48 protein-coding genes (1 of these 48 running past the window's edge) are annotated in these 57,671 nt (G+C 49.9%); 22 read left to right on the forward strand and 26 right to left on the reverse strand.

Annotated features, from left to right (window positions below):
* Positions 1-269 precede the first annotated feature (269 nt).
* Complete coding sequence (locus tag ABD07_RS09090) at positions 270-1,277, forward strand: DUF932 domain-containing protein (RefSeq protein WP_240142497.1); 1,008 nt, start codon at positions 270-272, stop codon at positions 1,275-1,277.
* A gap of 415 nt (positions 1,278-1,692) precedes the next feature.
* Here the strand turns inward: ABD07_RS09090 and arfB are convergent, their stop codons facing one another.
* The 9 genes from arfB to purE all read right to left on the reverse strand — a co-directional run bounded on the left by arfB (position 1,693) and on the right by purE (position 14,654).
* Entirely contained in the window at positions 1,693-2,124 is a 432-nt protein-coding gene (gene arfB, locus ABD07_RS09095) for an alternative ribosome rescue aminoacyl-tRNA hydrolase ArfB (RefSeq protein WP_338040579.1), read from the reverse strand.
* Between the two features lie 103 nt (positions 2,125-2,227).
* Positions 2,228-4,603, reverse strand: coding sequence for a fatty acid cis/trans isomerase (locus ABD07_RS09100; RefSeq protein WP_160818022.1), 2,376 nt, complete (start codon positions 4,601-4,603; stop codon positions 2,228-2,230).
* Positions 4,604-4,817: 214 nt separating this feature from the next.
* Positions 4,818-5,042 carry a type II toxin-antitoxin system HicA family toxin gene (locus ABD07_RS09105; RefSeq protein ID WP_160818023.1) on the reverse strand — a complete coding sequence of 75 codons (225 nt, stop codon included), beginning with the start codon at positions 5,040-5,042 and terminating at the stop codon, positions 4,818-4,820.
* Entirely contained in the window at positions 5,035-5,256 is a 222-nt protein-coding gene (locus ABD07_RS09110; protein ID WP_160818024.1) for a type II toxin-antitoxin system HicB family antitoxin, read from the reverse strand. Before ABD07_RS09110 ends, ABD07_RS09105 begins: the two co-directional genes overlap by 8 nt.
* A 176-nt stretch (positions 5,257-5,432) precedes the next feature.
* A complete protein-coding gene (locus ABD07_RS09115) occupies positions 5,433-7,364 on the reverse strand; it encodes a hypothetical protein (protein WP_160818025.1) in 1,932 nt (643 codons plus the stop codon).
* Positions 7,273-12,027, reverse strand: coding sequence for an HTH domain-containing protein (locus ABD07_RS09120; protein ID WP_160818026.1), 4,755 nt, complete (start codon positions 12,025-12,027; stop codon positions 7,273-7,275). Before ABD07_RS09120 ends, ABD07_RS09115 begins: the two co-directional genes overlap by 92 nt.
* A 103-nt stretch (positions 12,028-12,130) precedes the next feature.
* Positions 12,131-13,021: a phosphoribosylaminoimidazolesuccinocarboxamide synthase gene (locus ABD07_RS09125; protein WP_160818057.1), complete on the reverse strand. Its 891-nt coding sequence runs from the start codon at positions 13,019-13,021 to the stop codon at positions 12,131-12,133.
* 11 nt (positions 13,022-13,032) lie between these two features.
* Positions 13,033-14,166: a 5-(carboxyamino)imidazole ribonucleotide synthase gene (locus ABD07_RS09130; RefSeq protein ID WP_160818027.1), complete on the reverse strand. Its 1,134-nt coding sequence runs from the start codon at positions 14,164-14,166 to the stop codon at positions 13,033-13,035.
* The gene (gene purE, locus ABD07_RS09135; protein ID WP_160818028.1) at positions 14,166-14,654 is read right to left on the reverse strand and encodes a 5-(carboxyamino)imidazole ribonucleotide mutase; all 489 of its coding nucleotides are present in this window, start codon (positions 14,652-14,654) and stop codon (positions 14,166-14,168) included. Before purE ends, ABD07_RS09130 begins: the two co-directional genes overlap by 1 nt.
* Before the next feature lie 228 nt (positions 14,655-14,882).
* Between purE and ABD07_RS09140 the strand changes: the two genes are divergently transcribed.
* The 6 genes from ABD07_RS09140 to ABD07_RS09165 all read left to right on the forward strand — a co-directional run bounded on the left by ABD07_RS09140 (position 14,883) and on the right by ABD07_RS09165 (position 19,291).
* Complete coding sequence (locus ABD07_RS09140) at positions 14,883-15,314, forward strand: ExbD/TolR family protein (RefSeq protein ID WP_160818029.1); 432 nt, start codon at positions 14,883-14,885, stop codon at positions 15,312-15,314.
* 64 nt (positions 15,315-15,378) lie between these two features.
* Entirely contained in the window at positions 15,379-16,020 is a 642-nt protein-coding gene (locus ABD07_RS09145) for a superoxide dismutase (protein WP_107803878.1), read from the forward strand.
* Positions 16,021-16,031: 11 nt separating this feature from the next.
* On the forward strand, positions 16,032-16,676 hold the full coding sequence (hisG, locus tag ABD07_RS09150; protein ID WP_160818030.1) for an ATP phosphoribosyltransferase: 645 nt from the start codon (positions 16,032-16,034) through the stop codon (positions 16,674-16,676).
* Positions 16,677-16,708: 32 nt separating this feature from the next.
* Positions 16,709-18,016: a histidinol dehydrogenase gene (hisD, locus tag ABD07_RS09155; RefSeq protein ID WP_164502813.1), complete on the forward strand. Its 1,308-nt coding sequence runs from the start codon at positions 16,709-16,711 to the stop codon at positions 18,014-18,016.
* Between the two features lie 43 nt (positions 18,017-18,059).
* Complete coding sequence (locus ABD07_RS09160; protein ID WP_160818031.1) at positions 18,060-18,884, forward strand: TrmH family RNA methyltransferase; 825 nt, start codon at positions 18,060-18,062, stop codon at positions 18,882-18,884.
* A 50-nt stretch (positions 18,885-18,934) separates the two neighbouring features.
* Complete coding sequence (locus tag ABD07_RS09165) at positions 18,935-19,291, forward strand: hypothetical protein (RefSeq protein ID WP_108699725.1); 357 nt, start codon at positions 18,935-18,937, stop codon at positions 19,289-19,291.
* 4 nt (positions 19,292-19,295) lie between these two features.
* On the opposite strand, the gene uvrB is transcribed toward ABD07_RS09165, so the two are convergent.
* Positions 19,296-21,326, reverse strand: coding sequence for an excinuclease ABC subunit UvrB (gene uvrB / locus ABD07_RS09170; protein ID WP_160818032.1), 2,031 nt, complete (start codon positions 21,324-21,326; stop codon positions 19,296-19,298).
* Positions 21,327-21,404: 78 nt separating this feature from the next.
* Between uvrB and ABD07_RS09175 the strand changes: the two genes are divergently transcribed.
* Positions 21,405-22,598: an aminotransferase class I/II-fold pyridoxal phosphate-dependent enzyme gene (locus ABD07_RS09175; protein ID WP_160818033.1), complete on the forward strand. Its 1,194-nt coding sequence runs from the start codon at positions 21,405-21,407 to the stop codon at positions 22,596-22,598.
* Between the two features lie 31 nt (positions 22,599-22,629).
* Here the strand turns inward: ABD07_RS09175 and flhC are convergent, their stop codons facing one another.
* From flhC to ABD07_RS09190, 3 genes are all read right to left on the reverse strand, one after another.
* On the reverse strand, positions 22,630-23,166 hold the full coding sequence (flhC, locus tag ABD07_RS09180) for a flagellar transcriptional regulator FlhC (protein WP_108699728.1): 537 nt from the start codon (positions 23,164-23,166) through the stop codon (positions 22,630-22,632).
* A gap of 30 nt (positions 23,167-23,196) precedes the next feature.
* Positions 23,197-23,514 (reverse strand): flagellar transcriptional regulator FlhD, encoded by a 318-nt coding sequence (flhD, locus tag ABD07_RS09185; RefSeq protein WP_108699731.1) that lies wholly within the window; start codon positions 23,512-23,514, stop codon positions 23,197-23,199.
* Between the two features lie 234 nt (positions 23,515-23,748).
* Positions 23,749-24,015 carry a hypothetical protein gene (locus ABD07_RS09190; protein ID WP_160818034.1) on the reverse strand — a complete coding sequence of 89 codons (267 nt, stop codon included), beginning with the start codon at positions 24,013-24,015 and terminating at the stop codon, positions 23,749-23,751.
* Between the two features lie 123 nt (positions 24,016-24,138).
* Here ABD07_RS09190 and ABD07_RS09195 point away from each other — a divergent pair, with 123 nt between their 5' ends.
* Entirely contained in the window at positions 24,139-25,104 is a 966-nt protein-coding gene (locus ABD07_RS09195) for a class I SAM-dependent methyltransferase (RefSeq protein WP_160818035.1), read from the forward strand.
* Positions 25,105-25,293: 189 nt separating this feature from the next.
* Here ABD07_RS09195 and ABD07_RS14720 read toward each other — a convergent pair whose 3' ends face one another.
* Entirely contained in the window at positions 25,294-25,941 is a 648-nt protein-coding gene (locus tag ABD07_RS14720) for a DUF4082 domain-containing protein (RefSeq protein ID WP_193566054.1), read from the reverse strand.
* A gap of 485 nt (positions 25,942-26,426) precedes the next feature.
* On the opposite strand from ABD07_RS14720, the gene ABD07_RS09205 reads away from it, so the two are divergent.
* The 4 genes from ABD07_RS09205 to ABD07_RS09220 all read left to right on the forward strand — a co-directional run bounded on the left by ABD07_RS09205 (position 26,427) and on the right by ABD07_RS09220 (position 31,408).
* Positions 26,427-27,680 (forward strand): L-lactate MFS transporter, encoded by a 1,254-nt coding sequence (locus ABD07_RS09205; protein ID WP_160818036.1) that lies wholly within the window; start codon positions 26,427-26,429, stop codon positions 27,678-27,680.
* A 138-nt stretch (positions 27,681-27,818) separates the two neighbouring features.
* Positions 27,819-28,211 (forward strand): hypothetical protein, encoded by a 393-nt coding sequence (locus tag ABD07_RS09210; RefSeq protein ID WP_160818037.1) that lies wholly within the window; start codon positions 27,819-27,821, stop codon positions 28,209-28,211.
* Positions 28,208-29,158, forward strand: coding sequence for an alpha/beta fold hydrolase (locus ABD07_RS09215; protein WP_160818038.1), 951 nt, complete (start codon positions 28,208-28,210; stop codon positions 29,156-29,158). Before ABD07_RS09210 ends, ABD07_RS09215 begins: the two co-directional genes overlap by 4 nt.
* Before the next feature lie 51 nt (positions 29,159-29,209).
* On the forward strand, positions 29,210-31,408 hold the full coding sequence (locus ABD07_RS09220; RefSeq protein ID WP_160818039.1) for an endonuclease/exonuclease/phosphatase family protein: 2,199 nt from the start codon (positions 29,210-29,212) through the stop codon (positions 31,406-31,408).
* Positions 31,409-31,488: 80 nt separating this feature from the next.
* On the opposite strand, the gene ABD07_RS09225 is transcribed toward ABD07_RS09220, so the two are convergent.
* Entirely contained in the window at positions 31,489-32,286 is a 798-nt protein-coding gene (locus ABD07_RS09225; RefSeq protein ID WP_160818040.1) for a PEP-CTERM sorting domain-containing protein, read from the reverse strand.
* A 483-nt stretch (positions 32,287-32,769) separates the two neighbouring features.
* On the opposite strand from ABD07_RS09225, the gene ABD07_RS09230 reads away from it, so the two are divergent.
* A complete protein-coding gene (locus tag ABD07_RS09230) occupies positions 32,770-33,402 on the forward strand; it encodes a glutathione S-transferase family protein (RefSeq protein WP_160818041.1) in 633 nt (210 codons plus the stop codon).
* Positions 33,403-33,410: 8 nt separating this feature from the next.
* On the opposite strand, the gene ABD07_RS09235 is transcribed toward ABD07_RS09230, so the two are convergent.
* From ABD07_RS09235 to ABD07_RS09245, 3 genes are all read right to left on the reverse strand, one after another.
* On the reverse strand, positions 33,411-34,265 hold the full coding sequence (locus ABD07_RS09235) for a PA4780 family RIO1-like protein kinase (RefSeq protein WP_160818060.1): 855 nt from the start codon (positions 34,263-34,265) through the stop codon (positions 33,411-33,413).
* A gap of 85 nt (positions 34,266-34,350) precedes the next feature.
* On the reverse strand, positions 34,351-34,836 hold the full coding sequence (locus ABD07_RS09240) for a VOC family protein (protein ID WP_160818042.1): 486 nt from the start codon (positions 34,834-34,836) through the stop codon (positions 34,351-34,353).
* A gap of 287 nt (positions 34,837-35,123) precedes the next feature.
* Positions 35,124-36,263 carry a hypothetical protein gene (locus ABD07_RS09245; protein WP_160818043.1) on the reverse strand — a complete coding sequence of 380 codons (1,140 nt, stop codon included), beginning with the start codon at positions 36,261-36,263 and terminating at the stop codon, positions 35,124-35,126.
* A gap of 288 nt (positions 36,264-36,551) precedes the next feature.
* Between ABD07_RS09245 and ABD07_RS09250 the strand changes: the two genes are divergently transcribed.
* The 3 genes from ABD07_RS09250 (at position 36,552) to ABD07_RS09260 (ending at position 40,035) form a co-directional block, all read left to right on the forward strand.
* Positions 36,552-38,156 (forward strand): ABC-F family ATPase, encoded by a 1,605-nt coding sequence (locus tag ABD07_RS09250; RefSeq protein ID WP_160818044.1) that lies wholly within the window; start codon positions 36,552-36,554, stop codon positions 38,154-38,156.
* A gap of 263 nt (positions 38,157-38,419) precedes the next feature.
* Positions 38,420-39,181 (forward strand): DUF5765 domain-containing protein, encoded by a 762-nt coding sequence (locus ABD07_RS09255; RefSeq protein ID WP_160818045.1) that lies wholly within the window; start codon positions 38,420-38,422, stop codon positions 39,179-39,181.
* Positions 39,182-39,405: 224 nt separating this feature from the next.
* The gene (locus tag ABD07_RS09260) at positions 39,406-40,035 is read left to right on the forward strand and encodes a carbohydrate binding domain-containing protein (protein WP_160818046.1); all 630 of its coding nucleotides are present in this window, start codon (positions 39,406-39,408) and stop codon (positions 40,033-40,035) included.
* 132 nt (positions 40,036-40,167) lie between these two features.
* Here the strand turns inward: ABD07_RS09260 and ABD07_RS09265 are convergent, their stop codons facing one another.
* From ABD07_RS09265 to purL, 7 genes are all read right to left on the reverse strand, one after another.
* The gene (locus ABD07_RS09265; protein ID WP_160818047.1) at positions 40,168-41,478 is read right to left on the reverse strand and encodes a type II toxin-antitoxin system HipA family toxin; all 1,311 of its coding nucleotides are present in this window, start codon (positions 41,476-41,478) and stop codon (positions 40,168-40,170) included.
* A 16-nt stretch (positions 41,479-41,494) separates the two neighbouring features.
* Entirely contained in the window at positions 41,495-41,863 is a 369-nt protein-coding gene (locus tag ABD07_RS09270; RefSeq protein WP_240142498.1) for a helix-turn-helix transcriptional regulator, read from the reverse strand.
* Positions 41,864-42,085: 222 nt separating this feature from the next.
* Positions 42,086-42,628, reverse strand: coding sequence for a lectin-like protein (locus ABD07_RS15015; RefSeq protein ID WP_160818061.1), 543 nt, complete (start codon positions 42,626-42,628; stop codon positions 42,086-42,088).
* A gap of 535 nt (positions 42,629-43,163) precedes the next feature.
* Positions 43,164-43,985 carry a hypothetical protein gene (locus ABD07_RS09280; protein WP_205010680.1) on the reverse strand — a complete coding sequence of 274 codons (822 nt, stop codon included), beginning with the start codon at positions 43,983-43,985 and terminating at the stop codon, positions 43,164-43,166.
* 118 nt (positions 43,986-44,103) lie between these two features.
* The gene (locus ABD07_RS09285; protein ID WP_160818050.1) at positions 44,104-46,143 is read right to left on the reverse strand and encodes a M1 family metallopeptidase; all 2,040 of its coding nucleotides are present in this window, start codon (positions 46,141-46,143) and stop codon (positions 44,104-44,106) included.
* 16 nt (positions 46,144-46,159) lie between these two features.
* A complete protein-coding gene (locus ABD07_RS09290; RefSeq protein WP_160818051.1) occupies positions 46,160-47,383 on the reverse strand; it encodes a ChaN family lipoprotein in 1,224 nt (407 codons plus the stop codon).
* Between the two features lie 44 nt (positions 47,384-47,427).
* Complete coding sequence (gene purL, locus ABD07_RS09295) at positions 47,428-51,414, reverse strand: phosphoribosylformylglycinamidine synthase (RefSeq protein WP_160818052.1); 3,987 nt, start codon at positions 51,412-51,414, stop codon at positions 47,428-47,430.
* Between the two features lie 85 nt (positions 51,415-51,499).
* On the opposite strand from purL, the gene ABD07_RS09300 reads away from it, so the two are divergent.
* From ABD07_RS09300 to ABD07_RS09320, 5 genes are all read left to right on the forward strand, one after another.
* Positions 51,500-53,011 carry an NAD(P)H-hydrate dehydratase gene (locus ABD07_RS09300; protein ID WP_160818053.1) on the forward strand — a complete coding sequence of 504 codons (1,512 nt, stop codon included), beginning with the start codon at positions 51,500-51,502 and terminating at the stop codon, positions 53,009-53,011.
* Between the two features lie 307 nt (positions 53,012-53,318).
* Positions 53,319-54,002 (forward strand): PEP-CTERM sorting domain-containing protein, encoded by a 684-nt coding sequence (locus ABD07_RS15020; RefSeq protein ID WP_240142499.1) that lies wholly within the window; start codon positions 53,319-53,321, stop codon positions 54,000-54,002.
* 164 nt (positions 54,003-54,166) lie between these two features.
* Positions 54,167-54,607, forward strand: coding sequence for a hypothetical protein (locus ABD07_RS09310; protein ID WP_108699530.1), 441 nt, complete (start codon positions 54,167-54,169; stop codon positions 54,605-54,607).
* Positions 54,604-55,185, forward strand: coding sequence for a hypothetical protein (locus ABD07_RS09315; RefSeq protein WP_240142500.1), 582 nt, complete (start codon positions 54,604-54,606; stop codon positions 55,183-55,185). The genes ABD07_RS09310 and ABD07_RS09315 overlap by 4 nt, the downstream gene beginning before the upstream one ends.
* A gap of 196 nt (positions 55,186-55,381) precedes the next feature.
* A complete protein-coding gene (locus ABD07_RS09320; protein ID WP_160818054.1) occupies positions 55,382-56,614 on the forward strand; it encodes an EAL domain-containing response regulator in 1,233 nt (410 codons plus the stop codon).
* A gap of 10 nt (positions 56,615-56,624) precedes the next feature.
* Here the strand turns inward: ABD07_RS09320 and ABD07_RS09325 are convergent, their stop codons facing one another.
* A protein-coding gene (locus tag ABD07_RS09325; RefSeq protein ID WP_160818055.1) for an ATP-binding protein crosses the window boundary here: on the reverse strand, positions 56,625-57,671 show its final stretch. The gene runs 2,724 nt beyond the window's last position; the window shows 1,047 of its 3,771 coding nt (coding positions 2,725-3,771); its start codon lies beyond the right edge, outside the window; it ends in the stop codon at positions 56,625-56,627.

The raw sequence follows: 57,671 nt of genomic DNA on the forward strand, positions 1-57,671 counted from the left end.
GGGGGTATGGCGGGCGCACAAATCGGGGAAATAATAGACGACCGGGTGCTGGATAACTACGAGTGCCTGCAATGCGAGTACGTTTTCAGGATCGATTGACACACAATCATCCGGTACACCCAGGTTTTAGCCACTTCTTTGCTTTTCCGCTTTTCTATTTTTCACTTTTATTCCCTTTTTCATCCACGCAAGTACCGTTCTATCGTTTTCTAGTAGCGATGGTCTCGTTACGTGCATTTTTATTACTTACCCATAAGGAAAAACACACAATGTCACATCTCGTTCAAAATATGGCTTACTCCGGTGAAACACCCTGGCACCAGCTGGGCAACCGTTTACCCGCCAAACAACCGATTGAAATTTGGGCGGAGAAAGCCGGGATGGATTGGAGTATCTGCGAAGCACCAGTGCGCTACATGACGGAACAAATCGGATCATTGGGTTCATTGCGGTCGTTTGACGAACAAAAGGTGCTGTACCGCAGCGACACCAAAGCACCATTATCGGTAGTCAGTGAACGCTATCAGGTCGTTCAGCCTAAGGCAATCCTGGAGTTTTATCGCGATCTCACCGAAGTATCCGGCTTTGAACTCGAAACCGCCGGTGTTCTCAAGGAAGGCAAGAAATTCTGGGCTTTGGCTAGAACTGGCAAGGAAACCAAGCTCAAAGGCGATGATGCCATCAACGGTTACATTCTGCTTGCCACCTCTTGCGACGGTACACTGGCGACCACCGCAACCCCGACCACGATCCGCTTGGTGTGCAACAACACACTATCCATCGCGCTCAAAGGCGCCAGCAGCGCCATCAAAGTGCCGCACAGCACCAGCTTCGATGCGCAAGCCGTCAAAAAGCAGCTGGGTATCGCCGTATCGCAGTGGGACAGCTTCATGTATCGCATGAAAACCCTATCGGAGCGCAAAGTCAAAAGCCACGAATCGCTGAATTACTTCCTCAAAGTGCTATGCCAAACCGATGATCACGACAATCAACCCTCCGGCCTCAAGAATGAACGGGCGTTGAAAACCGTGCAATCGCTGTATGACGGCCACGGCAGAGGCGCGCAACTGGCATCCGCCAACGGCACGGCTTGGGGCTTGCTCTGTGCAGTCACCGAGTTTGTCGATCACGAAAAAAGAGCCAGAAGTCAGGGACACAGACTCGATAGCGCATGGTTCGGCCAAGGTGCGAACCTGATCAGCGGAAAAATTACTCGAAGTTCAAGCGACGTTATTTTTGCTTTACCAGATCGAAACAGATCGTTATCTAAAAACTGAAGCGGTTTATCAAATACCGTACATTTTTACGATCAGACCCGAACAAGAAAATTACAGCGCAGTGATTAAGTCACTGGAACAATGTTTGAACAGACACGCAGCGGCATAACCGGGCAGCGCGATTGTTTTTAAATGGGCCTTGGCTTTTTTATTGGCAATCGTGCCTAGAACAACACAATAACAAAGTTTTTTTCACAAAGTGTGAGGAAGTGTAAAAAAGGAGGGTGCTTTTCTAAAAACGGGTAAAAAAGCGGGTAAATTTCAATAATTGAAAATAGAAACCATCATGGATACTTGATTACAGAGAATCATATGACTCCCTCCCTCGAATTGAGCCGTGCCTGCTTCCTTGCAGACGATACTGCCGAGGGCTCGGCACTGGATTCTCCAGTGTATGTCATCATTTCTGCTTTTATCATTCCTCGCCAATCTTACCGCGGAACGATTTTCTTTCGCTCTGTACCGATTTACTTTCCAAGCGTTTTATTTGAGAAGCTTTGGTCGGCTTGGTGGGCACCCGGGTTTTCAGTGCAATCGTGACACTTTTAATCATTTCACGTAAGCGGTTGAGTGCATCTTCGCGGTTCTTGGCTTGGCTGTTAAACCGCTGCGCCTTGATGATAATGACACCTTCGCTGCTAATGCGGCTATCCTTTAATTGCAATAGCTTGCTCTTGTAGTGTTCGGGCAGTGATGACGCCTGGATATCGAACCGCAGATGAATCGCGGTCGCTACTTTGTTGACATTCTGCCCGCCGGAGCCTTGCGAGCGGACAGCAAGAATCTCGATCTCAGTCAATGGTATTGTGAGATTGTTTGTTATTTTCAGGAAGGTTATTTTATGCACGAAAAAAACAAGGCTCTAGACTAGCAGAGACAATCTGTTAGTCTAGTGCAGATTAAAATATAAAAACAGCCATTTTGCGATTCTTGCCGTTCGCTTTTCAGATCTAAAAATTCTCATAGCGGTTGATATCAAAAATACCTGCTATATGAGGCTCACGTTCTTTTTGCCAGCCGGTAATGTCATGCAGGATTTCCCAGAACTGCGGATGCGTGCGCCGCACCCCCCATGTGTTCACAATATGTTCGAAGTGTTCTTCCTTCTTGGCTATGCCTAGCAGCGATACGAATTCTTCAATATCCGAGGCGGGTACATCAAAAATGAAATTCGGATAGCTGCCGGTAATGCCGGGGTATACGGTCAGACGATCCTTTTCCGGTTGATACCGCAATTCCTCGCCCAGTATGAATGCAACGTTGCTATGCGCACGATCCCGCAACAATGTGTAGACCGTGCGTTTATCCTGATCATGTTTGACTCGCACGAACGTCACTTCCGGCAACCGGTTGATGCCAGCCAGATCGGCCGCCGGCCGGGCTGCAATGGCAGACAACGCTTGATCCGCTTTTTGTATCCAGAGCGGTTGATCCGAACGGACACAGTTCACCGGGCCACAACGATTAATCGGATCATCCGCCATCACATTGACGGATTCAAAACGCTGGAGGATCCGTGACACAAGTTCCTGCTTCGGATCATCAGTTGTGAAGCGCTCCGCCGAAGGCAATACATCGTCGATTTTCTCGTAAAAAATGCCGAATTTCAGTTTGCCTGAATGTTGATACCAATCGTGCAGAATATCCGTGCGTTGACCATCCGGGATCAAGCGCAAAAAGTTATGCTCCGAGCTATTGCGTATCAGATCGAAATACAGCCTGGTCAACAGTTGATGCGCAACATTGCCAAACACGTTGTAATTCACCACCAGAATGTAGTACGTACGTTCAAGTAACGGATAATCCATGAGCCATAGCGTTTGAGGAATATCTCCGATCAATCCCCTGGTAACCGAAGCGCTATCGTAATGACGAGTGACCGTCAGTAAGGCGTCTTTATTCCGTCCATCGCCATCCCACAAATGAGCCAGCGATGCGCCACCGGGGTATTGCAATACATACTGACTGCGGCGTTGCGCCTGGTAATCGTTATGATGGTTGAGATACCGGAACCACTCCTCCCCCATCGTCAGCAGATCGTCGTTTTGCCCGGGCATCTCCAGTAACGGAACGGCTTGGTGCCGATAAGCGTTATTCGTAATAAAAGGATCGGATTCCGGATTCTGGAACAAAACCCAGAAACGATCGCGTATCACATCGGTGGCGATCTGACCACGGCATACTGGCCCATGGATGACATTGCGCACATAGTATTCGGCGTCATCCAACATGAACCGGTAACGGGCGTAAGCCGGGATGGCCGCAAACGTGGCGAACGGATTCACCCGTTCCGCATAACTGTACCCGGGCAATTCACCCACCGGCCATTCATGAGCAAAAAATAACTCATTGATACGGCGTTGCTTTGCATGGCTGAGCGGGTAAGGCATACGCCGTTTGTGCAGGATATTGCCAACTATCGGGCGTATGCGGTAGAAAAACGGCTGCTCGGGATCGTCATTGGGAAATACAGTGGAAATCGGTATGACATCCCTGCCGGGCGGTGTTGAAGAGCGTACTAACTCAAAAAAACGCAATTCACCATCTAGATCTGGAAAATACAGCGTTGCCATAAACAGGTGCTCATACAACCAGCGCGCCACCAGTTTGCCGCGATTATCATCGCGGTTGAAAAACGCTTCCCATTGTTGAAGTATTTTTTTCTCACCACCGGTAAGCGTAACCGGTTCATCGGTAATTACCGCGCCTTGCTTGACCCATCCGGCCAATAGCGCGTATTCCTGATCGCTCAGTCCAGTAACCGCAAACGGCATGCCGCCGTATGGATAATCACGTGCATAATCGGAGAATTTCTCACCGGAGATACACTGATTCTTGTGGTTAATCCCCAGCTTAATCGAATCCGGTATCTTGCTGTTCGGCGGGAACGGATACTGCTTCGCCAGCGATATCATTCCGGCGATCAGAGGCTCAGACTGTGCATCGCCGGATTGAAGAACAGAATGAAATCCGCGCTCACGCCACCCCGAAACAGTCAATTCGTCAATACCCAGCCGGGTGGGCGGCATGGCCTCAGTACGCACCCCGCCATAAATTGACTCACGAAAGGCGCCACGCAACAGCCCTTCGGCATTCTCCATCTTTAACTGGCACGGCGCATCAAAACAACCGTGGCATGACAGGCACTTTGATTCGATGATCGGGCGGATTTCTTGGGTATAAGAAACCGGACGCTCAATCGGTACTGGCAGTATTGCAGGGATAGGAATCTGGTTATTGCCAGAAATTGCATCTTGATATTTTTGACAAGCAGACAATACAAAAAGCAAAACGATGAGATATATACCTGAATAAACTGTCCGCATGAAAAACCATCACTTAAATAAATTGAAAAGACTCTATCAGATAACGCATGAATTGTTTCATGGTGCAATATAAGCATACATGCTGGACACAATGTGCATTGAATTTGTTCCATTCAGCGAGGGTGGTATTGTCACATCGAATGATGTATTGGATTCTGATGCTGTTGTTCCGGAATTTTTGTCCCGGATGGCGCAGGTTTATCCAGGCTACTTGCTACAAAATTTCGAATTCGCTTTTGGCAATTCCTGACTGGCGAATGATGAACTGAAGTGTTCCAATGCGTACCTCGGAATGATTAGGAATCAGGTCCGGTAATCGTTGTGTATCCATTTTCTTCTGCATCACAACATGACTGCCGCGCCGCCAGACTTCAATAAAACCATGTTGCGCCAAAATAGCACACAGTTGCTGTCCGGATAAAACCCGCAACTTACCCAACGGCAATCTCTAGGCGGGTTATATAAATCTCATCATGCAACCGCTGCTGAATTACTTCCGCCGATGCGGTTTCGAAAAACAATTCCAGCGCTTCCCTCAGGTTCTCACGCGCTTCTTGAACAGTATCACCTTGACTGGCGATATCGAGCTCCGGACAGAAAGACACATAGCCACTGCCTTCACGTTCAATGATGGCAGTCATTTGTTTATTCATGGGATTCGCTCCAAGATATATGGTTAAAGGGATCTTATTGTGCATCGCATGGCAAGTAAATCACATAACCAGATTTTGCGTAACACAAGATTTGATGTATTTGCTTCGTTATTAAGCGCGCTCAAAAATCTCCCGAGCCCCCTCGTCAAATGACCCTATGTTTCCTTTGCTCATCACTAAATTGCTGAAGAAACAAAATTTTTGGCGCGCCCTAAACTTCTTTTCTGCAATGGAATTAAAGTTGATAGATCATTTAAGTTAGTCAACAATTGTTGACATGCCTCCCCTTTAGGCACGGAAAATGCATATTCAGACATCATTTTCCCAATCCATTCTGTCCAATCTGAGTCATCAGTAATAGCTCCTGACGACATTAGAATAATGTAATAACCTATCTTTGCTTCCAGTGCTGTTGAAAATTTACCGGCTACTTTAACAAGCGCATGAGTCACTGCATCAGCAAGAGCTTTGCATCGTTGTACCGTAGCTATCTCTGCCGCACTCTCTAATGTATTAAAGAATTTTTCTTTTTCCTCCTCGTCATTTTCAAAGATCAAATTACCGACACTTTTAATAAGATTATCAAAAAGATTATTATCGAAATACTGAAGACGACATACAACTACAAGCTTTTGCCATGCAATTCCCGTTGGCTCACGGTCAAGTTCATCAATCATATCTGAGAACAACTCGATCACTAAATCAGAATCAATATTCTCGTCATTTAGCATACTCTCTATACTTCTTCTGTCCTGTAAAGGGCTAGATCTGCTTGAGAATAGCAGTCTTTCTTTTCCACCCAGGTCTTCAATTGCAGAATCTACAAGATGGCTATTCGGAAATACTAACCCACTTTCCTCTAGCGCATTTTTCATAAGCATTAAACGCCCGACAACTATTGCTTTAAAGTTAAACGGTGTCATATCCAATCCTTTCCACATTGACTCCTCCCTCATGTCGAGAAAAGCAGCAGAAATTTCTTTCGGCGTTATCAGATCATCCAGCCAGCCAGTGAAATCATCTACGGCCTGCCTTGAATCCATTTCCAGTGTCTCGATAAGTACATTGGCATGAGCAAATGCAGCTAATCTGCGCCAATATGGAGGATAATGCCACAATTTCTCATCAACACTCATCCGTCTCAAACCTGCCTTAATAAGAGAAGGCATGATTACCCATTCATACATAATTCCAGATTCTTCCGGATTATTACCCAATAAACGCTCCAATGCTGTGGAGGCAAGTTCGAGAAACTTCGCATCACTATCATGGTGAAAAAGAGCGAGCTCAATGATGCCAAGTAACACTAATGGTGATCGCGTTTCCATGAGTGCACCCAATGCTGCGACAAGTTCGGAATCCGGTATATCACTTACCAGTTTTACTGACGACAACTTAAAATCGACATTCAAGGCCAGGGCACACTCTAATCCATCAACTAATGACTGATCGATATGTTGCGCTAATTTCGGAAGCAGAATACTCTCAATCCATGTTTCTGCAGTCATTCCCTCAGAAGGAGATCCAATCAAAGCATCGTAATAGCAAATTGACGATGGAAATAATTCGGTGATATTAATTTCACGCCCACTGCACCAGTGTTTTTTCAATGTAGTCTTAAAGCGCCCAGGAGTTTCACCAATATCTGATATCATTCGAAAGAGTTCATTCTCACTCAATGGTCTATCTGCAAGAATTTTCTGCCAGTAATTTGCGGATGGTAGCGAAGGCCAACACTGATTTATGACATTATTGAGAGTTTCAAGACGAATATCCTGATCTGGATACAAAAAAGCCAAATCACGGCATAGTTGACCATCATCATTATCAGCACTGGCGATACGAATACCCTCTGGAGAGTGTATCAAAAAGAAATTTTTACCATCTGTTGCAACAATGCTTACTCGTTCACCCGGTTCCTGAATCGCTTCTAAGGCGGTCAGAATATCCTCATAATGGAAAGAACCAATTCCTTTATAACTAATGAACCGTGGCTGTACAAATGAAAAAAATTCCTCATCCTCTTGAAGTTTTAGAACTATCGTCTTCGGTAGCATCTTGATCAACATCTTCGCTGCCAAGCTCTCCAGTTTCATTCGCTGCTTCATTTGCAATCTCCTTTGCACACGCCATCGCCCATGCAGCAATTTCTTCCGTTACCTTATCAATCAAATTCGAACATGCCGGAATATAAGGAGCAATGATTTTATTTTCCAGCCACTCCGCATAGCTCACCTTAAGTCCATCCGGAACTTCCAATGGCATCACAGTCGCCATCATTCTAGCTAGGGCTATATCTTCCATCCGTTCTTTCCCGTCTGGAGCAAAGCGCAATGCCAGCTCAATATCGGGAATAATATGATCGACCACCCAATTAGCTCTCGCAGTAATATCGGTCACAGTTGACTTTTCATCTTTCCATAAATTTCTAAGGATCTTCTGACCAATTTGCCATAGCTCGTCTAAGTATTCCAAGTCCGATGCAGCGCATAGAAAATCTGAGGCATGAAGCCTTGCCAGATATTCCCGCATAACTCGAAGTTTTGCTGATTCCATGAGAATTCCGGTCTCACTTGCTTTGTTTCTCAATAACTGCTCCAGGAGCTCATTTGCATCCACAGGCAGCGTGGAAAAATTCCATTCCCTCATCGTATGAATGGCTTCTTCATGCTCAATCTTTGTCACGGCCCCTCGTTCCACCAGCATATCAATAATATCCAGTGAGCAAAGCAAATCAACTTTCCTGCCAAATCTGTCTTCAAGAATAGGTTTCGAGTTAAGCATACGATCATCTATGCATGCCGCGTCTATTCCACTAACGTCTTCTAGCAAATCAACCAGCGATAATGCAGAGATGCCAAAATGTTCTTCGTCAGTGCTTCTTTTTCCCTCACGAAGAAACTTTACTTTGCCTTCAGCCATTTTTCCCCGGATAACCCTGCGAATATTCTCCAGTGTCTCGATCATAGTTCCAGAATACCGTTCAGTATCAACCAGAGCTTGCCATTCATCGAGTGCATCTGGATGGATGAATACTTTCCTGTCCGAATTAATCAGAACTTCCAATAACTCAGTGTTAAAGAAATATTCAGCTGAGACCCTATCGAGGAAAACAGGTGCACTTCGAGCAAGCTTTACTCCTGACATCCCACCCGCGCTGACCAATTCAAGATATTCCAATGACGCATCTCGTTTAGTTTCTGTGATAAGTCCTTCATCATAGAGTGCATGAGCTACTACTACCAGATCGGCTAGGTTTCCAGAAAAATCTCCCAATTGCGCCTCTTCTTCCATGTAGGAGTCCATCCGATAGAGCTTACCCGAATGAATGTATATACCTCCAGATTGCTTTGCTGCACTCAATAAAGCAGCTTCTTCCTCGCCCGCTTCATTAGCTAAATCTGAAGGAATACTTGTTTCTTCAAGTATAAAAAGTCCTTTCTTTTGAAGTTCAAGTAAAGGCTTTGCGGCTTTAATTCTCGAAGGCTGGTGAAATTTAACTTTTTCCTCTTCAAAAAAAAGCATCTCCATAAATCTTGGAGACAGCAGTGCTTCATCTAAAGCATCAAACAGGTGCCCAAGAAAGCCTAATTCATTCAGAACAAAAATGGATGTAACATCGAGAGCTAATCGCTTTACTGATGACATCTTAATTGAACGCCGGTTTCCTGCTCTGATCGGAATAGGTTGGCGTCTTCGAGCATCCGCTTGTGCTTTATTCTCGCGCGGGATAGCAATCAGCAATCTGCTAAGTGGAACATTGAAAATATGAGCTGCCCAATGAATCGGAATACTTCCATTTCTAAATAGTTCATTCTTCTTGCGCCAGCCAATCGCTGAATCTTGCATAAATTCAACTACCTCCCGGGTCGATAAACTTTTTATAAAGTTATCCTCCTCTCTGGAAGATTGTCTGGCTCTGTTTAATAATGGCATCGCAATATCATCCTGCGCTAAAGCCATAGCTACAGAGTGAGCTTGAAGCAACGAACGCGGATTGTTTGGTTCCCGCTCAGTGCACTCTCTAACAAGCTGTAAAGCTCGCTCTCTCGCACTAAATGCGGTCAATCGCGCAAGATCAAGCAGCAATGCAACAGGAAGTTCATTTCGTCTATTCCATTCTCGATTTAATATCGCTGGAAGTTTCTCCCATTCACCTGTCCGAACACTTAAATAAATATCCAAACTTAGGTCGTTGATGTTATTTCGTATGTTTAACAGCTGATTGTTGATTTCTTCTGATTTTTTTAACTCCCCGAGATGAAATAGAGCCCATGCTTGTGCTGACATCAGTTCCGGCTCTTTCTTAACCAGATCGTTACAGCAATCAAGGAAATCAACAATATCTTCATCTTGAGAAATCACACTTCGCAAGCATTTTACATAGCGTAGTGCATTTGCCACATTCCGCTCTCGTTCAAACATCTCTAAAGCATACGGAGTAAGTTCTGCCAAACGCCGTGCTTTTTCTAGACTTAAGATGAGGTTCGAAAGATCCTCTAACTTCCTAGTTGCTTCGTAGTTATCTTTAGCTTGCTTTGTCGGATCTTCGCCTCGACAAAGTTGGATCATTAATCGAAATCTTTGAATATCATCGGGATAAAGCTCTGCTTTCTTCGCTTCAAGTACTTCTTCGGCACGCCCACATTCACCCGCGTGGACATATGCCTGAATCAGAGTTCCGCCGAGAATCGGAAGAGATTCGACATCTAAAAGCCTGTCCCAATTATCAACAATGAATGAGGCAAGTTCCTGAAATTTCTCGAGATGCTGTAGCAGTAATACCTTCGCATTGAGATCTATAGGTGTGAGGCCACCGAGTATTTCAGCTCGACCAAGGTATTTAGTCAGTGCAGACACATCGAAATTGACACCAAATGCATGCGCCAGCGGCATCAACTTCACGGCTGTTTTGCCATCATTCATGTCGTTGCTAAGTGCAACAAGTTCTTCTTCCTTATGCGCACGATCTACAATTCTAAGCCAGCGAAGCCAAATCTTTGATCGCTCAAGGAGAGATTCATCACCTGCATTCTTTGCAATTTGGCTACACGCCTCAAAAGCCTCATAAGCTCTACTGCGCCAAATTTCCGCTTCATCACCCTCGAGCAAATGATCGCTGGCCGCAAGAAAATCTTCATGAATTACTCTTCTGCGTAATTCCACTGGTACAGAGTTAGCAACATATAACATCCCACGGAGATATCCGAGAATAGTGCACTCCAAGAACATCTCATCCGGCAAAATTGATAAAAAATTTGTTGCCTGTTCTATCTTGTCATTAACTGCGAGACAACTCAGAACATTGGTCCACCCAATTGCTGTGAACGAATCCGGATTGATGCTTTCAAGTGTATTTAGGTAAGCAAGTGCATCTGTATCCCCTTTTTTCGTCCGCAAAATCGCAAAAATGTTACTTCTTCCAGCTGACGAATCATCTAAGCGAAGCATGCGAAGAGCGGAATCGACCTCTCCGCGAGCAGCTTCCATCCAAGCTTGTGCAGCGATCGATGCTGGTTGTCCCTGCTTTTGAAGTTTTGCCAGAGCATGCTCCGCATCAGCAAGGTGTCCATTGCTAGCTGCAATGCGCACAATCCAGTCATACACTTCTGTTTTTATGGAAGGGGGAACTGCTGCAAACTTTCCACCATCATCAAGGGAGCGAGCAAGGTCATGCAATTGTGCCAGGGTGTCTTGGCCAGGCGATACTCGACGCCTGAGAATCACACCTAGCGCAGCCTTTGCATCATCACTGTGATGCTCAGTAATCGCTTTATTTGCTAGTAACGCACTCTCAGAGATCAACTTATTGCCAATGTCGCTAGAAATATCTTCGGATTGTTGTTTTGAGAGAGGTATTATTGGCTCAAAATTTAGCAAAGCTCTTGCCAGTGAAGCTGCTGTTCTACAGGCATATGCCGTCCAAGCAGGATCGCGTTTAAAACCAACAATATCGCTGATTCCGCGTATCGCTAATACAGGTTTATCCCCTTTTACGCTGCGGGCTGCTTCAAATACACCGGGTAGTTCCATCTCAACCGCTTTCAGGTCTCGTGCACTCTCCAGCCAATCTTGAAGAAGCGAATGATCTTTCACTAACATGTTGCCTGATGCGATGGGAGCCGCTGTTACAATGGGTTGTCGTGGTGTATTTCCTTCATTGAACCCGAAGCGATGCTTCAGAGAACGACGCAATTTATCCTTCCAATTGTCATCGGTTATATGCGACAGTCCTTCCTCGATAGAAACGAGTGGAATAGAGACTCCAAGCTTGGAAGGATGATTCCAATCCCCCAATCTCGACTTAAAAGCGGGTAGGCGGCTAACAAAGTCCTGAACCGCTTTGTGAACAGGAGCACCTCTGTGGGCAGTTTCTTTCGTGCCACCGTCTAAAGCGGCAGTAATACTAAAGTCAATCATGCGAGTTGCCAATACAACGTCACCGAGAGAAAACTCAAATTCCGGAACAGCACCAGCTATACCAACAAGCACAATCCAAGCTGGATCAAGATCAGAAATCACGTCAGACGTAGCAGCTTGAGCAGCAGCGTGACCTTGCTCAAGGCTACGCAAAATTGCGGCTCGATAAATTGAACCCTCAGCAGTTTGGAAATCTGAAATTTCATATGTTCTATGTTCACCTTCCGCTTCTGCAGTCGGGGGAAAATAATGCAATACTGCTTCAAACTCATCTTCTCGAATAGCAATTAGCGCAAAATCAACACTGCCTTTTATATCTTTTGCTAATAGCCGCTCAATGCTACTACTCATAAGAATTTGCTATCCTGAGTTTTGGGAAAGTGATTTTAAATAACCAAACCTAATGCAAGAAAACCTGAAGGATCAGTTCAAAAAAGAATGGCATAACTAATATTTAATCTACTAATAACCGCACCGCCTCCCGATACTTCTCCACAGTCTGTCGTAACACATCGTCCGGTAGCGCAGGTGCCGGAGCTTGTTTGTTCCAATCTTGTGTTTCCAGCCAGTCGCGCACGAATTGTTTGTCGAAGCTGGGTGGGTTTTGACCGGGATGGTATTGGCTGGCGGGCCAGAAGCGGGATGAGTCGGGGGTGAGGACTTCGTCGATCAAATATAACTCGCCTTTTTCATCCAGACCGAATTCGAATTTAGTGTCGGCGATGATGATGCCGCGCGCTAGTGCATACTCAGCGGCTTCGGAGTAGAGCTGGATGGCTTTGGCGCTGACTTTGGCGGTCAATTCCCGGCCGAGCAGTTTTTCCACTTCGGCGACAGCGATGTTTTCATCGTGCGCACCGGCGGCGGCTTTGGTCGAGGGGGTGAAGATCGCACCACCCGGCAGTTTATCCGCGAGTTTCAATCCCGGAGGCAGCGGAATGCCGCAGATCGCCCCGGTTTGCTGATAATCCTTCCAGCCGGAGCCGACCACGTAGCCGCGCACGATGGCTTCGATCGGCAGCGGCTTCAGGCGGCGGATCACGAACGCGCGGCCTTCCACTTGCTCGCGCTCGTTTTCGGCCACGACCGATTCCGGCGCGATGCCGGTGAGGTGGTTCGGCAGGATATGCGCGAGTTTGTCGAACCAGAATTGCGACAACGCGGTGAGAATTTCTCCTTTGGCAGGCACGGCAGTCGGCAGGATCACGTCGAACGCCGACAGGCGGTCGGTCTGCACGATCAGCAGTTTGTCATCGCCGACGGCGTAGATATCACGGACTTTGCCGCGATGTAAAAACGGCAGGCTTTTGATCGAGGTTTCAAATAGTGCGGAGGTGCCGGTCATAAGTTTCCGTTTCAATGAGGTTCAAGTTGTTTTTTGATGTACAGCACGTCGTGCAATGCGGTGGAGGTATCGGTGCTCAGCACGGTGAAATGCCCCATCTTGCGCCCGGGGCGCGCTTCGGCTTTCCCGTAAAGATGCAGCTTGGCCGATGGATGTTGCAACACGACATTCCAGTCGGGTTCACCGTTGTGCCACACATCGCCAAGCAGATTAATCATCACCGCGGCGCTGTGCTGCGTGGTGGCGCCGAGCGGCAAACCGCACAGCGTACGCACTTGCTGCTCGAATTGCGACGTGACGCAGGCGTCGATCGAATAATGCCCGCTGTTGTGCGGACGCGGCGCGATTTCGTTGATCAGCAGCGTATCATCGTGTAACACAAAAAATTCCACGCACAACACGCCTTGATAATTCAGTTTTTTAACCACCTGACCGGCCATCTCTTGCGCTTGCGAGGCCAATTGCGGCGGAATTCTCGCCGGGACGATGCTGACATCCAGGATACCGTTGACATGCTGATTCTCGGCGACCGGAAACGTTTGCATTTCACCATTACCGCCGCGCGCCACGACCACCGAAATCTCGCATTTCAGCGGCATGAATTTTTCCAGCACGCACACGGCGTGATTCAGCTGCTCATACGCCGCCAGTAATTCCGCGTCGCTGGATACCTTGATCTGACCTTTGCCGTCGTAACCGAACTGACTGACTTTCAGAATACCGGGTAGCAACTCCGCGGCATCCTGATCGGCAAAGTCATCCGCCTGCTGTATGACCGCAAACGGGGCGACAGCAAAGCCATTGATACCGAGAAATTGTTTTTCTGCAATTCTGTTTTGTGCTACCGAAACGCTGTATGCGTCCGGGCTGACGACACAGGACTTGGCCAGTTTTCGCAGCGAATTCGCGGGGATATTTTCAAATTCGGTGGTTATCGCCGCGCATTGGCTGCCGAGTTTTTCCAGCGCCGCTTGATCGGCATAACCGGCGCAGATGAAATCGTCCGCAACTCGACCGGCCGGGCTGCCGCTATCCGGATCCAGCACCGTGACTGGGTAGCCCATTTGCTGCGCGGCTTGCACGAACATGCGCCCGAGCTGCCCGCCTCCCAGCACACCGAGCATAGCTCCCGGCATGATCGCCATTATTGCGGCAACTCGGCGTTAAGTACGGATTCGGTTTGTTTGCGCCTGTACTCGTCTAGCTGCGCGCTCAATTCACTGTTATTCACCGCCAGTAGCGCCACCGCAAACAGCCCGGCATTCGCCGCCCCGGCTTCGCCGATGGCAAACGTGGCAACCGGTATGCCTTTCGGCATTTGCACAATCGACAGCAATGAATCCAAGCCTTGCAGATGTCTGGAATTCACCGGGACACCCAGCACCGGCAGCGTGGTTTTTGCCGCAATCATGCCCGGCAGATGCGCCGCGCCGCCCGCACCGGCGATAATGCATTGAATGCCGCGCGCCTTGGCTTCCTCGGCGAACTGAAACAGTAAATCCGGCGTGCGATGGGCCGAAACCACCTTGGCCTCGTAGGCGATATGAAATTCATCCAGGATCGCAGCCGCATGCTGCATCACATCCCAATCGCTTTTACTTCCCATCACTACGCTGATTAATGGTTTAATCATTTCACTGTAACTGGCAAAAAATTAAAATTAAATATCCAAGAGAATGTTGTACTATCACACCCTGAAAGCCCGGCTGGCTATTTTATAAGTCTATGCAATAATCGTGTAATTTATTTCGATCGCTGCAACAAAAAACACAACTGGTATTATACTCACCTGATTTAACAGCGAGCTTTTCATTGATTTGCGTTTAAAACGTTACGAGCTATCAATACAACCGGCATTTGCATGAATTTTCAACGCGGAAAACAAAATAACGATCCGGAAATCAATCTGATACCGATGATCGATGTGTTATTGGTGATTTTGATTTTTTTGGTGGTGACGACGACCTATTCAAAATTTGCCGAGCTTGAAATCAGTTTGCCGGAAACCAGTGCGGAACAAGTCGATAAAAATATCGAGAAACCGAACAACATCGATATCACGGTAAGCGCGCTGGGCGATTACACCATCAACCGGGTAGCCATTAAATCCGCCAGTATTGAAAGTCTGCGCGATGCCTTAATGGCTGCGGCCAAGAATCAACCGGATCCGTTCATCATCATCAATGCGGATGCAAAAGCGACGCACCAATCGGTGATTACAGTCATGGAAGCGGCGCGCTTGGCAGGCTACAATAAAATCACGTTCACCACGGAAACGAACAATACCCCATAAGGGAAGTGATCAAATGTTTGATTTGCTGAAGAATTACTACAATAAACTCACTAAGGAGAACCATATGTCCACTATCAATGTCGATAATTTTTCCCAAGCTGCTCAAGCCGGTACCCAATATATTCTGGCGCCCCTGCCCTACGCAAACACTGCGTTGGATCCGGTCATCAGCGCCAACACGCTGAGTTTTCACTATGGTAAGCACCACAAAACCTATGTCGATAACTTGAATAACCTGCTGGCGAATAGCGATCTGGCCGGTAAATCGCTGGAGGATATTATCCGCGCATCCGCCGGGCAAGCCGATAAAGCCGCGATTTTCAATAACGCCGCGCAAGTCTGGAACCACATGTTCTATTGGCACAGCCTGAAACCGAATGGCGGCGGCGAGCCTTCCGCAGCACTGAAGCAAAAAATCGAAGCCTCATTCGGTAGTCTGGAAGCGTGCAAAAAAGAATTCGCGCAAGCGGCGCTGACACAATTCGGTAGCGGCTGGGCGTGGCTGGTTGTGGACGGCGGTAAAATCGCGATTGTTAAAACCGGCAACGCGGAAACACCGATCACCAAAAATATCCGCCCCCTGCTGACCATCGACGTATGGGAACACGCTTATTACCTGGATTATCAAAACCGCCGCGCCGATTATGCCAATGCGATTTTGGATAAATTAATCAATTGGGACTTCGCGGAAGCTAACCTCGGATAATTCCGGACTTTATGACTGATATCACGATCGCCCTGTCAAAAGGGCGAATTTTTGAAGACACGGCGCCGCTGTTAAAAGCGGCGGGTATCGTTGCGCTGGACGATCCGGAATCGTCGCGCAAATTGATTCTATCCACCAACCGGGCCAATGTCCGCCTGATTATCGTACGCGCCTCGGATGTGCCGACTTATGTGCAATACGGCGCGGCCGATCTGGGCATTGCCGGGAAAGATGTGTTGCAGGAACATGGCGGCGCCGGATTGTATCAACCGCTGGATCTGAATATCGCGCGCTGCCGCATGATGGTGGCTGTTCCTAATGGCTTCGATTACGACTCCGCCGTGCGTCAAGGCGCACGGTTACGCATTGCCACCAAATACGTGCAAACCGCGCGCGAGCACTTTGCCACAAAAGGTGTGCATGTCGATCTGATCAAGTTGTACGGCTCGATGGAACTGGCGCCTTTAGTCGGATTGGCCGATGCCATCGTCGATCTCGTATCCAGCGGCAACACCTTAAAAGCCAATAATCTTGTCGCAGTCGAAGAAATTATGCAGATTTCGTCCCGGTTGATTGTCAATCAGGCTGCACTGAAACTGAAACGGGATGCCATTCAGCCGGTGCTGGATGCATTTTCCGCTGCGGTGAAACAATAGATCGCCGTGCGCATCTGAAACCCATTCATACCATGATTCAAATAAAACGATTCAACTCCACCGATTCCGATTTCAATTCCGATCTAGACAAGCTCCTGGCTTTTGAAAATGCCCAGGATGATGCCGTCGATGTCACGGTTGCCAACATCCTCGCCGATATCCGCAGCCGCAGGGATGCCGCGCTGATCGAATACACCAATCGTTTCGACCGGCTGGCCATTCAATCCGCCAAAGACCTCGAGCTGACGCAGGATCAATTGCAGCACTCGTTAGCAACATTGGGGGATGCCGAACGGACTGCATTACAACAAGCGGCGGAACGGGTGCGCAGTTATCACGAGAAACAACCGCTCAGTTCCTGGCAATACACCGATGCCGATGGCACCTTATTGGGGCAGAAAGTGACCGCGCTGGATCGTGCCGGTCTTTATGTGCCAGGCGGCAAAGCTTCGTATCCGTCGTCAGTGCTAATGAATGCGATCCCTGCCAAAGTCGCTGGCGTGCAAGAATTGATCATGGTTGTTCCCACCCCGGATGGCGAACGCAATGATATGGTGCTAGCAGCCGCAGCCATTAGCAAAGTGGATCGCGTTTTCACCATCGGCGGCGCGCAAGCGATCGGCGCATTGGCGTACGGCACCGAAACCGTGCCGCCGGTCGACAAAATCGTCGGCCCCGGCAATGCCTATGTTGCAGCGGCCAAACGCCGGGTGTTCGGTATCGTCGGTATCGATATGGTGGCCGGACCTTCTGAAATCCTGGTGATTTGCGACGGAAAAACCGATCCCGACTGGATTGCGATGGATTTGTTTTCCCAGGCGGAACACGACGAGCTGGCGCAGTCGATCTTGTTGTCGCCGGATGCGGAATTTCTCAATCAAGTCGCACAAAGCATTAACCGTCAATTAGCGGCAATGCCGCGCCACAATGTCATCCGCGCTTCACTGGAAAATCGCGGCGCATTGATTCAGGTGCAAGATCTCGACGAAGCTTGTGCGATTGCCAACAAAATCGCACCGGAGCACCTGGAGTTATCGGTTGAGCAGCCGGAAAAATGGGTCGATAAAATCCGTCATGCTGGGGCTATTTTTCTCGGCCGTAATGCTTGCGAAGCATTGGGCGATTATTGCGCCGGTCCCAATCACGTGCTGCCGACCTCACGCACTGCACGCTTCTCGTCGCCGCTCGGTGTTTACGATTTTCAAAAACGCAGCAGTCTGATTCAAGTATCGCAGCAAGGTGCGGCAAAGCTCGGCAAAATCGCATCGATACTGGCACACGGCGAAGGATTACAGGCGCACGCAAAATCGGCGGAGTATCGCTATATCAAACACCGGTAATGACGCATAGCGTGAACTGATTTCTCATAGCCGATTGCACCTCATGCCCGTCATCACGTCACGCGACCACCCGCTCATCAAGCAACTGATCAGACTGGAAGAATCGTCGCAATATCGCAAGAAAACCGGCTTAACGCTGCTCGATGGCATCCATTTGATTCAGATCTATTGTTCCGTACTGGGCGCTCCGGAAAATCTGATCGTCAGTCAGGCGTATATTGACGATAGCGAGAATGAGCACTTTCTCACCATTCTGTTCGGTCATACTCCTCCCAAACTGACGGTGGTCAGCAATCTCTTATTTCGCGAGATATCCCCGGTCAAAACACCGTCCGGCATCCTCGCGCTGATTGCACTTCCGGGATTGAAAAAAGATGTCAGCAACGGCAAGGAGATGTTCAGCGTTCTGCTGGAAACCATCCAGGATCCCGGCAATCTCGGTTCGATTCTACGTTCCGCCGCTGCCGCCAGCGTCAAGGATGTTTATTTGTCCAAACACTGCGCCGATGCCTGGTCGCCCAAAACGCTCCGGGCCGCGATGGGCGCGCACTTCTTTTTGCGCATCCATGAAGACAGTGATTTGCAAAAGATAGCACAGCAATTTTCCGGAACGGTCATTGCCACCTCGATACAAGCCAACCGGAATCTTTTTGAAATCTCTCTAGTCGGCCCCACCGCTTTTGTATTCGGTAACGAAGGGGCGGGATTATCCAAGGAAATGATCCAGGCAGCGGACGAAAACATTGTGATTCCCATGCCCGGCAAAACCGAATCATTGAATGCCGCAGCCGCGGCGGCTATTTGTTTCTTTGAAAAAGTCCGTCAGGACAGAGCCTACGCAGCATCAACCGCTATTGGAACAAAATAATTGGCGGTGTATGATACCGCACCCATCAAAACAGTCACTTTGGAGCACTTATGAAATTTTCTTCTTTATCTCTCATCGCCCTGATGGGATGTTTGTTATTCAGTTCCACCCAAGTCATGGCTCTTCACCATGAACCGAAAGATTCTCAGTCACCGCATGCACCCAGCGGAAAAATAGCGAACAACGAAGGAATCGTTGTAGATGTCATCGATACCACCGGCTATACCTATATGGAATTGGAGAATGGCGGCAACCGCTTCTGGATCGCGGCGCCGACGACCAAAGTGAACAAGGGCGATCACATTCGTTTCGTTCAGGACATGGTCATGACCAACTTCACCAGCAAAACGCTGAACCGCACTTTCGGCACGCTCGTTTTCGTTTCCTCCACCGAAGTGAAGAAATAATCACTTAGGCTACATCGGTAAAGCCGATCAACAATTTGTTCTTGAGGCTTTTCAGTTCATCCCGGTATTGTGCCGCTTGCTCGAATTCCAGATTCTTGGCGGCACTCAACATTTTCTTCTCAACCCGCTGAATCTCTTTGGCCAGTTGCGCTTCATTCATGGCGTCATAACGCGCCTGCACTTGCGCGGCCTTGAGATTCTGCTGCGCGGATTCATGATTATAGACACCGTCGATCAGGTCTTTAATACGTTTATGCACCGAGCGCGGCGTGATGCCATTTTGCAGATTATGCTGCACCTGCTTCTGACGCCGCCGGTTGGTCTCATCAATGGCAACACGCATCGATTTGGTAATTCTATCGGCATACAGAATCGCCGTGCCATTGATATGGCGCGCCGCCCGGCCGATGGTTTGAATCAATGATCGCTCCGAACGCAAAAAACCTTCCTTATCGGCATCCAGTATCGCGACCAGTGACACTTCCGGTATATCCAGACCCTCGCGCAGCAGATTGATCCCAACCAGCACATCGAATTGCCCCAGGCGCAAGTCACGGATAATTTCCACGCGTTCGACGGTGTCGATGTCGGAATGCAGATAACGCACTTTGATTTGGTGATCGGAAAAATAATCGGTCAAATCCTCCGACATGCGTTTGGTCAGCGTGGTGACCAGCACACGTTCGTTCTTGGCGGTACGCAAATGAACTTCCGACATTAAATCGTCCACTTGCGTGGCGACCGGACGCACTTCAATGACCGGATCAATCAGACCGGTCGGACGCACCACCTGCTCCACCACCCGACCGCTATGCTGCTTCTCATAATCGGCGGGGGTTGCCGAGACAAACACGGTTTGCCGCATCCGTTTCTCGAATTCCTCGAACTGCAGCGGACGGTTATCCAATGCGGACGGCAGGCGGAAACCATAATTCACCAGATTTTCCTTGCGCGAACGGTCCCCTTTGTACATCCCGCCGATTTGCGGCACGGTGACATGGCTTTCATCGATAATCATCAGCGCATCCGGCGGCAAATAATCGAGCAGCGTGGGCGGCGGTTCGCCGGGATTTTTGCCGGACAGATGACGGGAATAGTTTTCAATGCCTTTGCAGAAGCCCAATTCATTGAGCATTTCCAGATCGAAGCGCGTGCGCTGCTCCAGGCGTTGCGCTTCGACCAGCCGGTTCTCCTGATGGAAATATTCCAGCCGCTCGCGCAATTCGGTTTTGATGGTCTCCATCGCACGCAAGGTGGTGCTGCGCGGCGTAACATAGTGGCTGGAAGGATAGACGGTGAAGCGCGACAGTTTTTGCAGCATACGGCCGGTGAGCGGATCAAACAGCGACATGCTGTCGACTTCGTCGTCGAACAACGACACGCGCAAAGCCGCTTCCGGGCTTTCCGCCGGAAAAATATCGACCACATCGCCGCGCACGCGAAAAACACCGCGCTTGAATTCCAGCTCGTTGCGATCATATTGCATCTCGGTCAGGCGCTTGATAATGTCGCGCTGCGAAATTTTCTCGCCGCTGCGCAAGTGCAGAATCATGCCGTGATAATCCACCGGATCGCCAATACCGTAGATGCACGACACCGTCGCCACGATGATGGCGTCATCGCGTTCCAGCATCGACTTGGTCGCGGACAAACGCATTTGCTCGATATGTTCGTTGATGCTGGAATCTTTTTCGATAAACAAATCGCGCGCCGGAACATATGCTTCCGGCTGGTAATAATCGTAGTACGAGACAAAATACTCGATGGCATTTTCCGGGAAAAATTCGCGCATTTCCGCGTACAGCTGCGCCGCCAGCGTTTTATTCGGGGCGATCACAATGGCCGGACGGCCCAAGCGCGCGATCATGTTGGCAATCGTATACGTTTTACCGGATCCGGTAACGCCCAATAAGGTTTGATACGCCAAGCCGTCGTTTATGCCTTCGACCAATTGCGCAATTGCAACTGGCTGATCGCCTGCGGGGGCAAACGCTTGATGTAATTTGTACGGACTATTGGGGAAGGTTGCGATCACAGGTATAATTCCATCATTGAATTGTTTCTTTGTGTCATTTTAACATGCCGGTCTATCTATTTTAGTGCGAGGATTTTTGTGGAACTCTCTAACCGCGTTCAAACCATCAAGCCATCTCCTACTCTTGCCGTCACCGCCCGGGCTGCGAAACTCAAAGCCGAAGGTAAAGACATCATTGGATTGGGAGCGGGCGAACCCGATTTTGATACCCCTCAGCACATTAAGGATGCCGCCATTACCGCGATCAATAAAGGCCAGACCAAATACACGGCGGTGGGCGGCACACCCGGTCTGAAAAATGCCATTGTGGCGAAGTTCAAACGGGAAAATAATTTCGTGTTCGATGCCAAACAAATTCTGGTTTCCTGCGGCGGCAAACAGAGCTTTTTCAATCTGGCGTTATCGGTGATCAATCCCGGCGACGAAGTCATCATTCCGGCGCCGTATTGGGTTTCCTATCCGGATATTGTGTTAATCGCGGAAGGAAAGCCGGTTTTCATCAATACCGGCATCGAGCAGAATTTCAAGATTTCCGCGGCGCAACTGGAAGCGGCGATTACCCCGAAAACCAAAATGTTTGTTATCAATAGCCCGAGTAATCCGTCCGGAGCGGTTTACACGCTGGATGAACTGAAAGCGTTGGGGGAAGTGTTACGCAAACATCCGCAGATTCTGATCGCCACGGACGATATGTACGAACATATTCTGTTATCGGGTCAGCAATTTACCAATATCGTCAACGCCTGCCCGGATTTATTCGCTCAGACCGTGGTTCTGAATGGCGTTTCCAAGGCGTATTCGATGACGGGATGGCGTATCGGCTATTGCGGCGGACCTGCGCACATTATTACCGCAATGGAGAATATTCAATCGCAAAGCACGTCCAATCCCAGTTCGATTTCACAGGCAGCGGCTGAAGCGGCGTTGAATGGTGATCAATCCTGTATGGATCCGATGATCGCGGCGTTCAAGGAACGCAATATTTTTGTTACCGAGCAGCTGAATCAAATCAACGGTGTGCGTTGCTTGTCTTCGGATGGCGCTTTTTATGCCTTTGCGGATGCCCGCCAATCGATCGATGATCTCTACAAAAAAAATCTGATCGGTGCACCAAACGATATCGCATTTAGCGAATATCTGTTGGAAAAAGCCGGGGTCGCCGTAGTTCCCGGTTCCGCTTTCGGATGTGACGGCTACATGCGCTTGTCTTTCGCCACATCAATGGATAATTTAAAGCAAGCGCTCAGTCGCATCAAAAACCTGCTCAAATAAACCGGATTGACTTGGCAAGTTTATATTTTTTCTAGTGCAAATTAGCAAGCGCTGCTTTTTTCGTTTTTCCAGCACGCGAAGGAATATTACATAGACCGCACACATGATTGGAATGAATCTCCAGTGAGTGCACGACAAAACTGCCGTGACAATTCACACAGGGCGCTATGCACAATACGCCGCTATCCACAAACCGCACCAGGGTCCATGCGCGTGTCAAGCTTAATACTTTCTCCAGTTGATGAACCTTGATGTGCTCGGAATAGAGCCGGTAGCTCTTAATCAGCGCATCAATGCCGTCAATCCCGGTATTTTTTGTTACAAAATGATAAATGTTGATAAATAGCGAGGAATGCATATTCGGTTGCCAGCTCATGAACCAATCCTCCGAATATGGCAGCATTCCTTTGGGTGGCGATACCCCTCTGATTTCTTTATAAAGCTTAACCAGTCTTTCACGGCTCAGATCGGTATTCATTTCCAGAACCTGTAACCGGGCACCCAATTCAATTAATTCTGTCGCCAGCTGAATTTGCTTGGCTTCGGTGATAATGCTTCGATTGCGCATGATTTGCTCCCTGTTTTCGTTTATCGAACGCTATGCAATCGCTTCTGCCGGTTTTCCTGCCATTAGAATCGCGGCATGCGATTTGGTCACGGATTGGTCACGGGTATCGTTGGACAGCATATCGGCAATCAATCGATCATCAAAACGGAAACGGCACAGTAACATATTGGAAGCCGCCATTTTGATCAGCTGTGCCGAGCTCAGTTTTTCCAGTATATCAGCAATATCCTGATTAATTCCCAATCGATACATGGCGGCTACTCTGTCATCCCGCAACATCTGTTTAGCCAGCAGTAAATAACTTAAATTGATATCTCTGATTTCGTCTAGCAGTTGATTGGTTTCCATTTCATCGCCCTCTTTAATTAAAAAAATTTGAATTAAAACACCGTAACGCACAGGTGAGATTTTCAATTATGAGGCAGTGGAAGTAAATGGAAGATGGACTTAAACGAGGTTAGGTAATCTTCTCATCAGATTGTAGGAATTTTACTTACAGGAGAAACGATACATAGAATTGAATTTGAAGGCTTAGCGCCGGACGCCGTTATCAGTCAACAGACTTGGGACTCTTAACGAAGGCTATACTTCGGCAATAATCTCCGGATCTGTAGGATCGGCAATACTATCACGCGATATAGAACCGCCTATCTTAAGAATACCGGCGGAAAAGTGTTCTAAATTAGTAAAAATGCGCGATCGATTCTGTCCATCCCGCACCTGAGCTACAAAGAAACCAACGATCATTGAAACGTTCACTTCCGCTTCCCGGATTCCCGGCAAATACCACGTGGTGAATATCTTCAGGCGCGGCAATTTTTGCCGGGTTTGCCGCTTGCTTGCACTCAAAAATCAAATATAAAAGCGCAAACACAGCCTCTATATGCATTGCTGTGGGCTGGCATGATCGTTGCTCTTAGCGTGCACAGCAACGTTATTATTAACCGCAACACTTATCGATCAGGAATTCCTATGCAAAATAAATTTGAGAGCTTGGAACTCGGCCAATTCATTCCTCTGCACTACCACCACAATATGTTGAACGACACTGCCCGCATGCAAGGGTTTAAAGATGCGATCGACCTAGCCGTCAAGCCGGGCGACAAAGTCCTGGAGCTGGGAGGCGGTACCGGCGTGCAATCGTTCTTTGCCGCGCAAAAAGCACAGAAAGTTTATTGTGTCGAGCGCAACCCGGAACTGATCAGCGCCGCGCGCAATCTGCTGGCGCAAAACAGTAACGGAGACAAAGTCGAAGTGATTCAGGCCGATGCCATGCATTACCTGCCGCCGGAACCGGTCGATGTAGTAATTTGTGAAATGCTGCATACCGGTCTGCTCCGCGAAAAGCAAATGCCGGTGATTGACTCGTTCAAACAACGCTACTTGAAGAAATTTGGCGGACCATTACCTACGTTTATTCCGGAAGCGAGCATTCAAGCGATCCAACCCATGCAACACGATTTTCATTTTGCAGGTTTCTACGCGCCAACCATTCAATTCCAGAATCCTTACGCTACTCAGGAACGCAGCAAGGGTCTGGGAGATCCCGAAGTATTCCAATTGTTGGCTTATGCCGAACCGTATAGCCAAACCTGCCAATGGGACGGGGAAATTCTGATTACCGAAGACGGCCAACTGAATGCCTTGCGGCTCATCACCAAGAATTTACTGGCCATCAATATGGCAACGTGCAGCACCATCGATTGGCACACGCAATACATCGTCTTTCCGTTAGCCGAACCCATCAAAGTTTCCAGAGGCGACCAGGTTTCCATCCGCTTCAGCTACCAGGGTGGCGCACCCCTGAATGCCCTGACGGATGCATTGCAAGTCCGTCTGATAAGCCAGCAAACCCCGGTGTTGGAATTTGCTATGGAGGCAATGAATCGCTCTGCGGAATCTCGACCAAAGAACATTGAAAATGCCGGTGTAATGTAAGTTGCATTAGTAAACAATAAAAACCCGCCATATAGGCGGGGTTTAAATTACTCAACCGGATACGTTTAATCTCTGTGGGTTTAATTCCCCGCTCCTTGGGGCGGAAGAAGCTGGTTAAAAACCAGCAGATTGAAAAGCGCTGTTAATACCCGCTGCTTGCGGCAGGGTGCTTTATTAAAAGTAATATTTTTAAGCTTTCTTGTTACGCAATGAGAAGCCTATTAATCCCAATCCCGCTAACAACAGTACATAGGTTTCCGGTTCTGGAACCGGCGACAACAGCATGTTAGGTGTCGCATAGATATCATAGCCAGCAAAATCGGTTGGGAAAGCTAACCCTGGACCATAGACATAGCGACCGGCATCATCGCCGATTGAAATCAATGGATCGACCGTAAGTGTGATTGGTGGCACAGTACCAAAACGATACCCGTCGCCCGCCGTGGTATGGGCAGCCAATACATATTCAGTGCCCGCAGTGAGTGTGTATGGGCTGCTAAGAGAGACGTACCGATACTCTCCGATCAGATCCCCTGCCGTGCCACCGGGCACGGTCGCGCTAGCGAGCAATGTACCAAACAAATCATACAGTCCTACGTCGTGCGCATTGAAAAGCCCGTCCAAACCTTCATCGTGATAGCCAAGTGCGCTCAGGTCGCTAGCTGACTCGGCGGTGAATTTGAAGCCCGCGGTTACCGGTCTATCGGAACCAAAAAAACCCGATCCCGTGACGGAATAAGCCGGCGCATCAAGTGCAAGCGCTGAAGAAGCACCACATAACATTATCAAGGCGAGTGCTACTCTCCCTTTCGAGCCAGCAATAAAAGAATATTTCATGATAATTTCCTTTGAATAAATCAAATGTTGTTTATGTACTTAGGGAAATGCTGAACAAATCCCAAAGTTTGGGATTTGTTCAGCATTTCCTTAGAGTACCACGTTAAAACTTGATCAACTACAAGCCATTATTGAAGCCTGCAATCGTTATTTATCTTTCTGCTAATAAATTGCAGCTCCACAAGCAAAAATATTTCAGAGGGTAATTTTTTATACAATCCTGATTTACCAAAGAATAAAATTCGATCTATTAAAAAAATCAGCGAATTACCCTCTAGCGATTTAAACATAGCAGTAGTTTAGTCAATATAGTTTTTTTGTCATTTTCTACCAGTACATATGTACTACAAAACGCTCGGAAATCCCGTTTTGTTAATCAACTTGACACAAACCAATCTATCAACAATCCAGAACAATGAAGCCCAAGAACCGGTAAGATCAGCAAAAAGCAACGGTTAAAAACAAAAAATGGATAAAAAACTGAAATGACCCGGCACTATTTGAAATTATTCGGTATGGAAGCAGCAAAAGGCCGCTGGGTATTTGTGGCGATCGGGTTATTGATCAATGTGTGCCTGGGATCGATTTATGCCTTCAGCGTTTTCCGCAAACCGTTGGAAGCGTTGTGGGGGATTTCGTCAAGCCAGAGCGGATATCCGTTCATGGTGTTTCTGGCGGTATTTGCCGTTGCCATGCCGCTGGCGGGTAATCTGATCGAGCGCTGGGGACCGAGAATGACAGCCACACTCGGCGGTTTATTGGCGGGAACCGGGTGGATCGCGGCGAGTTTTTCCACGGATATCGCTACTTTGACACTGCTATACGGCGTCATCGGCGGAGCCGGGGTCGGTATCGTGTACGGCTGCCCGATTGCGGTCGTGGTCAAATGGTTTCCGCGCTACAGCGGGCTGGCGATTGGATTGACCGTCATGGGTTTCGGCGTATCGGCATTGCTGATCGCGCCGCTGATGAAAGCGATGATTCTGCAACCGGATATTGGGATCATGCATACGTTTCTGTACCTTGGTATCGCATTCACCATCGTCATCGCCCTGCTGGCACAGTTATTACGTTTCCCGCCGGGCGCATGGAATCCTGCCGGAAGCGGCGCGCTGACCGCCGCACCGGTACCGCCCGCTTTGAATTTAACCCGTCAAGCCATGTTAAAAACCACCCGTTTTTATGCGCTATGGGCAACGTATACGATCGGCTGCCTGGCCGGATTGATGGCCATCGGCATCGCATCGCCGTTCGGTACCGAAGTGGCGCAACTGGATGCGCCCACCGCAGCGCTTGCGGTGTCGTTGTTCGCGGTATTCAACGGACTGGGGCGGCCGCTGTTCGGCGCATTAACCGATAAGCTCGGCCCTAAGCATACCGCGATGGTTTCGTTTACCTTGATCCTAAGCGCGTCGTTGCTGCTGTTCTTTTTCGGACAAGGCAACGCCATGCTGTATCTGCTGGCATTCTGCGTACTGTGGATGTGCCTGGGCGGCTGGCTGGCGCTGGCGCCCACCGCCACCGGCATTTTCTTTGGAAAACTGCACTATGCGCAAAATTACGGACTGATGTTTACCGCCTACGGCGCCGGCGCTATTTTGGGAACGCTACTGTCCGGCAGCATCAAGGACATCACCGGCAGCTATCTGCATGCATTCGCCGTTGTCGCGGGGCTGGCGGTTCTCGGGATGCTGATCGCCGCGATGGGACTCAACGCACCGGACAAACGCACATCTTGAACTTACTGCTTAATACCACAGCGGCTCAACGCCCCGCCGCCGCTGATCTTCCTTTTCTCCCCGGTTGATAACAATTCGTTTCGTTTTAAATCTCCCCGTGATAACCTTTAACAAGGAATGATCAGGGAAAGCAATAAAATGGATAAATTGGGACTTCCGATTGTTTTGTTGGCGGCTTTATGGGGTGCCGTCAATACGACATTGAGTTTCTTTCAGTTCATCAACGCCAGACGCGACATGCTGTTCGAATTGATCGACAAGTGCGGTTATTGCCCCGAGCAATCGCTCGGGCCGGTAGCAATCTATCTGACCAATCTTCTGCCGCTTACGATCGGAAACATCATTTTTCTTTACCTGATCAGCTATGTCATCTTATCCATTCCACGCCACATGAAGATTGAAAATGAAGACGAGGCCAAACGGCTCAAGATCGCATGCAATTACATTGCGGTATTGCCTATTTTTGGTGCGCTCTCATTTTGCGGCGGCGCGGTATTCGATCTGGTGATGCTGATCCACGCCTTGAAATGAAAAAAAATCTCCTCCCGGCACTCGCGCTGCTACTGGCGGTTTTAACCTCCGGCGGCTGTGCTGTCATGGATAAAAACATTCCCGGCTGGACACAATACCGGAATCTGGACAAAACCAACGCACTGGAACTGGCATCCCGCAGCACCGGGGCCGGTGAACCGGTATTGCTGATTCATGGCTTCGGCGCAAGCAGTTATAGCTGGCGGCATGTGATTGAACCGCTGGCGCAAAAGAACCGGGTCATCACTATCGACTTGAAAGGCTTCGGCGATTCACCGAAGCCGCGCGATGATGCGTATTCCGTTTACGAACAAGCCAGGCTGGTGAGAAACTTCATTCTCGAAAACGATTTAAAGAACCTTCATATCATCGGCCATTCCTATGGCGGCGGAGTCGCATTGGCGGTATCGATCTATTTGTCGGCATCCAATCCGGGCCTGCAAAAAAGCCTGGTACTCATCGACAGCGTCGCCTACCCGCAGGAACTGCCCGGCTTCGTAAAAATACTCGCCACCCCGGTATTGGGGCCATTGATCACTTATGCCGTGCCCAATACTTTTCAGGTGAAAAATCTCTTGCAGATAGTGTATTTCAACGATGATCTGATTCCGCAAGAAGCCATCGACCACTATGCCGCCGATCTCGGCAAACCCGACGCCAAATACGCGCTGCTCACGTCGGTACGGCAAATGCTGCCAACCGATTTGCAGCAATTCGCGGAAAACTATGCGAACCTCACCATTCCCACTCTGATCATCTGGAGCCGGGAAGATGAAATCGTGCCGCTGGCCGTCGGCAAAAGGCTGCATGAAAACATACCGAATTCAAAGCTTGTCATCATGAGTGGCGTCGGTCACGCCGTGCAAGAAGAAAAGCCAGCGCTGCTGTTACCGCACTTGCGCAGCTTCCTGGAAGCCGGATCGCAACGCACGGCCATCACCCCCTGAACACCCGGCGGCCCTCATGATTCCTTATCCACCGTTAAGAGCGACCCCATCATGAGAAATATCCGAATCCTCACCATGAACATCCAGGCGCAAGCCTGGCCCGCAGGCCCGCATAGCGATGCCAAGTGGCGCGCTGAAGCGGTGGTAAAAGCGCTCGATCCCGGCAATTTCGCTTTTGACGAGCATCCCGACGTGATGGTGTTCAACGAGGCGGACAATGAAGATGCCAAAGAGATTCTGGAGAATGGACTGAAGCCTCTCTACCCGCATTACATCGTGTCGTTCAACGGCGGCAGCGGCGATCTGGACGATGGTGGACTGGCAATATTCAGCAAATTCGAGTTGCGCGAATTGCCGCCGTCGGACAACAACTTTTCCAATAACCGCAGCCGGTTTTATCCCTATCAAAGCGGTCTTTTTTACCCGATGAGCGCCGGTAATGACGGTCTGGCGGAAAAAGGCGTGGCCATCGTGCAGATCAGCACCGGCTTGCACTTTGAAGTCGTGACTATCGCTTTGACGCATTTGCAGGCGTTTTACGAGGAAGTCGGCGAACATCACACCATCCGCTTGCGCCAACTGAAAGTCATCGAAGGCGCGTTGATCGAACTCATCGGCGCGCCGGAAGACAACGGCAATTGGGATAAAGTCATCGTGCTCGGCGATTTGAATATCCGTGGCGACACACCGCCCTATTCCACCGAAGGCCACGGCGAATGGACCAATGTTTTCATCAACAACGGCGGCCCGTACAACAATGCCTCGCAAGGTATCAACTTCAGGCAAAACCAGCTGATTTTCACCGGGCAACTGATCGACGGCTGGCGCACGTTGATGACACCGCCCGGCGCTTTCATGGAAACCGATCCGGGCTTGACCAACACCAATTTGAAAGAAGGCGAGCATTTACCGGCGGGATTGAAAGAGCGGCTGGATTATATCTGCTTTCCGAAGCAGCGCACCGATGCCATCGGCGAAACGCCGCGCCGCCTGGTCGCGCAGCACATGCGGATTTTGCCGTCGAATTTTTCCGCGCTGGATATGACGTTTGAACGAATCCAAAGCGACCACAAAGGCATTCTGGCGCAAGTGCATTGGCAATTTAAGTACAACACGCCCAATCAAGCCAAACTGCAAAGCGGCTTTGTGCATTTTCAAGCGCCGGATTCACTGGTCAAAGTCAACATCGCCAACGATCTGAAAATACCGTCACCGGGCGTATTCCAGTGGATTTATATCCATGAACCGGGCACGTACACCTTCACTTACTCGCCCAATCTGGAAGCCGCTTTTTATTACGACAACGCGATGTCCACAAAAATTGCCCCGTTCAACCAAGTCAAATGGACAGACATAGGACTCGACCACGACTGGCTAAACAGTCTGCAACACGAATTCCAGCTTGCCGAAACGGGCAATCAGGTCGACGTGCACCGGCCGATGTTCATCCGCCTGAAAGCTGCTGAAAGTGACGATCAATTCACCGGCAACATCGCTTTTTCCTTCATCAAGCACACCGGGGAAAACCGCTTCCTCGCCATCGGCCTGCAACCGAATGACATTCCCAAAGACCCGCGTTTGCCGGTCGGCCAGAAAAATGGCAAAAACGACGAATGCTGGTTCCGCGCACCGCTGGCGGAACAATTATTGAGCGGCAATCCTTATCCGGTGCAGTTTTACATCCAAAACGATTTTGCCCGGAAAATCCGCCTCAGCCTGTTTGAAGGTATTGATGCCCCGGCACCTTTTGCGCAGGTCACCAACGAAGACCGGCTCACCGTGATCGACTATGATCGCGCCGCCGACATCAAGGATGTTTACATGCTGCTGGAACGCAGCCAGACCACGGACTATGAATTCCTGGCGGGCTATCGCTACAGTATTTCCTACTTGAATCACCTGGAAATCTACAGCATCGAAGACCAAAGCGGACTCGGCGCGGACGAAATCCACCTCACTATGACTGCCGACGATATGGCGACCAATTTCCTCGACTTCACCGACGAAGACTTCGACGACGACGAACGGCGCATGCTCAACTCCTATTACCCGAAAAACACCGCGTTCAACGACCGGCTCAACATCACCGTGTTCGAACTGGATAACGGCGATGACGACGACGGCCCCTTCACCGCCACGATTCCCGCGTTAAAGAAAGGTGAAAATACAAGGGAATCATCGATCATCATCGAAGCGGAAGGCGCGGAGTACCAGATCAGTTACAAGTTGAGCCGGAATCCGAATCGGTGAAGGTGGGATGCATTTTTTGATGGTTTACTGTTGGGATTCTTAATGACACCCCAACAGTGATCGTTTAAAAATTAACTAAGTTATGCTTCTTTTTTATTACGGCGTACAGCAACGTAGCCCAACAAACCAAGTCCAGCCAGTAACATCAAATAGAATTCGGGTTCGGGGACTGTGGAAACTGATTCATAAAAGAATGCCGTCCCATTGGCTGCTCCGAGACCATGTCCACCATAGTTGATCAAGAAATCACCATGACCAGTTAATGTGTCAATAGAATAAATACCTGTTCCTGCGACTCCATAGAGATGAGCATTATCATTCGTCGCCATACCGAAAACATTTCTCACCCCTATAGAACCAATATTAGTTCCAGCGCCTGTGGCTTTATCGATTTGGATCAGACTATCTGATACCGGGGAAGTGCTAGAGAGATAAAGATTACCTTTGACGAAGGCTAAGTCACCAGATGAGCCGTAGGCTACCCCACCATTGCCAATGTTAGATGCATGACCAGTTAAAGTATCGATTGAATAGAGGCTCGTATTCGCACCATAAAGTGTACCGGTAGAACTAAATACCAATGAATTAAGACTGGTGCCTAAATCCCCAATAAGGGTAGGAGCGGCAGACACTTGATTAATACTGTAAAGTTTGCTAAATGAAATACCGAAAAGATTTCCGCTAGGATCAAAAGCAATATCGGTCATCGTAATTCCCATGTCCCCCACCATGGTCACCGCACCAGTTGCGACATCAACTTTGCCTAATTTGCCAGAAGAATCATCGATCCATAATACTGGTGCGGCACTGACACTCGCAGCCATTATTAAATGAGCGACAAAAATAGTGCTGTAAAAATGAGAACATGGTTTAATCATCTTACTCTCCATTTAAATTTAAAAAATATGAAACATCCAAATGTTTGCAGCTAATTTATAAACATCTTGATTCTTACAAACAAAACACTATAAGTATTACACTTAAACTCATGAATTCTTAACTAGAGCAACAATATCACTTACAGCTATTTCGCGCAATTTCCTGTATGTTCCAATTTTTCATTAAAAAAGCTCAGTCCATTCTCATTACGATTAATTCACACTATTCCACTCAGAAATCTTTAAAAGGTACACCCTTTTATTGCAACCATCATTCGCAGATTACAAACGTCAATACTCCATGTAAATCGACATTCATGAAGATTTTAAGCGGGAATCTTGAGCCAATGATCGATAATGCCGCGATTGGCAGCGGTAACCGGATTAGAATCTTCGAAGCCAGGAGCGCAAACAACCCCGCTAAACTGCAATAATAGACTCGCGATGCAACTACAAGCGCTAAGGAAGCTTCAAGGTGAAAACATGATTACTTTATATGGCATTGAATGGTCACGGGCGAAATATGTATTGCTCACGCTGGCGGAGCTTGGTCTGGATTTCCAGCATGTCAGGATCAACCCTTTCGAGAAAGAGAAAAATGCGCCCGAGTATTTAAAGCTGAATCCGCTGGCACAGGTACCCACCCTGGTCGATGGCGATCTGGTGCTGACCGAAGCGATGGCGATCAATTTTTATCTGGCGAGAAAATACGGCGCGGGGAACCTGTGGGCGGACCGGCTGGAAGACGAAGCGCAGATCTACAAATGGAGTCTTTTTGCCGTCACTCAAATGGAAACTGCCTGTGTGGAGCTTATTCTGCACCGGAAGGTTTTCGATGCGAAAGTTAGAAATCCGGACATCGTCCAGGCGGCTGAAAAGAAACTGAAGAAACCGCTTGAGGTATTGAACAACCATCTCGCCGGTAAAGATTTCCTGGTGGCCGGCAAATTTACCGTCGCGGATATCAATATGACGGGTGTTTTGTCCTACGCGCTGGGCGGAGAATTTGATTTTTCGCCCTATCACCATGTGGCGCGGTATTTGAGTACTATTCTATCGAGACCGGCGTGCAGGAAAGCGGGGATTGCTCCCTATACCCAAGGAAACGCCGATTAATCCGCGCATCACTGATGGGCATGTAATGCCCGATACAGCTTCTTTGCTTCTTCTTCCTTCAGCGTGTCATCAATTTCACGCAGAACGCTTTGCAGGTCGATTGGTTTTTCAACACATTCAAAGTGCCCGGTCAAAACGCTTTCCGGATGAAGTTGCCCGCTTTGGTAGAGTGACCATATCTCCATGCCATAACTCGTCGTAAGCAATTCAGGCGCAAATTGACCGAAATAAACCGCCAAATTCTCGACATCGCGCAGCAGCATTTTGCACGCTTGGTTATTGGCGGCTGCATCGATCGCTTGCGGCAAATCGATGATCACAGGCCCGCTGCTGTCTACCAGCACGTTATATTCGGACAGATCGCCGTGGATAATTCCTGCGCAAAGCATGCGAACCACCTGCGTAATCAGTATGCGGTGATAGTCACGCGCTAACTCGGCAGTCAGTACAAGTTCGCTGAGCCGCGGGGCTGCGTTGCCATTGCTGCCGATGACCAGATCCATCAGCAATACGCCCTCATGAAAGTGATGCGGCTTCGGCACACGCACCCCCGCAGCAGCGAGCCGGTACAGAGCATCCACCTCGGCACTTTGCCAGGATTCTTCCTGCGCTTTGCGTCCGTACCGGGTTCCCTTTTCCATGGCGCGTGCGCGACGGCTGTTTTTCACCTTGCGGCCTTCGGTGTAATCCGTGCTTTGGCGAAAACTGCGTTTGCTGGCTTCTTTGTACACCTTCGCGCAACGTATTTCTTCTCCACAACGAACCACATAAACCGAAGCTTCCTTGCCGCTCATTAATTGACGGATAACTTCATCGATAAAGCCATCCTGGATCAAGGGCTCAATTCTTTTCGGGGTTTTCATGGGTGTAAATACTACGCTCATATTGTGAAACTCGGTGGAATGCTTTTAGCTCCCGCCTTATGCGGGTTATCGGATCGCTCGCATCTCAACCGCGGAATGCCGCTTCGATTGCGGCAATGTCGATTTTTCTCATCGTCATCATCGCATCGAATGCTCGTTTGGAGGCTGCACGGTCAGGACTGGTGAATGCTTTCGTCAGAGCAACCGGCGTAATCTGCCAAGAGATACCCCACTTGTCCTTGCACCAGCCGCACTCGCTTTCCAGGCCACCGTTGCCGATGATCGCGTTCCAATACCGATCCGTTTCACTTTGGTCTTCGGTCGCAACCTGAAACGAAAAGGCTTCACTGTGCTTGAACGCAGGCCCGCCATTAAGTCCGAGGCACGGAATGCCCATTACGGTGAACTCGACAGTCAATATGTCCCCTTCCTTACCCGATGGATAATCCCCCGGTGCGCGATGCACCGCGCCGACTGACGAATCGGGAAATGTTTCGGCGTAAAATCGCGCAGCACCCTCAGCATCGTTCTCGTACCAGAGGCAGATCGTGTTCTTTGCAATCTTGGCCATGTCATAGCTCCTTTGAGTTTAGGGAAACGCTGATTGATTCGGTGGTCGGGATCAAGCTTTGTAGAATGGATGCACGAAAGGTGATTCGTCAAATCAAAACCGGCTCTACCTATCATTCAATGTCATCATCACGCTTATTTGGCGGGATCATACGGATGTGGTGAAACACTTTCATTCGGCAGAATGCTTTTTCAGCTTCGACCTACGCGGGCTACAAGGATTACCTTCATCACAAGCAAAGTGCTGTATCGAGACACCACGGCCCCCTGCGCTCGCGGTTAGAGTATCTATTTCTCAAATCTGGAAACCTTAATAGAATAACTATACTCGCCTGTTTCGCCATCTAAATCACACAAAAGATAATTATCTGCCTTGCTTTCATTGAGTAGATACCCCCATGGAAATTGGCGTAGTCTTGTCATTTCTGCGCTGTCACAACCCATAAGGGGAACAATATTATTTAGGGAACTAATATAGATTTCACCTATACAATGAATCCCACCTATGGGTGTATCTTTATATTGAATCTCTACTAATTCCCCATTTGTCATTACAGACCATTGGCATTTACTCTCATTAATATTGTCAGTTTGTTGCAATACAACTGTTGATTGGTTTTCCTCCACGATTGCTTCTGGAGTCATTAATTGCTTAGATGGCTCGCCATTTGAGTTGAATTCAAATCTGTATATACCTTCCTTCAAATTCATGATTAAACTGTTATTTTCCAACAATCTCGCCTCGGTATAATCTGCTTCCTTTATTCCACCAGCAGCCCAATATTGACCAAAATCAGATATTGTGCCGTCAAAATATCCAAATATCTGGTACCCAACAAAATCAGTTCCGTAGGGGCTTGCAATTAAAAAATTTCCAATACTTGAGAAGCTAAGAGGAAAGCCAGAACCAACACTAAATATACCTGGGGTTTCTCGGGCTATCATCTTTACTAATGCATAACTTGGCCAAAAGCCATCCCATCTTACTTCTTTAACTATTGCATATTGCGCAGGATAACTCTGAAGATCTCTGCATCCTTTCTGCCGCTCTTTCAAGCTTGCTTCATATAGACCAATGACGAGATCTGTTTTGCTTCCGTCATTATCCAAATCAACAAGCAAAACTTCCGCAATACAAGGCAGCACATAACCAAATTCATTTTCTAAAATTCTTTTTGCAGTTCGCTCAATAAACGAAGACTTGAGAAGTAATGCTTTTCCAGCATATGACTGGAATTTCGGAACTTGTACAGCAAAAAAATCCTTTCCATCCACTAACAATCCAAACGCGGAAACTACAAAAGTAATTCCTGCAAGCCACCTCAATAATCTTTCAGTGCGAAACCTAATAAGAGATTTATGTTCTTCTTTCCTTGCATGACGGATGAAGAAACTCGATATCTTCGCAATTAATTCACTGGCTTCCATTGTTCAAATCCGAAATGACATGATGATTACCTCAAGCGTAATAACCAATCCTGTAGCATTCATTCAATCTCCTCATTCTTTTAGGGCTGTCATCACTCTAAATTTCATTGCCGAAAGATTGTAGATTCACATCCCAAAATTCCATACCCGCGCAGCATACCCCCCAACCGCTATTTCATGCAATTGACAATCAATTCTGTGACCCCCCCACCATAACCCAGCAATTCCATTGAAAAACGTTTAGAATGTGCGCCCCTTTCTTGTAACCATCATCCGCAGGTACCCGTTTTGATCACAACTGCCAATATCACCATGCAATTCGGCGCTAAGCCGCTATTCGAGAATGTTTCCGTTAAATTCGGCGGGGGTAACCGCTATGGGTTGATCGGCGCGAACGGTTGCGGTAAGTCGACGTTCATGAAGATTCTCGGCGGAGATCTGGAGCCGACGGCTGGGAATGTCTCAGTCGACAGCGGCGAGCGGGTAGGTAAGCTGCGCCAGGATCAATTTGCATTTGAAGAGTATCCGGTCATTGATGCCGTGATGATGGGACACGCGGAATTATGGCGCATCAAGCAGCAGCGCGATGCCATTTACGCCAATCCCGACGCCTCTGAGGACGATTATATGCTCGCCGCCGGACTGGAGTCGGAGTTTGCCGAGCTGGACGGTTATTCGGCGGAAGCGCGCGCCGGGGAGTTGTTGCTCGGCGTCGGCATCCCCTCTTCCCAGCATCATGGACTGATGAGCGCCATCGCTCCCGGTTACAAGCTGCGGGTGTTATTGGCGCAGGCGTTGTTTTCCAACCCGGATATTCTGCTGCTGGACGAGCCGACCAATAACCTCGATATCAATACCATCCGCTGGCTGGAAGATGTCATCAATGCCAGTAAGAACACCATCATCATCATTTCGCACGATCGGCATTTTTTGAACAGCGTGTGCACGCACATGGCTGATCTGGATTACGGCGAGCTACGCATCTATCCCGGCAACTACGACGATTACATGACCGCCTCGACGCAGGTGCGCGAGCGCATGCTGGCCAATAACGCCAAGAAAAAAGCGCAGATCGCCGATTTGCAATCGTTTGTCAGCCGTTTCTCCGCCAACGCGTCGAAAGCCCGGCAGGCCACCAGCCGTGCGCGGCAGATCGAAAAAATCAAACTCGAGGATGTCAAACCGTCCAGCCGCCAATATCCGTTTATCCGCTTTGAGTTCGACGATAGAGACAAATTGCACCGCTTGGCCGTTTCCATCCAAGCCATTAGCAAGAGCTTCCCCGGCATGGACAAGCCGCTATTCGATGGCTTGAGCCTGGACATCGAAGCGGGCGAGAAAGTCGCCATCATCGGCCCGAACGGTATCGGTAAAACTACGCTGCTGCGTTGCCTGAACGGCGATTTAATCCCCGATTCCGGTTTGATCAAATGGGCGGAAAAAGCGCGCCCCGGCTATTTCCCCCAAGACCATGCGGCCGATTTCGCGGAAGAACTGTCATTGACCGAATGGATGGATCAATGGCGGCAAGGCAGCGACGACGATCAAACGATCCGCGGCACGCTGGGCCGGTTACTGTTCTCCGGCGACGACGTGAAAAAATCCACCCGCGTGATTTCCGGCGGCGAACAAGGCCGCATGCTGTTTGGCAAGCTGCTCTTGCAGAAACCGAACGTGTTGCTGATGGACGAACCGACCAATCACCTGGACATGGAATCGATCGAATCGCTGAACAGCGCGCTGGAGAAATATAACGGCACACTGATTTTCATCTCCCACGACCGCGAATTCGTTTCCTCGCTGGCTACCCGAATTCTGGAAATGACACCGGACGGTATCAACGATTTCAAAGGTAATTATGAGGATTACTTGAGATCGCAGGGGATTGAGTAATTTAAAGCCTGCTGCAATTCCCCTTTATCTTCAATAATATCTTCACAGCAATTCTCATGTATAGCACTGAGAATTGCGCTGTCTATTTGATAGGCAAATGTGTACAATCAATGGCAATGCCCTTTGTATCCCTGTCCTGCCATTTTCCAGTTTTTTCCATGCCAGCGGTTATCGAGTGAACAGACTGTTGACACGCCGCTGAAATCTTCCGGTTAGCTTGTGTCAACCAACCTGGCGCATATTCATTTTTCTATAGAGGTTCTATGTGCTGGAGTGGTGAAGCATCTGCTGTGCTCGCGGTGGCGGGTCTTACCAGTACTGCCTATTTTTACCGGAAAGGCGAATCTGGCGTGTTGTGCGCCGCGCTTGCGTACTTTTCGTTGATGGAATTGCTGCAAGCGTATACCTATACGGTAATCGATCAGTGTACGGATCCGCGCAATCAGATTGCCACGTTTCTGGGTTACATGCATATCGCTTTCCAACCGTTTTTTGTCAATGCGGTCGCGATGCATTTCATTCCGGACAGTTTGCGCCGCCGTATTGCGCCTGCGGTTTATACCTTATGCGCCGCCGCTGCGGTAGTCTTTATGATGCGTATTTATCCATTCGATTGGATGACTTACTGTTTCGACAGAGACTACAACATGACATTTTTCACCAGCGCGAGATACACCATGCCATTCTGCGGCAAAGAGATTTGCTCGACTTCGGGCGCTTGGCATATCGCCTGGGCCATTCCCGCCAACGGCAATGTGTTCATGGGAAATGTCTACGGCTATGCCGCTTTTGTACTGCCGCTGCTGTACGGTTCCTGGAAAATGGTGGTGTACCATTTCATATCGGGACCGCTGCTGGCTTATATGACCACTGATGACATGAACGAATGGGCAGCTGTTTGGTGCCTGTATTCCATCGGCTTGCTGTTGCTGATGATTAAAACGCCAATCCGGCAATATTTGTATGTAAACAGCTGGTACGGATTGCCGCTGCCAAAATTTTTGCGTGCATCCTCGCACACTTGACACCCGCCGGGAACAGCATCATCGTATCAAACGGTAGCTGCACTCCTTCATGCAGTAACTCGCGCTGATAAAACCCCTCCGTTCCGGACGCAACTCCCCTCAATCAGAATATCAGCCTGCTTTAGCGCACCGTTTGATCCGGCGCGCTAAAGCTTTTACCTCATTGCATCGTTGTAAACAACAGGCTGTTTACGGTCTATTTTTCAATTTTGAGGGACGATTGTATGAAAAATTTTTATAAATCTGTAATGAGCATTCTACTGGTAGCCCCGATATACGCTTCGGCAGCCGTCGATCTTGTCACTAATGGCAGTTTTGAAGCCGATTTGCAAGACAATGGCTCATGGAATCTTTATTCAACTTTGCTTGGCTGGAGCGGCGCTCCGGATATCGAGCTGCGCAACAATGTCGCCGGATCCGCTTTCGATGGTTCAAATTTTATTGAATTAGACACGAATTCGAACAGTTCGATTTCCCAGTTATTGATTGGCACGCCTGGGTTGTATCAACTCAGCTTCTGGTTTTCGGCCCGCCCCGGTACCGCTAGTGACACCAACGATTTGTCGTTCACATTGGACGGCTCCGCTCCAGTCACCGTTCTGACCGGTGTCGGTGGAGGAAGCGATCATAACTGGCAAAATTATTCGGCGCTATTTAACTTTGACGGTGAGGCACTGCTGACTTTCAGCGCGGTTGGAAGAAGCGACAGCCTCGGCGGCTCACTCGATATGATCTCAATGACCAGCACGATACCTGAACCGAAAACTGTCGAGATGTTACTGGTTGGTTTTTTATTACTGAGCCTTACGCTTCGCCGCACCAGTAAAGCTTATTTCTCAAGAAATAAGCTTTAACAATCATAGCTGATTGGGATAGGTCGCGAGCCAAAAATAGAACCACCTAATTTTTGCTGCGCGACCTCGCAATCGAGAATTCTGCTGTATTCCCCCTGCCGGATTGGCTTCGTGTTTTATTCTGACCAGACTTCAAAACAACGGCTCCAGCCGTAACGCAGTATAAATCCTCTCGCGATGATCCTGGCTCACACCCGCGGCATCGGCAAAGTCACGCCAGCGGAATACCACTTCCTGCACATCATGCAGGATCGCTTTGGCTTGCCCGCGCTTCAAACCGGCTACTTTTTCAACTGCGATAAAATCAGCCAGCTCGAATCCATCCCGTTTGCCGTTCAGTGTCATTTGGTGCGAGGAAGTCCAGCGCCCGGCGGGTTGATAACTGTAGGTGACATCAAATGCGGGCGCCAATGACCAATTGCCTTGCTTATCCATCAGGAACGCGATGTTTTTGACATGATCGTCCTGGTTGCGGGCGATGACGTTGAACACCATACGGCGGAATTGCTGCTCCACGTCACGCATGGGCAAATGCAGCCGCTTGATTACTTGCACTGCTTGTTCGTAGCTGTAGGCGCCCGCCAGATTGTAATCGTAATGCGCCAAGGCGCCCAGGGACTGCATGTGCAATTTGTCACCGTTTTCGAGCCGATCGAAACGTTTGGTCATGAAATGGCGGCGTTCATTCTCTTCCAGCAAACGGCATTCGTTCATGTGGATACCGGCATCGCACGCCATCCGGTAATAGGCATACTCAATCGCACCATAGCCTTTGGGATCTTCCAACTCTTTGTCTTTATTGCCGCTGACGCCGTCAAACTTCAGCAACCAATAACCAAATCCTTCCGGTGCCTTCACCTGGCCGGAGCGCACTTCATGGGTAACAGGATTCCAGGCAATCACCGCCTTGGCACGCGCACCGCCTGCGGAAGTGCCGATCTGCAGGATCTGCTTGAGCGCAACCGCTTTTTGCGCATCATCGCCAAACGTTTCCGCCAGCTGTTGACGATGAGTGAGCACTTCCGATGCCAGCTCGACCAGTTGCGCAACTTGGATTTTCTGCGATGTGCGTGCCTTTGGGCCTTTTACCGGTAAAAATTCCAAAGCACCCATGCCACGGCTACCGGTGTAACACAACCGCTCCACCGCATTGAAGGAATCCGGCTGACGGCCTTGCGTGGCGAGCCAGGCATCGATCAAAGCATTACCGAACTTGTCCGGCAGCGAATCGGCCAATAAGCCGGGCAAGCCGTGAAAGGTATTCCATTCCAACGCCGGAAAGCGATACACCGTGCTGGCCAGCGGCATCGTCAGCGGCGCAATCTCGATGCCGCTACGGGTAAACTGACTGTCGTATTCAAAGCTCGCTACCGTATCGCCATCCACCAATGCCACGGCACCGATGGTGCGCCCCCACAGCTTCACTTCAGCAACCGTGCTCATGATCTCAAGTCATCGCTTAGGATGATGATTCCCCCCACGTCCAGGGTTTCTCACCAGTTTTGATCGTTGATGTCGCACGGCGGCTACTCGTCCGTTGCCGCCCTTTTCCGGTCTGTTTTTCTTTTAATAATGCCATCGGACTTGGGCCGGATTCCGGCAGCCATCGATCCAATCCATCCATCAAATCCAAGACACGGCACAAACGGATCAACGTCACCCATTGCACGGACTCTCCGGCTTCAACCCGCTCCACCGTGCGCTTCGAAACTCCGGCTTCCGCCGCCAAGGCAGCTTGTGATAACAACCGCGCGACGCGACGCTGCGCCAGACGTGCACCCAATTCAGCCAGGATAGCCTCGTCGGACAGTTGATTATTTATCATCATATTCGTCATTTATGTCGACTTAATGCGATTAATATACAATATATCGTCAACTATGGCGAATTAATTTGTCCTTACACGATAAAGTACTTATGGGAATTTTATTTGATCACCGGTCGATTGTAATGCTATCACTGGCTTTCTTATTGACGACGCATAGAATATGAAACAATAAAAAACCCCGCTGTCGTTAGCAGCGAGGTTTTTGTTTACCGGATAGAGAAATTAGCTATTTCTTAATCGGCGGCCGGCAAAACCGATAATACCCAGACCCGCCAGCAACATTGCATAAATCTCAGGTTCAGGAACCGGCACACTATATTCGACAATATAGGCAATCCCTGCATCCGGACGATCATTCCACAAACCACCGCCCCATGGATTGTTGTAAACCGCAAAATCCTCGTTTCCGGAATTATTAGGCTCACCCGGCCCCCAATTGGTATATGTCAGCAGCTGGCCTACTTCCGGACCGCTCACCCAGCGCCATTCGCCTTCCACGACCACATCGCTGGCGCCTAGCCAAGTTGCACCACCACCTGTCAACGTATGAACAAAGGTATTCTCGTCAGCCGATGTAACGGTAACCAGATGGCCACCCAAGCCTAGATACGTACGTGTTGCCGCTTCAGCGGTCGCATCGCCAAAACTCAACGGAGTAGACACCAGTTCATACCAATGACCATTCCCAGCCCATTGCACAGGCGCTGCCACGGCACCGGTCGCTGCAAAAAATCCCAGCGATAAAAAAATTGTTTTTAGTTTCATTTTAACTCCCAATTTTTAAAAATATGATTGATCAGACAGGGTATTGGGCGCACCCATCGATCCGCATAGATCTCAGGATAAGTTAATCCACGCCACATCCCGGCAATATCCGGAAAGCCCTGTGTCTAATCGTTATTTATCACTTACATGCATATGGAAAAATTTCCTCCATACAATTATAAGTTTAACTTTTAGCTAACCGGCTTGATCATTCATTTGTCCTAAGAAAATACTAATTTTGTCCTATTTATATTTCATTTCTTAGAGCATATACAAAATTATACAAATCAATCAAATTGTTGATTTAAAGCTACTCGACAATTACCGGTATTTGAATTTCGATCAATTTAACAGTGTCGTTTCCAAAAAATAACTACAACCGTTGTTTGATGCAATTGGGAATACTTCCCGATTTTCTGTTGGCTGTATGAGCCGATTTTATTTTTCTTGATTCTAGACCTAATCCCTTTGTGTTTGAACTTGATAAATCATGATTAAAAAAGCGCTCTCGTGGTGCTTTCTTTGAAGATCTATTTTATCGATTGAAGGTGTTTAGCCATTTCTTCCGTCTCTTAATGGTAAATTTATCAGCCAGTAAAAAGTAAAAGAATTCTTCATAGTGTGGAATTACCATTGAAGCAATCTTGTTTTCTGTTTCATAGGCAATAGCTTTGTGGGCCATTGCTTCAAGTAGGAAATGAATAGGCTTTAGTATTTCAACGAATCGCCAGATGATCAGTGGTGCGCTTTTTTCAATGACATATTGGCGGTACAAGCAATCAAACACCATCAGTGGATGACCATACTCATCAAGGTGAGAAGTAAATCCGTTGAAGCGACCTTCTTTGTCCATCTTATACATCAGATTCATAGCTGATTTCTCTCGTATCTGATGAGGGGTATACTCTTCGTAGATAGAGCTAGCAAGATGAGGCCACTTGTCTAACGGGCTTCTATCCATCTTTGCTTCACAGACTTCATTCAGGTTGAAGTAGCGTGACCCAACACCATATTCAGTAAAAAAATCAATCAGGGCTTCATCATTGTCAGTTCTTGTAGCTGTGTGTGCATTAGGATGCCGATATATCGGCATCAGCTTTAGAGACTCGCTGTAGAGAGTTCTGATGTCGTGGCCGAATTGACTCTTTAGTTGTTTGACTGTGGGTGTCAGATAGTTGTTGGAAAGCATGTAATGCGTAACAACAGCCAGCTTCAGAATTCTCTCCATCCCAATTGAGATATGGAAGAATGCGGAATAGAAATAACCATCTTTGTCTTGAAAGAAATTAGCTTTTATAAGTAAATCAAAGCCAGAAAGAAGAGTGTTTTTTGCTAAATGTGCTTCTTGAGCAAGCAAACTGAATTTCTTATCAAAACCAATTTGGTTCATGTATGGAAATAATAAAAACCAGAGTCAGATACCGAATCGTAATTCACCCGAAACATAAATCTTCTCACTATCTTACAATTAGCTATTACTCAATAACCACCTTCTGCACCAACATCGGCCAAGTCCCTTTCTCAATCGCTTGCCGCCCATCAAACACCAGATAACTTTGCCGTCCGTAGTGCGGCAGCGGGCGGATTAGCGCTTCGAGCGATGCGGCGTCTTGCGCGGAGATGATGGCGAGCGATGCGCCATCAGCGCGTGCCAATGTCCAGACTTGTGCAGTGCCTTTTTTACCGGTTTCATCCGGCCGGGCGGGCAGCTGTTTGGCGGCGAGCCAGGCATCGATCTCCGCTTGCAAGCCGATTACCAGCGTCGGTGCAGCGGAAAGCGGATCGTCCGGTGCGATTATTTCAAGCTTGCGGTCTTGCAATTTACTGGCAAGCGCCTCGGCAATTTTGCGGACTTCAGGTTGATCGGACAATAACACCGTCTGCGTGGCGGCGTTGACCATCACTTCGCGCAGAATCGGCGGTGCTTCTCCGGGCGCCAAGTGCCGGAACAGACGCAGATCGGGATCGAGTGAAACGGTTAGCGGTTTGTCCGTCAATTTCAGCGTGAATGTCTGCTGCGCTTGCTGCACATCGAGACGGTGGATTGTGCTGCCTTGCTGCGTTTCGATTGCCACCGGAACTTGTAGCTGATACGCCGGTTCGGATTGTTTCAGCGTAATCGACAATTCATACCCGGAACCCGTCACCGCGTTTCTCACCTCAGTCAGTTCGATTGCGGGCGCACCGCTGCGATTCAGCCATTGCGTAAAGAAAGGCCCGAGCGACTGCCCGGAAGTGAATTCAAACATTTTTTGTACATCCAGCCAAGATGTCATTCTAAAGCGCTGCACCTTCCATAGCCCCTGGATGCCGCGCTGAAAAATCATCTCACCCAGATGATCGCGCAACATGAAGAAGAACATCGCGGCTTTGTTGTAACCGACAATCTTCGACGCGCCATGCGTGCGCGAGGTAAAAGCCGTCAGCGGCACATCCTGCCCCGGCTGCAACGCGGCGAAATCGCGCAGCCAGCTCAAGCGCATGTCGCGCGCGGCGGCATCGCCTTCCTGTTCTTTGTACGCATAATCGGCCATGAACGTGGTCAATCCTTCGGACCAGTTGCCGGTCTTGTAATCCGGATAAACGCCATTGCCCCACCAGTTGTGCAGCACTTCATGACCGAGCGAAGTATTGCGGATGAACGGCAATTGCAGCACATCGACACCGAGATAAGTCAGCGTCGGCATGCCGAAACCGGTCGGTGTGGGACTCGATACGACGCTGAATTCCGTATAGGGATACTCGCCGATCGAGGACTCATACAGATCCAGATAGCGTTTCACGGCGTCGAGATAATCCTTCGACAAACCGCTGATCTGCGGATGAAAGTAGGTGCGTAATTGAATCGGCTTGCGATTGATATTTTGATGCGTCTGCGTTTCGATCGCATACGGACCCGCCATCAAATCGATTCCTTCGGCGGGTTGGGAAAATTCAAACACCGCTTGGTAGTTTTGCGGCGATTCCTGTTCTTCAATCAAACGGCCCGCCACCAAGCCTTTCTGGCCGGACGGCAATTCGATACTGACTTTATAGCGCACCAGCTGCCCGGCAACGCGCGGATACCAATCCGAGCTATCCGGCAGGAAAGTACCGGCTTCACCGCTGACAGCAATCGGCCTGCCCAGCGTTTGCTGGTGATCGAGCGAAGTGTCCAGCGGCGCCAGTACGCCTTTCCAGCGAATCAGAAATTGGACTCGATGTCTGAAAAGAAACGGGATGTTCCAAATATGCGGTTGATTGGCTTGCTCGCGGCCAACCCCCATCGGCCCGTCATTAGAATCCGCCTGAATTACTTCATACCCGGCACCCAGCACCAATTGCAATTCTCTCGGGTTATCGACGGTAATGAGGCTTTTCCCTTCAATCGTGCGATTAACCGGGTCGATTTTCACGGTGATGTCATACTCGACATCATTGTGTTTGATCGGCGCAGGCGCTGAAAACGCAGGTTGAGCAACAAGGCCGGTGAGTAGCAGAAAAAAACAAGTTCTGAGGAAAGTGAAAGTAGTCATAGCTATCTAAAAAGAATTAATGCTGCAATGCCGGAAATTTGGCGATGATCAGCATTTCCTGCTCGTCTCGTTTGATTTTGAGCGGCAGCCAGGTTCCCGGCGCTTGGCGTTTTACGATGGCGGTCACGTCTTCCAGCACTTTAACCGGTACACCGGCCATTTCCAGAATCACGTCGGAATCCTGCAACTTGGCGGCATCGGCAATGCTGTTTTTTTCCACTTGCAGTATCACCGCACCGCCCCTGCCCATTTCATAGCGGATACCGAGACGCTGGAACTGCGGCCGGAAAGATTCGGCAATATGCGGCAACACGCCGAATACCGCATCGGCCACCCCGGCAACCAGATTCTTGCAGGATTTATCGCTATCCCACGGCAGCAATCCGGCAACGGATTTGATGCCCAAGTCGTGCAATTGATGCGGCACGCCAAAACCATGTAGCACGTGACCCGTGCCCATGACACCGACCACCAGCGGTTTCTCCGCGCCACCGGATTGCGTCACGGCTTGTTGCAGAATTTGCGCCATGGCGCGGTCCCACAATTGCTGTCCGCCAATGAAGCGGCGGAAATCCGGATCGTCCTGCGTGGTTTCATTTTTATGTTTACGGTCGTGCTGTTTATAGATCGGCAGCAAAAAATCGACGTACGCCTGACTGGGTTCCGCCGGGCGCGTCAAGCCTTCGCGCTCTTCCACCGGAACACCGTAAAAACCCTTTTCCGCCACTTGGCGGCGCAGGCTGGTTTCGATATTCAGCGCCAGCATCGGAATGCGATTCATACGGGCAAAATGAAACAGAGGCAAATACAGGTTGGCATCGGTATTCCACACCTGATCCCATTCCGCCGCGCGCAGAAATTCTTTTTCGCTCAACTCACCGGCAATCCATTTATCCAGCGCGGCTTGCACGCGGCGCGGAAACATTTCAAAACCGATCACCATATTCGGGCGCTGCGCGTGCAAAGCCACCAGCGTTTGCAATTGCCAGCGGTGATGATCGGCGTTGACATGCGTTTCACCCAGCAGCACCACCGAGGCTTTGGCGGCGCGCGCGATGACTTCCTGTTGCGAGGTTTTGCCGGATCCGGGAACAATCCAATCCCCCAGCGGCACGCAGTTATTCGGCACCGGCTTCTTTGCCGGGGTAATCACCGCAGCCGCAGGATGCATGGCCAGGCTCAGCAGCAAAAAGGTCAGGCACATAAAGCTGTTGCGTCGGGTTATCTTGAAATTTGTCATGTTATTCATTCTTTTAAAGGTTCAATTGATCACAACGGACTCGTTTACCCTACCCATTTACGCGCATTGCGGAACAAGCGCATCCACGAACCGTCTTCCGCTTTACCGGAGCGCGCATCGGGATGCCAGGAATGCTGCGTCACGCGGAACACCCGCTCCGGATGCGGCATCAGCACATTGAAACGCCCGTCAGGTGTAGTCAAACCGGTCATTCCATGCAGCGAGCCGTTCGGATTGAACGGATAGCGCTCGGTGACTTGCCCGTGATTGTCGACAAACCGCAATGTCACCAAAGCCGCGGCACTCTCGGGTTGAGCGGAAGAAAACTCAACCCTGCCTTCACCGTGCGCTACCGTAACCGGCATCCGGCTGCCCGCCATGCCGTCAAAAAACAGCGAAGGACCGGGCTGCACTTCCACCATGACAAAGCGCGCTTCAAATTGTTCCGACAGATTGCGTTTAAACCGCGGCCAGGCAGCTGCGCCGGGAATGATTTCGTGCAAGTTGCTCATCATTTGACAACCATTGCAAACGCCCAGCGCAAAGGTGTCGCCGCGCTGAAAAAACGCTTCGAATTCATCGCGCGCGCGCGGGTTGAACAGAATCGACTTGGCCCAGCCTTCGCCGGCACCCAGCACGTCACCGTAAGAAAATCCGCCGCATGCAACGAATCCTTTGAAATCGCTCAAGGAAACACGCCCTGCGATAATGTCGCTCATGTGCACGTCGATCGCGGTAAAACCGGCGCGATCGAACGCCGCCGCCATTTCCACATGCCCGTTGACGCCTTGCTCACGCAGAATGGCCATGCGCGGACGCACGCCGGTTTGGATGAACGGTGCGGCAATATCGTTACTGGCATCGTATTGGAGCGCAACCTGAAGACCGGGATCGGCGCTATCGAGAATGCGGTCGAATTCCTGTTGCGCACAGACCGGATTGTCGCGCAGTTTTTGCATCTGATAGGTGGTTTCCGACCAGGCGCGTTGCACATCCACCCGTTTCTCCGCCAGCACCGCTTTGTTATTGCGCATCAGACGGATTTCGTCCGACCGGTTCAATTGTCCGATGATAAAACTGGCATCGCGCAACCCCGCATCGGCCAGCACGTGCATGACCTCTTGACGTTGCGCGGCGGCAATTTGGATCACCGCCCCCAATTCCTCATTAAACAGCACCGCAAGCATGCGTTCCAGGAAACGCCCTCCCAGTTGTTCCGGGCGCAATTCCGATCCGTCGAGATCGCTGTACTGCGGATCGAAGCACAATTGATCCAGATTCACCGTTATGCCCGTATGCCCGGCAAACGCCATTTCGCACAGCGTTACAAACAGGCCGCCGTCGGAACGATCGTGATACGCGAGTAATCTGTCCGTTACATTGAGCTGCTGAATCGCGTTGAAAAAATTACGCAATTGCTGCGCACCGGTTTCACCGTCGATATCCGGCGCATGATTGCCGACTTGTTTGTACACCTGCGCCAGCGCCGAACCGCCCAAGCGGTTCTGCCCTCGCCCTAAATCGATCAGGATCAATTCGCTGTCGCCGCAATCGGTGCGCAACTGTGGCGTCAAAGTTTTACGCACATCCGTCACCGTGGCAAAAGACGAAATAATCAACGACAGCGGCGCTGTGACTTCCTTGCGCGCGCCCGCTTCGTCCCAGGCGGTTTTCATCGACATCGAATCTTTCCCGACCGGAATGCTGATGCCCAATTGCGGGCACAATTCCATGCCGACGGTGTGCACCGCGTCGTACAATCCGGCATCCTCGCCCGGATGTCCGGCGGCCGCCATCCAGTTGGCCGACAACTTGATATGTTGAATGTCATTGATCGCTGCGGCAGCGATATTGGTAATCGCTTCACCGACCGCCATGCGCGCCGCGGCTTTGGGGTCGATCAGCGCCAGCGGCGTGCGTTCGCCGATGGCAAACGCTTCGCCCAGATCCGTTTGGTATCCCATGCTGGTCACCGCGACATCGGCCACCGGAATCTGCCACGGACCGACCATTTGATCGCGCGCCGACAAACCACCGACACTGCGGTCGCCGATGGTAATCAGAAAACTCTTATCAGCGACCGCGGGCAAGCGCAAAACCCGGTACGCGGCTTCGGTCAGTGTCACACCCGACCAATCGAGCGCAGGAAGAACTCGTTCTCCATGCACCACATCGCGCGTCATTTTGGGTGGCTTGCCGAGCAAAACCGGCAGCGGCATGTCGACCGGCGGTGTAGGCGATTGCGGATCGGCGACCACCAGTTGTTCGTCGCCGGTTGCCTCGCCAACGACGGCGAACGGACAGCGTTCGCGCTCGCAGATGCTTTCAAACAACGTCAGCGACTCCGGTTTGATCGCCAGCACGTAGCGCTCCTGCGCTTCGTTGCTCCAGATTTGCATCGGCGACATGCTGGTTTCCTCGAACGGCACTGCGCGCAAGTTGAAACGCCCGCCGCGCCCGGAATCGTGCACCAATTCCGGGAAGGCATTGGATAACCCCCCCGCTCCCACATCATGAATGAACAGAATCGGGTTTTCGCTGCCGCTGCGTTGCAATTGCCAGCAGCGGTCGATCACTTCCTGCGCGCGCCGCTGCATTTCCGGATTGCCTCGTTGCACCGAATCGAAATCCAGCGCTTCGGTATTGGCGCCGGTATCCATGCTGGATGCCGCGCCACCGCCTAAACCAATCAGCATGCCGGGGCCACCCAATTGAATCAGCAGCGCGCCTGGCGGGAATTTTTCCTTGCGCACATGGCGGTCGGAAATCTGCCCGACGCCCCCCGCCAGCATGACCGGCTTGTGATAACCGCGCATTTCCCCGCCCACACGCTCTTCAAAGGTGCGGAAATAACCCGCCAGATTGGGGCGGCCGAATTCGTTGTTGAACGCCGCGCCGCCAATCGGCCCTTCCAGCATGATTTGCAACGCCGAAGCGATGCGCCCCGGTTTGCCGTAGCTTGACGGATCCCCGCCTTGACCGGCTTCCCACGGTTGCGTGAAATCCGGAATGTTCAGATTGGATACCGAGAAACCGCATAACCCGGCTTTCGGTTTTGCGCCGCGCCCGGTCGCGCCTTCGTCGCGGATTTCCCCGCCGACACCGGTCGCCGCGCCGGGAAACGGTGAAATCGCGGTCGGGTGATTATGCGTTTCGACCTTCATCAATACATGCGTTTTTTCTTCGGCGTAGCCATAAACCTGCCCGCCGCCCGGATAAAACCGCTGGATGGTTGCGCCTTCGATCACGCTGGCATTATCGGCGTACGCCACCAGCGTGCCTTGCGGGTGGGTTTGGTGCGTGTTGCGAATCATCGCAAACAGCGATTTATCCTGTGGCTTGCCGTCGATCACCCAATCGGCGTTGAATATCTTATGGCGGCAATGCTCGGAATTCGCCTGCGCGAACATCATCAGTTCGACATCGGTCGGATTGCGCTGCATTTGCTGAAAGTGATACGCCAAGTAATCAATTTCATCCGCCGATAGCGCCAGCCCCATCGTTTGGTTCGCTTGCCGCAGCGCATCGGCGCCGCCGCCCATCACGTCAACCGTGTTGAGCGGTTGCGGTGCAAAATGCTGGAATAGTTTGGCCGCATCGTCGAACGAATAAAACACCGCTTCGGTCATGCGATCGTGCAGCAATGCCTTGAGACGCGCTTTATCTTCGGCGGAGAGCGGCGCATCGCATTGAATGTAATAGGCAATGCCGCGTTCGATGCGCTCGACCGCCGCCAATCCGCAGTGCCGCGCGATATCGGTGGCTTTGGTCGACCACGGCGAAATCGTGCCGGCGCGCGGCAACACCAGAAAGAATTCACCGGGATGCCGCGCATTTTCCTGCGTTTGATCGTGGTTGAGCAATTTGCGCAATGCGTTCAGCTCAGCGTCTTGCAGGTTTCGTGTGACCGAACAGAAATGCCAGTATTCGCTATTCAGCGCGGATACCGGCAGATTCAGCGTGTTAATTTGCTTGCGTAATTTTTCCAGACGAAACGGGGAAAGCGCACGTCCACCACAGAATTGGAGCATTAGAGGAAATAAGGCGGTAATTTAAAGATTGCAATTTTACACGAGAAGATGTACTTATCGCTGATCATCCAATCCGCGTACAACTATGATATCCGCCGACCCGGTTTTTCTCACCGCTGAAATCCGCGACATTGAACAACAATCGGCAAGGCTGCCCAAACCGCCCCGCTTGATGGAAAAAGCAGGTTTGGCGGCGGCACAAGTGATCCGCGATCAGTTGTTGAAAGGCCCGGGGCATCAAATCCTGGTGCTGGCCGGGCCGGGTAACAACGGCGGCGATGCCTTCGTCGTGGCGCGTTATTTGCAGGAATGGGGCAACGCCGTCACCGTGGTATTCGGCGGCGACGGCAACCGTGTTCCGCCGGATGCCAAACAAGCCCTGCACGCTTGGTTCGATATTGGTGGCGACATTTACGACGAGATACCGGATTGCGACCGAAACTGGGATATCGTGGTCGACGGCTTATTCGGCATCGGTCTGGATCAATCGCAACATCGCCCGATTGAAGGAAAATACCGCGACTGGATTGAAACCGTCAATCCAATGGCGGTTCCCATCGTCGCACTGGATATTCCATCCGGGCTGGGTAGCGACGACGGTTGCATTTACGGCATCGCCATTCGCGCCACGCTGACGATCACTTTTATTGGTTTAAAACCGGGCTTGTACACCCATTCCGGGCCGGAATGCTGCGGAACGATTGTGTTGCGCGACTTGGATATTCAGCTGCCCGCACCGCCCGAACCGCGCACTTGGCTGCTGAATCAGAAACTTGCGCAATCGTTACTGCCGCCTGCCCGCCGCGCCAATAGCCATAAAGGCACGTTCGGTAACGTTGCCATCCTTGGCGGTTCAGCTGGTATGACCGGCGCGGCATTGTTGGCAGGCCGCGCTGCCTTGCACTTAGGCGCGGGGCGTGTCTATCTCGGTTTGCTGGCAGACAATGCGCCGCCGGTTGATTTCTCCCAACCGGAGCTGATGCTGCGTGCGCCGTCCGGATTGTTCACGCTAGCACCGCTCAATTGCTTGATCGTTGGCCCCGGTCTGGGGCAATCGGCGGAAGCATTGCCGTGGCTGGAGAAAGCGCTCACCAGTGATTGCACACTGATCATCGATGCCGATGCGCTCAATCTGATCGCACAACATTCACCACTGGCGAAGACACTCGGTCAACGCCATGCTGCCACCATCCTGACACCCCATCCCGCCGAAGCGGCACGCCTGCTGAACACCGGCACCGCCGCCGTGCAGCAAAACCGCATGAATGCAGCGCTGCAAATCGGACAGCAATTCAATTGCCATGTCGTGCTGAAAGGTGCGGGCAGCATTTGCTGCTTCCCGGATGGAACACGCTACCTGAACACCAGCGGCAATCCCGCGCTCAGCACCGCCGGAACCGGCGATGTTTTAGCCGGAATGATGGGCGCGTTGATCGCCCAAGGTTTGAATCCCGGGCACGCATTGTTACTGGCCGTTTATCTGCATGGCGCCGCAGCGGACCGCTGGGTGCAGCAACATCATGGAATGGTAGGGATGGTGGCGTCGGAAGTGATTGCTGAAGCGCGGCTGTTGCTGAATGAGTGGGTTTACCGGTAGTTTTTTAACCTTGATCCGCTCGATTCCGTGCAAATCTGATTGCCATTCCATTGTTCAATTTCATTCCCTACTCACAAATGCAATGAAAAACCAGATGAATTCCTCCGGTTAGACCATTTATCCATGCCGGCTTTCTGTTCATTCGCCGCATTGCTAAGTGAGATTAGCATTTTGATTTTAAATGATTTATCTTGAATATTACACAATTCCACACTATGATGAAGGTGGAAAATTTGAATCGTTTTCCATTCAACTCTGCTTGCGGCGGCAGGCAGTCGTCTCTAAATAACCATTTGAGGAATCAAAAATGATAAAAAAATCCCTGACCGTCTCAGCCATCATGGCTGCAAGCGCAGCATTTATGCTGACTGCTACACCATTGGCAATGGCAGCGTCCTATAAAATCAATATTGTAACACTCTACTCTTCCTCAACCCCAAGCGGAGTCTACAATTTTGCTGACATGGGCAGTCCAAGCCCGGATACCGGTTTTGTCATCTTCACCAACGGGGGAACTTCAACCTTCTCCGGTACCATTGGGCTGAATGCTGTTTCCGGTTCTGGTACTGATTTTTCCTACTCGCATGTTTTAACACTGTTACCCGAACAATCGGCAGTTTTTGCCGTCAACAGCGAATCGAGTAATTTTGGCGGTTATAACGGTCCCACTGGCAGCACACAAAACGGTGTTGAAATGTACCTGAACGGTTCATTCGATGGTGACGCGCCTGTTTTGCTGTCCGTGTTTGACAAAGACGTACATTCCGGTGTTTTCCAAACCAATCCCTTCGGCGTTAGCTTAGACAACTACGTGCTGCAAGGGGGAGATCCCTTCGGTCGTGATACCGGTGATGCTTTTGAAGTAGGCCAAGCCGATGGCCATTTTCAGTTTATTTCTGTAGTTCCTGAACCGGAAACCTACGCGATGTTGTTAGCAGGTCTGGGTTTGATCGGATTCATGGCCAATCGCAGAAAACAACAAGCTGTTTAAGTCTTACATCATCACTACTAAAATAAACTCTGCTCTGGCAGAGTCAGCAAATGGGTCACTGGTTACATTGAACAGCCTCTGAGCAAAGTCTCACGAGGCTGTTTCATTTTTGGCATAATTCCCGTTCTTAATACAACCACGCACATAATATTTGAAGGGATCCAATGGCTATACGCACTGTTAAACGGGAAAAATTCTTCAGGCTGTCCGCCGGATTATTACTGACTTTACTGATTGTTTCGTCGAGCGCGCAAGCGGACCAACCGCCACCGAACACGGAACTGATTGAATTACCGCAAGATGCCATTCAGAAGCTAAAAATCGATGCCGGATTCGGCTGGGGGATTTTCAGCGGTACGATCTACAACGGCAACGACCATTACCATATCGCGCAACTCGTGGTCAGCATGACACCGGTACATGACCATCATCATATGCACATGCATGCGAACATGTCGCATGATCCGAAGGTGCATCAGATCGATCTGGATCTGCCACCGCTATCCAAGGGCGCGCTATCGATGGCTTTGCCCGATGATGTCGCCGGTGTTCATGATTTCAATTGGGAAATTCTAAAAGTGACGGGTTATCCGGTAAACAAATGACTGATAATATGCAACAATCATTGAAAAATATCCGCAACATTCTGCTCTATACGGCAGCAATCTCGCTGATTTCATTGGCGCATTTTATTTACGCCTACTCGGTTCATCCCATCCCGGAAGAACGCGAAACGTTCCTCACCGAAATCGGTGAAGGGTTTGGCAAAGCGGGGCTGGCGCTGCTGGTATTTATTTATTGTCGCACCTTATTAAAACTGGCGCTGGGTCAGGGAAAATTGGCGCAGCGTCTGCTCCCGGACTATATCGCTCCGCTTGAATCATCGCAGTTGAATCGTTTATTGATCTGGTTGAACCGCACGCATATTTATTTCGGCATCGCGGCGGTTGCCGTCATTTTGCTGCATATCGGGATGATGGGATTTTCGCGTTACAGCCATATTCTTTTCTTTCCGGCTTTATTGGCGCTGGTACTTTGGCAGGGGGTTTTCGGTTTGTTTTTGACTTTGCGCTATTCGCCGGTCGAGTTCAAGAAATTTTCCTATTTGGTGCATGCACAATTCGTCACCGGCATCGCGATCGGTGTTTTCGCTTTCTTCGGCCATGTGCTGATCGATGATTGATTTCATCTTTCGATCACTGGCTTGCAATCCTACAACCCTACCGGTTCCCGGCCGGTAACCATCGCTATCGTCCCATTGCATAACGGAAAAAGACGATCGCTATCCTCTTTATCGGTACACAGTGTATGATCATGCGCTGATATTCCGAGAATCATTATATTTGGCATTCCAATCCGTTCCTATTTGAAAAAACCATATGGATAGCGCATCTCACATTAAGATACTGATCCTTGATGACGACACCTTCATGCTCAAGCTGCTGTCGCGGATGCTGGTCAAGCTCGGTTATACCGCTATCGCAACCTGCGACAATGGTTCGGATGCGCTCAAAAAAATCGATCATGCGGATACACGCCCGGATTTGATCCTGCTTGATTTGAATATGCCGGATATGGACGGCATTGAGTTTGTCCGCTACCTGGTGGATCGCCAATATCACGGCAAGCTGGTTCTGGTCAGTGGCGAAGATGAACGGATGTTAAAAACCGCCGAAAGGCTGGTGCATGCGCACAAGATACCGATGCTCGGCTATGTGCATAAACCGGTCGATCCCGCTAAATTAGCGGAAATTCTGCTGGGATGGACCGCGGATGTACTAAATCCACTGTCCCCCAGCCGTAAAACCTATAGCGCGGACGATATTAAATCGGCCATTGCTCATCAGGAGCTGGTGAATTATTACCAGCCCAAAGTATCGGTTGAAAACGGTGACGTGATTGGCGTGGAAACGCTGGTACGCTGGCATCACCCGCAAGATGGCGTGATCATGCCGGACCGGTTTATTCACATTGCGGAAGACAACAATTTGATCGACGATCTGACGCGTTTGGTGCTGACGCAAGCGATCGTTCAGGCAGGGAAATGGCATCAAAGCGGACTCACATTGCGCGTGTCCATCAATGTCACCATGGATAATCTCGCTTCTTTGCATTTTCAAGACATGGTGGTCAATCTCGTCAACGAGAATAATCTGCCACCGCAAAAAATCGTCATCGAAATTACCGAAAGCCAAGTCATGGGGCCGGATGCGCGCATTCCACTGGAAATTCTCACCCGCCTGCGGCTCAAACGGTTTCATTTGTCCATTGACGATTTCGGCACCGGGCACTCATCCCTGGCGCAACTACGCGATATTCCCTTCAATGAACTGAAGATCGATCAGGGCTTCGTGCACCGCGCCTGGAGCGACGATACGCTGCGCGCCATTTACGACGCCAGCTTGGCGATGGGCAAACAGCTCGGTATGGACATCGTCGCGGAAGGCGTTGAGGATCGCAACGACTGGGAACTTTTACGCGAGACCGGATGCGATATGGCGCAAGGGAATTTTATATCCGAGCCGCTGCTTGCCGACGACTTGCCCCGCTGGATGGAAGAATGGCAAAACCGCGTGCACGCCGGGTTATTGGATAATTTCCCGGCATCCTAGTCAAACAGTGTCAGGCATTTTTCCCGCTTTGCGAGCATAACCCATCGAGATAGGCTTTGACTTCTATCAGCTGCGCGTCAAACTGCGGTAGCAGCACGGCCAATTCCGCCGCATCGTTATTTTTCCCCGCTTGCTCCATCGCCGCGCAGAGCTCACCCAGCGCCAGCGCACCCACGGAACGCGAAGACGATTTCAGTTTATGCGCCAATGATCCGGCTGTAGCAAACTGGCCTGCTTGATAGGCGGCGTGCAGTTCGATTGCGATTTTTTCCGCACTGGCGCGAAAATCCAGCAGCATTTCCTGAATCATGGCCGGATCGTCGCCGACCAATTTTTCCAGCACCTGCACATCCACCGGCACCACAGCCGCTACCGCTGCGTTTGCAGTTGCAGTTGCAGTTGCAGCTGTGAGTACGGAAATAACAGACTGCACTGCTGCCGGTTTTTCATCCGGTAGATATTGCTCCAGAATCCGGCGTAAATCCTCAAGTTGCACTGGTTTGCTCAGATAATCGTCCATACCGGCATTCAGGCAATGTTCCCTTTCGCCCTTCAACGCATTAGCAGTCAACGCGACAATCGGTATGTGTTTCCAGGTTGAATTCTGGGAACGTATTTCCTGCGTCAATTCAAAGCCGTCCATTTCGGGCATATGCAAATCGGTCAGCAGCAACGCGTAATTGCAGTTCTGCAATCGTTTCAGCGCTTCACGCCCATCGTTGGCAATATCCGCAGCATAGCCGAGCAAGTTGAGCTGCTGGCGGATGACTTTCTGGTTGATGTCGTTATCCTCCGCCACCAGGATGAGCTTACCCTGCCGCAAAGCTTCATCGCGCGGCATCGGTACCGGTCCGGATTTCAGTAAATTGACAGCCGGTGCGGTTTCCGTGTTCATTTCCACCTTGCCGGCGGCGATCGCCATTGCACGCAGTAACGATTGACGGTACATGACATCGCCGTCCAATGTAATGATATCGATATCTTCGATGCGCGCTTGCCGGCGGCGGCCACGCTTGATCACGACAAAACGCGGTTCGATGGAAGATTGCGCTGTTTC

This window comes from Nitrosomonas oligotropha (assembly GCF_009833085.1).
Lineage (GTDB): Bacteria > Pseudomonadota > Gammaproteobacteria > Burkholderiales > Nitrosomonadaceae > Nitrosomonas > Nitrosomonas oligotropha.

Excerpts from the sequence above, each read along its gene's own strand:
- ABD07_RS09090 (WP_240142497.1), top strand. The coding sequence starts at position 270 with ATGTCACATCTCGTTCAAAATATGGCTTACTCCGGTGAAACACCCTGG.
- ABD07_RS09100 (WP_160818022.1), bottom strand. The coding sequence starts at position 4,603 with ATGCGGACAGTTTATTCAGGTATATATCTCATCGTTTTGCTTTTTGTA.
- ABD07_RS09110 (WP_160818024.1), bottom strand. The coding sequence starts at position 5,256 with ATGAATAAACAAATGACTGCCATCATTGAACGTGAAGGCAGTGGCTAT.
- ABD07_RS09115 (WP_160818025.1), bottom strand. The coding sequence starts at position 7,364 with ATGAAGCAGCGAATGAAACTGGAGAGCTTGGCAGCGAAGATGTTGATC.
- ABD07_RS09120 (WP_160818026.1), bottom strand. The coding sequence starts at position 12,027 with ATGAGTAGTAGCATTGAGCGGCTATTAGCAAAAGATATAAAAGGCAGT.
- ABD07_RS09125 (WP_160818057.1), bottom strand. The coding sequence starts at position 13,021 with ATGACCGGCACCTCCGCACTATTTGAAACCTCGATCAAAAGCCTGCCG.
- ABD07_RS09130 (WP_160818027.1), bottom strand. The coding sequence starts at position 14,166 with ATGGCGATCATGCCGGGAGCTATGCTCGGTGTGCTGGGAGGCGGGCAG.
- purE (WP_160818028.1), bottom strand. The coding sequence starts at position 14,654 with ATGATTAAACCATTAATCAGCGTAGTGATGGGAAGTAAAAGCGATTGG.
- ABD07_RS09140 (WP_160818029.1), top strand. The coding sequence starts at position 14,883 with ATGAATTTTCAACGCGGAAAACAAAATAACGATCCGGAAATCAATCTG.
- ABD07_RS09145 (WP_107803878.1), top strand. The coding sequence starts at position 15,379 with ATGTCCACTATCAATGTCGATAATTTTTCCCAAGCTGCTCAAGCCGGT.
- hisG (WP_160818030.1), top strand. The coding sequence starts at position 16,032 with ATGACTGATATCACGATCGCCCTGTCAAAAGGGCGAATTTTTGAAGAC.
- hisD (WP_164502813.1), top strand. The coding sequence starts at position 16,709 with ATGATTCAAATAAAACGATTCAACTCCACCGATTCCGATTTCAATTCC.
- ABD07_RS09160 (WP_160818031.1), top strand. The coding sequence starts at position 18,060 with ATGCCCGTCATCACGTCACGCGACCACCCGCTCATCAAGCAACTGATC.
- ABD07_RS09165 (WP_108699725.1), top strand. The coding sequence starts at position 18,935 with ATGAAATTTTCTTCTTTATCTCTCATCGCCCTGATGGGATGTTTGTTA.
- flhC (WP_108699728.1), bottom strand. The coding sequence starts at position 23,166 with ATGCGCAATCGAAGCATTATCACCGAAGCCAAGCAAATTCAGCTGGCG.
- flhD (WP_108699731.1), bottom strand. The coding sequence starts at position 23,514 with ATGGAAACCAATCAACTGCTAGACGAAATCAGAGATATCAATTTAAGT.
- ABD07_RS09195 (WP_160818035.1), top strand. The coding sequence starts at position 24,139 with ATGCAAAATAAATTTGAGAGCTTGGAACTCGGCCAATTCATTCCTCTG.
- ABD07_RS14720 (WP_193566054.1), bottom strand. The coding sequence starts at position 25,941 with ATGAAATATTCTTTTATTGCTGGCTCGAAAGGGAGAGTAGCACTCGCC.
- ABD07_RS09205 (WP_160818036.1), top strand. The coding sequence starts at position 26,427 with ATGACCCGGCACTATTTGAAATTATTCGGTATGGAAGCAGCAAAAGGC.
- ABD07_RS09210 (WP_160818037.1), top strand. The coding sequence starts at position 27,819 with ATGGATAAATTGGGACTTCCGATTGTTTTGTTGGCGGCTTTATGGGGT.
- ABD07_RS09215 (WP_160818038.1), top strand. The coding sequence starts at position 28,208 with ATGAAAAAAAATCTCCTCCCGGCACTCGCGCTGCTACTGGCGGTTTTA.
- ABD07_RS09220 (WP_160818039.1), top strand. The coding sequence starts at position 29,210 with ATGAGAAATATCCGAATCCTCACCATGAACATCCAGGCGCAAGCCTGG.
- ABD07_RS09225 (WP_160818040.1), bottom strand. The coding sequence starts at position 32,286 with ATGATTAAACCATGTTCTCATTTTTACAGCACTATTTTTGTCGCTCAT.
- ABD07_RS09230 (WP_160818041.1), top strand. The coding sequence starts at position 32,770 with ATGATTACTTTATATGGCATTGAATGGTCACGGGCGAAATATGTATTG.
- ABD07_RS09235 (WP_160818060.1), bottom strand. The coding sequence starts at position 34,265 with ATGAAAACCCCGAAAAGAATTGAGCCCTTGATCCAGGATGGCTTTATC.
- ABD07_RS09240 (WP_160818042.1), bottom strand. The coding sequence starts at position 34,836 with ATGGCCAAGATTGCAAAGAACACGATCTGCCTCTGGTACGAGAACGAT.
- ABD07_RS09245 (WP_160818043.1), bottom strand. The coding sequence starts at position 36,263 with ATGGAAGCCAGTGAATTAATTGCGAAGATATCGAGTTTCTTCATCCGT.
- ABD07_RS09255 (WP_160818045.1), top strand. The coding sequence starts at position 38,420 with ATGTGCTGGAGTGGTGAAGCATCTGCTGTGCTCGCGGTGGCGGGTCTT.
- ABD07_RS09260 (WP_160818046.1), top strand. The coding sequence starts at position 39,406 with ATGAAAAATTTTTATAAATCTGTAATGAGCATTCTACTGGTAGCCCCG.
- ABD07_RS09265 (WP_160818047.1), bottom strand. The coding sequence starts at position 41,478 with ATGAGCACGGTTGCTGAAGTGAAGCTGTGGGGGCGCACCATCGGTGCC.
- ABD07_RS09270 (WP_240142498.1), bottom strand. The coding sequence starts at position 41,863 with ATGATGATAAATAATCAACTGTCCGACGAGGCTATCCTGGCTGAATTG.
- ABD07_RS15015 (WP_160818061.1), bottom strand. The coding sequence starts at position 42,628 with ATGAAACTAAAAACAATTTTTTTATCGCTGGGATTTTTTGCAGCGACC.
- ABD07_RS09285 (WP_160818050.1), bottom strand. The coding sequence starts at position 46,143 with ATGACTACTTTCACTTTCCTCAGAACTTGTTTTTTTCTGCTACTCACC.
- ABD07_RS09290 (WP_160818051.1), bottom strand. The coding sequence starts at position 47,383 with ATGACAAATTTCAAGATAACCCGACGCAACAGCTTTATGTGCCTGACC.
- purL (WP_160818052.1), bottom strand. The coding sequence starts at position 51,414 with ATGCTCCAATTCTGTGGTGGACGTGCGCTTTCCCCGTTTCGTCTGGAA.
- ABD07_RS09300 (WP_160818053.1), top strand. The coding sequence starts at position 51,500 with ATGATATCCGCCGACCCGGTTTTTCTCACCGCTGAAATCCGCGACATT.
- ABD07_RS15020 (WP_240142499.1), top strand. The coding sequence starts at position 53,319 with ATGATAAAAAAATCCCTGACCGTCTCAGCCATCATGGCTGCAAGCGCA.
- ABD07_RS09310 (WP_108699530.1), top strand. The coding sequence starts at position 54,167 with ATGGCTATACGCACTGTTAAACGGGAAAAATTCTTCAGGCTGTCCGCC.
- ABD07_RS09315 (WP_240142500.1), top strand. The coding sequence starts at position 54,604 with ATGACTGATAATATGCAACAATCATTGAAAAATATCCGCAACATTCTG.
- ABD07_RS09320 (WP_160818054.1), top strand. The coding sequence starts at position 55,382 with ATGGATAGCGCATCTCACATTAAGATACTGATCCTTGATGACGACACC.